Below are 55,517 nucleotides of genomic sequence, written 5' to 3' on the forward strand. Positions count from 1 at the left end.
CAGCCCGTCCTCGGTTGCCGTGGCGTCGGGATCGAGGCGTGCGCCCTCGGCGAGGGCGCGGGCGGTCAGGGCGAGTTCGCGCGCATAGACGCGTCCCTTGACCACGGGATCGAGCAGCATCAGGCCGGCGAAGCTCTCACAGCCCGTGGCCGCAAGCGTCGCGATGGCCGCACCGAAACGCAGCCCGCCCATCACGATGCCTGAGGCACCGCCCTTTGCGACGAGGAAAGAGGCGGCTGCGCGCGCAGCACCCACCCACGCATCGAGGCGTCCGGGATCCGAGTCGGAGCCGAGCGAATCCGCCGTGCCCGGCAGGTCGAAGCAGAGCACCGCATGGCCCCGTTCGGCGAGGCTTTCCGCGAGGATCCGCAGGCTCTTCGTGGCGGCCAGCGCTTCGACGCCATGCGGCGGCACCAGGACGACGCCAAGGCCCGAGGCGCGGGAGGCGTCGGGTCGGTGCAGTTTGCCGAGGAGCCCGTTGAAGGTGACCGGAATCATGCGGCGTGCTCGTAGGCGACGGGATGGCTGTTGAGGGCCGTGACCCGGCCCCCCGTGGCGGCGGGCGAGCCATGCCGCCGCACCAGCGGCACGACGCGGGTCTCGCCGGGGGCGAGGCAGAAGCCCTCGTCGGTCGCGCGGAAGGCCGGGTCCTCGACGGTGACGGCATGGGCGAAACGGTCGGCGACGAGGACGAGCGCTAGGCCGGCTTCGCCATGGACAGCCTTGGCCGAGAGGCCGATCTCGCCGGGTGCGACGGCGCAGCCCGGCAGGACATGGCTCGCCTCGGCGAGAAGCTCTCCCGTCGACGGGTCGTGAAGCCGGGCGAGCGTCGCCCCATGCGCGCGAGGCCCGAAACGGTAGGCATGCGCGACATCGAAGAAGCGACCGAAAAGCGCGTGGCTCGACAGGCTGATGGCCTCACCGGCGGCGAGCGTCAGGTCGCGTTCGGCACGGGCGAGGGGATGGGGGCCCTCGCCATAGGACGCCAGTGTCAGCCGCACCGCGCGCGTCTCGCGCGTCTCGTTGACGAGGTGGACGCCGAGACCGTTCAGCCCCTCATCGGTGAGGCCGAGATGCAGCGGACGGAAGGCACGGCGCAGGGCGTGCCATGTCGATTTTGGCTCACCCAGCTGGTCGATGAGGCCCCAGCCCGCGCCCGGCTTCATGTCGGCGAGGAGCCAGACGAGGCCACCCCGGCAGCGCGATCCGGCCCGGCGCCACTCGGCGAAGACGGCCTCCATGAGGATGGCGGGAGCGGCGCGGCCGAGCGCCAGCCAGCGTTCCGGGTCCGATGCGCGCAACGTCGCCGGATCGACGCCGAAGAGCGTACCGACATAATGGTCGCGGACGTCCTCGAAATCCCAGTCGGCGCCGGCATCGCGCGGCACACCGGAGGACCAACGGGCCGTATCGGCGGGATCCATGCCCTGGAGGGCCAGGGAAGTGGCGGAGGGAACGGCCGCGAAGGCGAGGCATTCGGAGGCGAAGCGCACATCCGACCGACGCGCATCCTCGATGGGGCGGCGATAGGCGCCGACGCCGAAATAGTGGGTCACGCCGGCATCGGTGACGAAGGGCAGGGCGCCCCCCCAGGGCGTATGCGGGACATAGGCCGCCTGCGGCGCAAGATCAGCGACGAGCTCCGGCAGGCGCGCCTCGAAAAAGGGCATGGCGGCCTGATCGGGCTTGAGGCCAAGCATGGTCGCCTGCTGCGCCATCTCGCTGCCGCCACACACGACGGCCAGCGACGGCGAGCCCGCGAGCCGGCCAAGGAGATGCTGCACCTCCGCCTCGACTAGGGCGCGAAACGCCGGATCCTCGGTCGGATAGTCGAAATTCGCGAAGGGCAGGTCGTGCCAGACCAGCAGGCCCAGCTCGTCGCAGGCCGAATGGAACGCCAGGCTCTCCGGTCCCATTGTGCCGGAGAGGCGGATCATGGTCATGCCGGCATCGCGGGCGAGTTTCAGCAGCGGCCGCGGATCGGCGACGCCCGGCGCTGCCGGGTCCGGCGGTGTCCACGACGCGCCGCGGCAGAAGACCGGCACGCCGTTGATGACGAGGCCGAAGCCCTGGCCATCGGGACTGCGATCGACGGCGAGCGTCCGGAAACCGACGCAGCCCTCATCGATGATGCGACCACCGATGCGAAGCTGCACGCCATGCATCGCAGGCTCGCCAAGGCCGTTCGGCCACCACGGCGCCACATCGGCAACCAGCAGCCGGCCCGCATGGGCGTTGTCGTCGCCCGGATGCAGCGCCTCGGAACGGCCGGCACACAGCACCTCGACCGCGCTGTCCACGGGCCGGTCGAAAGTCACCGCGACATCGAGCACACCGTCGCCACCCACAAGCTGCGCATGGAGCCTCAGCGACACCAGGCGCGCGGCACCGGTCTCCGGCAATACAAGGACATCCTGCCAAGGACCGATCACCGCGACCTCCGGCGACCAGCCGGGCATGTGGCCGAGCGTGGTTGTGCGGATGAGCCGCAGCGTGCCGGGCTGGATCATCATCGGGCGCCAGCGGGCCCGCGGGCCCTTGGCCGCGCCAAGAACCGGGTTCAGCGCCGGGAAACGGATGGCGATGGCATGGCGACCGGCCGGGCAGGCGATAACGGTCGGCACATACATGGACGCGATGGTCGCGGCCGGAACACCGTCAAGGAAGATCTCCGCAGGCGCGGTCAGCCCCTCGAACCGGATCGTCGCCGGTGCATCGAGAACGACGTCGCGGCGATACCAGACATCGAGGTCATGCAGCCCGGAGGCAGTGCCAGGCGAAAGGCGTCCTGCGGCGATCAACGCCTGCTCGGCCGTGCCGGGGACAGCGGCTGCGATCCAGTCGGCTGCTGCCGCAAGGCCCTCGGGTGTCGTCGCCGATCCTGCCGCAACGACCGCCATGAGCCAGTCCGCGGCGAGCGGCACGGCGGGCGCGTGCGTGTCGTGGCGAACCGGATCCATGGGGTCCTCAGGAGGCGGCGCGCACCAGCGGCCGCGTCTCGGCTGCGGGGAAGCGGAAGGCCGCCGCGAGGCTCTCCATGAGGGCGTCGTAATGGTCGGCGACCTCGGCCAGAGCCGGGGCGAGCGCGTCGTATTTCTTGCGCGCCAGCGCCCGCGCCAGCAGGAACTGGAAGGTCTTCATCCCGTTCGCCATGGCCGCGCAGCGCGCGATGGCAGGATCGAGGCCGGCTACGCCCTGCCGCCCGAGCCAGCCGAGATGGGCGCCGAGCAGGGCGATGTTGGCGCCGAACTGACGGGCCGAGTTGAAGGCATAGGGGTGGAACGAGCAGGGCGGCTGCGTCGCCAGCCAGGCAAGATCGGACGGCAGGGCTTCCGCATAGGCGCGCACCGGGTTGCGCGTCGGTCGGCGCGCCCAGTGCCCGGCGAGGCGGGCGAGAGCGGCCTCCTTCAGCGCCCGGCCGGAGAGGCCCGGGCCTGCGATCTTCACGAACTCGGTATAGGGCGGCAGCACCGGTGTCGGCACGGAGCCAAAGCCGAGGGCCTGCTCGACATCCTCGCCCGCCATCTCGAAGTAGCCGGCATTGTGGAAATAGCCGAGGCTCGCCGTGGCGCGGTCGAAGCGGTTGACCGCGATCGTCGTCTTCGAATGGTCGACCCGATAGGTCACGCCCTTGGTGTCCGGCAGGAAATGCGCGTCGACCTCGACGAGCACCAGCCGGCCGCGGGCGACCTGCTCCTCGATGTGATCGACCAGCGGCCGGTAGATCGACAGCTCCTGCAGGTCGAGGCCGAACAGGCTGTCGAGATCGCCGTTCGGCATCTTGAAGAAGGTGAACTGGTCGCCCTCGAAATCCTGCGCCAGCGTCATGCCCAGCCCCGCCTCCGGCTCGCGGCCGAGGGCGTGGAGGACCTCGATGAGGAGGTCGGTGTGGCAGTTGGTCTCCGGCCAGGCCACGGCCGCGTCATGCAGCGCATGACGGGCGTGGGTGGCGGCGGTGAGATGGGGCAGGACGGCCTTCATGGGATCACAGGCCCAGCGTCTGGCGCAGCGAGGCCGGCCAGCGCTTCACATTCGTGCCGTAGTGCTTGAGCAGGGCGAGGATCACCCGCTCGTGGCCGAAGCCGACACAGGCCGTGTGCGCCACTTCGCCATCGGACGTGGTGAGGCCGAAGGTCTTGCCGAAATGGTCCTGGTGATAGTTGAAGGAGAGGCAGGCCGTGGGCTTCTCCTCGCTCTCGATGGCGATGAGCAGCTCGAACTTCAGCCGCTGGTCACGCTGGTTGACCGCCAGCATCTTCCCCGTCCGGCCGAAGAAGGGATCGTTGGCGACATCGACGGTGAACGGCAGGCCGAGCTCGCCGATCAGCGCCTGGCCGCGCTCGAGCCAGGAGGCGCGGAACTCGGTCACCTGGTCCGGGGTGCCCATGCGCACATATTCGCGCATGCGGAAGAACTGCTGGCGCGCCGGGTCCTGCGAGGGCTCGTGGCGGAAGCAGTAGGAGAGCAGGTCGAACAGGCGGCCCTCGGCGGGCAAGTCGCCGCGCTTGGCCGCCGTCGGATAGAGCGGATAGCAGGCGGCCGGCGTCAGCACGATCTCGCTGGCCTTCTGGCCGGCCGTCCAGTCGCCGCCCTGTTCGATGGTCTGCAGCAGGCTGACATGGTCGGCCGGGTTGCCGCAGAAGCAGTGCACCGTGCCGGCGAGCTGCGGGAAGCTCTTCATGTAGCCGGACTTCTCGAAGATCGAGCGGGCCATGGCCGGCGGGAAGCGCACGACCTCGGCCTCGTCGGCGGCGCCGTAGCGGCTGACGAGGGCCTGGAAGCCGTCGCCAATGGCCTCGAACAGGCCAGAGCGGCCATAGAGGCCGTCCACGCCGGTCTCGATCAGCAGGCCCTGGTCGAACAGGTCGTCGAGGAACGTCTTGGTCTCGGTCTTGTCGAGCATCGCGTCAGTCCTCCAGGTCGGTGTCGAGGCGCGACATGAGGAGCATGGTCGCGGTGTTTGAAAGGATGCGGTCATTGGCGATCATCAGCGGCGCCGACAGGATGTCGCGCAGCTGGCGGCCGATGGAGAAGGGATTGGCGTTCTTGTAGCCCTGGATGCCGACGATGGTCAGCGCCTCCTGGACCAGGGCGACGGCGCGGCGCGAGGCCTCGACCTTCACGGCGTTCATCGCCACCGCGAAGGCCATCGAGTTGATGGCCGCGTCGTCGTGGCGGGCGGCCTCGAAGCGGGCGATGCCGTCACGCACCAGGGTCTTAAGGCCGGCGAGTTCTGCGGCGGCAGCTGCAAGGCGCGCGGCGCCCGGCGGCACCGCATTCGGCATGCGGCGGGCGGCCTGGCGGACGCTCGCCTGCGCCTTCGACAGCGCCGAACCGGCGATGCCGAACCAGAGAGCGGCCCAGAACAGGTGCGAGCTCGCCAGCATGGACTGCGCGGCGATCTCGGCGAAGGGCTTGGGGAAGACCTGCTCGGCGGGCACGGTCGCAGCCAGCTTGAAGCCGTGCGAGGTGGTGCCGCGCATGCCGAGCGTGTCCCAGGTCGAGGTCTGTTCGAGGCTCGCCTGATGCTTCTCGATGACGACCATGACCTGGTCGGACGAGGCGGCGTCGGGCGCCCGGCGGGCGGTCGCGAGGATCGCGTCGGCATCGAGGCCGTAGGAGATGACGGTCGCGTCCTTCTCGATGCGGACATTGTCGCCATCGGGCACGATGGAGCAGATGGAGTTGCGCAGATCGCCGCCAATGCCGGCCTCGGTCGTCGCCGAGCCGAGCAGGAGCTGCTTCTCAGCCACCTTCTGCATGAAGGCACGATGCCAGTCGCTGTCGAGCCCGTGATGGACGAGGCTCGACGCCTTGATCTGGTGCATGGCGAAGACCATGCCGGAGGCCGAGCAGGCCGCACCCAGCGTGGTGCAGATCTGCGCGATATCGGCGAAGTCAGCGCCTTCACCGCCGAGATGGGCCGGAATCATGATGCCGAGGAGGCGCTCCTCGCGCATGGCGTCGACCGCCTCGCGGGGAAAGCGGGGGTCGCGGTCCACCGCATCCGCATGCGCGGCGGCGACGGTCGCGACGCGCTTGGCGCGGGCGATGAGGGCCGCGGTGCGCGGGGTGGCATCGGGTTCCGACCGGTCCAGCATGGCTCAGGCTCCGACCTTCTCGCCCTTCAGCTCTTCGAGAGCGGCAGTGATCGAGGCGATGGAGGAGAAAAGCCGGCGGTTCAGCATCCGCTCGGGGAATTCGATGTCGAAGGCTTCCTCCAGCGCCAGCATGAGCTGGACGGAGCCGAAGGAGGTCATCCCGGCCTCGTAGAGGTCGCTGGCGTCGACGAGACCGTCCACGCCGCCCGGCAGCTCCACCGTGCGGGCGATGATCTCTCTGACCTGACTGTTCATTTCGGATCGCTCCTGTGGGCGATCCCCGTTCCCGAGGATCGATGTGATACATTTGAACGAGGTAATCAACGTTTGATTACCGCTAGCGTTAACCGCGGAACCTTCGGCTGGATGCCAGAAACACCGTGTTACCGTTGCGTGAGCACGCCGGTGGCCAGGGCCTGTTTCCAGTCGAGACAGCGCGGTGCTGTCGGGATGTCCTGTGCAAGATGGACGCCGCCGTCCTGAGGGGCCGAACGCAGTCATTTTCGCCGGTCTGACGGCTCTTTTTCCGCGGTCTGGCCAGACAGGCACGGGCCGTTAAGACCTCATCAACGATGATCTGTGCCAAAATGGCGAGATACCATCCTTCAGGCCGGGTATGGCTCCACTGTGTCGCCATGTCTGCGCAACGTGGGACATCTGCGGCCACCCGGGGTCGTGCCTGACGTCGAATCCGGGCAAGGTTGGTCGGGCCGAACGCGATGGCTCCATGGCGTTCTCGGCCGATTTCATCAAAGCGATTTTCACATGTCGGGCATCCTTCTCCTGCTGGCGCAGTCGGTCGTCTACTTCACCGTCATGGCAGCACTATTTCGCGGCCGATCCGTCCTCGGCCTTGGCGCCTTCTTTTGCGCCCTCGGCGTGATGCATTTCCTCGAGACCTATCTCGCAGCCGTTTTCTTCATCGAGCTGCCTTTCGGTTTGATCTCGCCGGGTTCGACCGTTCTTTTCTCCGGCAAGCTCGCCATCATCCTGCTGTTCTACATCCGCGAGGATGCGGAGGCGGTGCGCCAGCCCATCTACGGCCTGCTCATCGGCAATTTCCTGATGGTGGCGCTGGTCGCCATGCTGCGGCTGTCGGGCCCGCCCGTATCGCTGCCGGGCTACAATCCGGACCTCGCGCTGATCGACCAGATGGGCCTGCTGATGGTGTGGGGCACGACGCTGCTCTTCATCGACGCCATCGCGCTCATCCTCATCTATGAGCGCCTGCGCGGGCTTCTCGCGCGGTCCCTGGTGGTCAGGGCCTGGCTGAGCCTTGCCATCATCCTCACCTTCGACCAGGTCGCCTTTTTCGTAGGCCTCCATTGGGTGACGGGAACGCCCTGGAGCGCGCTGTTCGGCGGCTGGATCGCCAAGATGGGGGCGGCTGTCGTCTATGCCGCCTGCATCGGCATCTATCTGGCGGTCTTCGAGCGCAAGGCGGAGGAGACGGCGCCGCAACCGCTGGCCGACATCTTCCACAAGCTCACCTACCGGCACAAATACGAAGTCCTGCTCGGCGCGACGAGCCGGGATGCGCTGACTGGCGCCTTGACGCGCGAGCGCTTCACGGCGCTCGCCCCCGCCATGCTGGCCCAGGCCATCGACAGCGGCAGGCCGTGCAGCCTGCTGATGATCGATGCCGATCATTTCGAGCAGATCAACGACAGCCTGGGTCACATTGCCGGTGACGCCGTCTTGCGGCGGATCGTCGAGACTATCCGCGGCCACATTCGCGCCGACGATCGCCTCTTCCGCTATGGCGGCGAGGAGTTCGTCATCCTCGCCCCCGACCTCGCGGCCACAGCTGCCCGGATGACGGCGGAGCGTATTCGCCAGGCGGTCGCGGAGGCGCTAGCCGATGCGGGCGCCCCCGCGCCGACCATCAGCGTCGGCGTGGCGACGGCGCCGGACGAGGGAAGGGGCCTGGAGGTCCTGCTGCGGCCGGCGGATTCGCGGCTCTATGAAGCCAAGCGCCTCGGCCGCAACCGGGTGGTCGCGGGGCCAGCCTTGGATGACGCCAGAGCGACGATGTCGTGAAAAGGGGCCGGGCAATCCGGCCGTTTGGTAGCGGGAGGCAGAGTCGAACTGCCGACCTCAGGGTTATGAATCCTGCGCTCTCACCAACTGAGCTACCCCGCCCCAAAGGGGCCGCAGGACCGGTGAACCAGCCTTGCGAGAGCGCGGATATAAGGTCCGGGCTCAAGGGGTGTCAAGACGATCGCCGTGGCTTCTTCCACCGATCGTCGGGGCGGCCCGGCAAACCGCTCGCCGGGGTTTGAGACTGCCGTTGTGCTGTCAGCCGCCGGCCTTCTTGAAGCGGACCAGGGTGAACAGCCCGCCGAAACCCGCCGGCTTCTTCTCGACCATGGTCAGCTCCTTTTCGCCCATGACGCGCTCGAAGGAGAAGTCGGGATGCCAGCCGAGCTTGTCGCCGAAGGGCGCAGCGGCCTTTTCGATGAGGGCGCGGATGCCGCCCTCGGCCGCAAAATGATTGACCAAGATGACTTCGCCGCCGGGCTTGCAGACCCGGTTGAGCTCGGCCATCACGCCTTCCGGGTCCGGCACCACGGTGATCAGGTACATGGCGACGACGCAGTCGAAGCTGGCATCCCCGAAAGCGAGGCGGCCGGCATCCATCTGCAGGATGCCCTCGACATTGGAGAGGCCCTCGTCCACCCGCTTGCGGGCGATTTTCAGCATGTCGAAGGACAGGTCGAGGCCGATGACGCGGCAATCCTTGCCATAATCGGGCAGGGCGATGCCGGTGCCGACGCCGACCTCGAGGATACGCCCGCCGACGCGCGTCGCGGCGGCCACCGCCGCCTTGCGGCCGGTCGTGGTGATGCGGCCGAAAATCGGATCGTAGATCGGCGCCCAGCGGGCATAGGCCTTCTGGATGGATTGGGCGTCGAGTTCAGCGGCTTGCATCGCAACCCCGGTCAGATCGTGGCCTGGAGAGTGGTGGGAACGGCCGCGGGACGCAGGTCCTGCCGGCGGCGGATGAAGCCGCCGCCGAGGACGCGCGCCGCGCCCGAAACGCCGTCATAAAGAACGCAGGCCTGGCCCGGCGCGACGCCGTCCTCGCCGTCGAGCAGCTCGACCTCCGGCGTCCCATCGACCATGCGCAGCAGCGCCGGGCGTGGCGGACGGGTCGAGCGCACCCGGGCATGACAGGCGAGGGCCTCGCCATTGGCAGGCAGGGCATCGCCCAGCCAGTTGAATTCACGCAGGCCGATCCGGTGGGTCGCCAGCGCCTCGCGCGGGCCGACGATCACCTGCCGGCGCGCTGCATCGAGCCCGACCACATAGAGGGGCTCCGCCGCCGCGATGCCGATGCCGCGGCGCTGGCCGACCGTGAAGCGCATCACCCCGTCGTGTCGGCCAAGCACCCGCCCGTCGACATGGACGATCTCGCCCGCCTCGGCCGCTTCCGGCTTCAGCTTCTCGACGATCGAGGTGTAGCGGCCGGTCGGCACAAAGCAGATGTCCTGGCTGTCGGCCTTGTCGGCGATGGCGAGGCCGAAGCGGCGGGCATGCTCGCGCGTCTCCGGCTTGGTCATGCCGCCGAGAGGAAAGCGCAGCAGGTCGAGCTGCTCGGGCGTGGTGGCGAAGAGGAAATAGCTCTGGTCGCGGTCGGCATCCACCGGCTGGTAGAGCGCGCGGCGGCCGGAGGGCAGGGCGCGGCTCGCGACATAATGGCCGGTCGCCAGGGCGTCGGCGCCGAGATCCCGGGCGGTTGCCAAAAGGTCGGTGAACTTCACGTGGCGATTGCAGTCGATGCAGGGGATCGGCGTCTCGCCATCGGCATAGGACTGGGCGAAGCGGTCGATGACCGCCGCCTTGAACCGCTCCTCGTAGTCGAGGACGTAGTGCGGAATGCCGAGCCGCTCGGCGACGCGGCGGGCGTCGTGGATGTCCTGGCCGGCGCAGCAGGCGCCCTTGCGGTGAATGGCGGCACCGTGGTCGTAGAGCTGCAGCGTCACGCCGACGACGTCGTAGCCCTGCTCGGCCATGAGGCCGGCAACGACCGAGGAATCGACGCCGCCCGACATCGCGACGACGACACGCGTCGCGGAAGGCGGCTTGGCGATGTCGAGGCTGTTCCGCATGCGATCCGACGTCAGGTGAATGCCGCTATATAGGCGGTGCGACGATCCGCGCAAAGCGGTGATGGCGTCTTGTGGCAGTCACCCGCCGGGGCTAAACGCCGCCCATGGCTCCCCGCTACGCTCTCTATGCCGCGCCCGCTCCCGACAGCCCGCTCTGGCGCTTCGGCTCCTCCATCATCGGCTACGATGCGGCGGCGGCCGTCGACATGGCCATTCCGGCCGCTTCGCCCTGCGATTCCGCCGATTGGATGGCGCTGACCGAAGAGCCGCGCCGCTACGGTTTCCACGGTACGCTGAAGGCGCCGTTCGCGCTCGCCGAGGGGGAAAACGAGGCCGGGCTCATCGAGGCGGTCATGCTCTTCGCGGAACGGCGGCGCGCTTTCACGGTGCCGCGGCTGGAGGTTGCGCTTCTCAAGGCCTTCGTCGCCCTTGTGCCGGCCGAGCCCTCCGAGCCGCTTCTCACGCTCGCCGCCGACTGCGTCCGCCATTTCGACCGGTTCCGCGCGCCACTGTCGGAAGCGGACATGGCGCGCCGGCTGAAGGCGCCGCTCACCGAGCGGCAGAAGGCCCATCTCGATGCCTTCGGCTATCCCTACATCTTCGAGGACTTCCGCTTCCACATGACCCTGACGGGCGCGCTGCCCGAGGAGCGACGCGAGGCGATCCGCGCTGCCCTCGCGGGCCAGTATGTGCCGGTGGCCGCGCCGCTTTCCATCGACGCGCTCTGCCTGTTCAAACAGGCGGATCGGGCAGGGCGGTTCACCATCCTCGCGCGCTTCCCCTTCGAGGGCTGACCGCCCGACCGTCTTGCCTTGCCGGGGAGCCTCGCTTAAGCCCGCAACGGCGGTTTCGCCGCGAGAATCCGCGGCGCGCAGACGGCAGGGCGACCATGCACGACATTCGCTGGATCAGGGACAATCCGCAGGCCTTCGATGCCGCGCTCGTGGCGCGCGGGCGTGAGCCGCTGGCCTCGTCCCTCATCGCGCTGGATGATGCCCGCAAGTCTGCCGTCTCGACCCTCCAGGCCGCCCAGGAGCGCCGCAACGCCGCCTCCAAGGAGATCGGCCAGGCCATGGGCCAGAAGGACATGGTCCGCGCCGACGCGCTGAAGGCCGAGGTCGCGGCCCTCAAGGACCGCATGGCCGAGGCCGAGGCGACCGAGAAGGCGGCGAGCGCCGACCTGACCGCCGCGCTCGAGGTCATCCCCAACATGCCGCTCGCCGACGTGCCGGTGGGTGCGGACGAGACCGGCAATGTCGAGCGTCACCGCTTCGGCACGCCGCGTGTCATCGCCGCGCCGAAAGAGCATTTCGAACTAGGCGAGGCTCTCGGCCAGATGGATTTCGAGGCGGCGGCCAAGCTCTCCGGCGCCCGCTTCGTGGTGCTCAAGAGCAAGCTCGCCCGCATGGAGCGCGCGCTCGCCCAGTTCATGCTGGACCTGCACACCGACACGCATGGCTATACGGAAGTGAACCCGCCGGTCCTGGTGAAGGATCCCGCCGTTTACGGCACGGGCCAGCTGCCCAAGGCGGCCGAGGACATGTTCGTCACCCGCGAGGGGCTCTGGCTCACCCCCACTGCCGAGGTGACGCTGACCAATCTCGTCGCCCAGGAGATCGTCGCCGAGGACGCGCTGCCGATGCGCCTGACCGCGGCCACCCAGTGCTTCCGCTCCGAGGCGGGCGCCGCTGGCCGCGACACCCGCGGCATGCTGCGCCAGCACCAGTTCCTGAAAGTCGAGCTCGTGTCGATCACCACGCCCGACGAGGCGATCAACGAGCATGAGCGCATGCTCGCCTGCGCCGAGGAGGTGCTGAAGCGGCTCGACCTGCATTACCGCGTCGTCACCCTCTGCACCGGCGATATGGGCTTCTCGGCCCGCAAGACCTACGACATCGAGGTGTGGCTGCCCGGCCAGCAGGCCTTCCGCGAGATTTCGTCCTGCTCGGTCTGCGGTGATTTCCAGGCCCGCCGGATGAATGCGCGCTATCGTCCCAAGGCGACCGACAACAAGCAGCCGGCCCCGCAATTCGTCCACACGCTGAACGGTTCGGGAACCGCGGTTGGCCGCGCCCTCATCGCCGTGATGGAGACCTACCAGCAGGACGGTGGCGCCATTGCCGTGCCGGCCGTGCTCCAGCCCTATATGGGCGGCCTCACCCTCATCGAGAAAGCCTGATGCGCATCCTTGTCACCAATGACGACGGCATCCACGCGCCGGGCCTTCTCGCGGCCGAGCGCATTGCCCGCACGTTGTCCGACGATGTCTGGGTCGTCGCGCCGGAGACCGACCAGTCCGGCGTGTCGCATTCGCTCTCGCTCAACGATCCGCTGCGCCTGCGCGAGGTCGGTGAGAAGCGCTATGCGGTGAAGGGCACGCCCACTGACTGCGTCATCATGGCGGTGAAGCACATCATGGCGGGGGAGGGGCCTGATCTCGTCCTCTCCGGCGTCAACCGCGGCCAGAATGTCGCCGAGGATGTCGGCTATTCCGGCACCATCGCCGGCGCCATGGAGGGCACAATCCTCGGCATTCCCTCGGTGGCCCTGTCGCAGTCCTACGGTCCGGAGAGCCGGCACAACGTCCATTACGAGACCGCCGAGGCCCACGCGCCCGGCATCATCCGCACCATTCTTGAAGAGGGGCTGCGGCCCGGCTCGCTCATCAATGTCAATTTCCCCAACCGCAGCCCCGACCAGGTCCGCGGCATCCGCGTCACGGCGCAGGGCCGGCGCGACCAGGAGATCCTGACCATCGACCCGCGCCACGATGGCCGCGGCAATCCCTATTACTGGATCGCCTTCGTGCGGAACCGCCACCGGATCGAGAACGGCACCGACCTCTGGGCCCTCGCCGAGGGTTATGTCTCGGTGACGCCTCTCGAAATCAACATGACTGACGAGGTGACCATGACGCGGCTTGCCGCTGTCTTCGCCGGCGACCGGGCGCCGGGAACCTGAGGGCGGGCGATGAACGCGGCGCCGGGACCGGATCACTTTCGGGCAGCCGCCGCTTTCGTCCTCATGTTGCGGCAGGCGGGACTGTCCGACCGCCGCGTGCTCAACGCCATGGAGCAGGTGCCGCGGGTGCCCTTCCTCGAGGAGGCGCATTTCGCCCTCGCTGACGAGGACGTGGCCCTGCCCATCGCCATGGGCCAGAACGTGCTGCGCCCGACGCTCATCGCGTCGATGCTGGACGCGCTCGATGTCGCGCCGCACCACCGCGTGCTGCAGATCGGCACCGGCTCGGGCTATACCGCGGCCATCCTCGGCCGCCTCGCCAAGGAGGTCGTGACGGTGGAGCGCTGGCGCACGCTCGCTGACCAGGCCCATCTACGCCTGCGTGCGCTCGGCTACGATATGGTCGAGACCATCTTTGGCGACGGTTTCGACGGCTTCGCCCAGCGCGCGCCCTATGACCGCATTCTGCTGACCTGTGCGGTCTCCGATCCGCCGCCGCACCTTCTCGCCCAGCTGGCGCCCGATGGCGTGATGGTGGTGCCGCTCACTGCAGGTGTCGTGGTCCGGACCGGCAAAGCCGACAGCCATGCCAGCCGCAACGCCTTCGCAGTGGCGCAGGTCGACCCGGCCGTCCACGGCGTTGCCCGGCGTTTGTGAAAAAGGCCCACCCCAGGGGCAGCGCGACAACCGAAACTTAACCTGAACAGGTCATAAATCTCACCTGTCAGTGGTTGTGTACCGCGTGAGTGTCGCCATGGGTCTCCGTACCGTCTCCGGCTTGTCCCGGGCCGTCGTTGTGATTGCGGTCTCCGGGCTCGGCGCCGCCTGCAGCTCCGATGTGGCGCGCTTCGACGAAAATCCCTTCCGCTCCAGCCAGGTCGCCAGCGCGCCGCAGCCGAGCGTCTCGGCGGCTCCGGTCGCCGCGGTGGAGAGCCAGCCGCTGCCCTCCCGCGACTTCGTCGTGACCTCGCCTCCGCCGGCCACGGCCCAGGGCGGCTCGCCCTTCGGCCAGGGCGGCGACCCCGGCATGACCACCGGCACGGTCACACCGCGTTCCACCTTCGGCTCCTCCAACCCGCAGACGCCCGCCGTGCGCCAAATGGCCATGGGCCAGACGACTGCTGGCGGTCCTGTGTCAACCGGCCGGGGCGGCTGGTCTTCGACCGGCGGGACGGCCATCCGCGCGGCCGCCGGCGATACGCCGGAAGGGCTATCGCGGCGCTACGGCGTGCCCGCCGCCGCGATCGCGCAGGCCAATGGCATTGCCGGCAACCAGGCGTTCGCCGCAGGTCAGAACGTCATCATCCCCACCTATTCCGTGGCCAATGCCAGCCAGGCCGCCGCAGCCCCGGTTGCCGCCGCGGCGCGCCCGGCGACGGACCTCGTCCGCCAGCCGGCCGATGCGCCTCAGCGGGCCCAGGCGCCGGCTGTATCGGCCGCCCGGACCGCGGCCGTTGCGCCCGCCCCGCAGCAGGGCCGCATGAACTGGCAGGCTGGCGCTCAGCCGACCGCCGCAACACCCGCTCCGACGGCTGCCGCCGCTCCGCGCCCTGCCCAGGCGACCCGCGGCACGCACACGGTGACCGGTGGCGAGACGCTCGCCGGTGTCGCCCGCCGTTATGGCGTGCCGCGCGACCAGCTTGCCGCCGCCAACAGCCTGCAGCCCGGCCAGGCGCTGCGCACCGGCCAGGTTCTGCGCCTTCCCGCGGTGCAGGCCTCGACGCCGGCTGCCACCCGCCAGGCCGCCGCGGCTCCGGTTCCGGCTCCCGCCGCCGCTCCGGTCGCTCGCCGCGAGCAGGCCCAGCGCGCCGTCGCCGAGGCCCAGGCGACGCCGGCTGGTCGCCAGGCCGATCCGCAGCCGACCGCCGCCATCCCGTCGCAGGCCACCATCACCCAGTCTGCCGCTCAGCCCTCGGCCGCAGCGGCCGCCGAAACCGCCTCTGCCAATGCCGAGGCCCCGGCCCGCGCCGCCAATGCCGAGCCGCAGTTCCGCTGGCCGGTGCGCGGGCGGGTGGTCGCTGGCTTCCGTGCCGGCACCAATGACGGCATCAAGCTCTCGGTTCCGCAGGGCACGCCGGTCAAGGCCGCCGAGGATGGCGTCGTCGCCTATGCCGGCAACGAGCTGCGCGGCTACGGCAACCTGGTGCTGGTGCGCCATTCCAATGGCTACGTCACGGCCTACGCCCACAACTCGACGATCGCGGTACGGCGCGGCGAGCAGGTGCGTCGCGGCCAGACCATCGCTGCCGCGGGCCAGACCGGCAACGTCTCGTCGCCGCAGCTCCACTTCGAGATCCGCCGCGGCGCGACGCCGGTCGATCCGATGACCTTCCTCGGTTCGAACTGAGACACAGACTTTCCCGGCTCGTCCGGACACGACTAGTCGATCGGTCCTCTCCTGCGACCTCCAAGGGACCGGTCATATTCGGGGCGGCACGGCGGTGCCGCCCCACTTCTTTTTTGAAAGATCAGGCCTCGAGGCGGACGCCGAGCCGTCCCGCGAGGTCCTGGACGAACTGCCAGGCGACGCGGCCGGAGCGCGAGCCGCGCGTCGTCGCCCATTCCAGCGCCTCGGCGCGCATCGTGTCGGCGTCCGCCTTCAGGCCGAAATGCTCCGCATAGCCCTGGACCATGGCGAGGTACTCGTCCTGGCTGCACTTGTGGAAGCCGAGCCAGAGACCGAAGCGGTCCGACAGCGACACCTTCTCCTCGACTGCCTCGCCGGGATTGATCGCGGTGGAGCGCTCGTTTTCCATCATGTCGCGCGGCAGGAGATGCCGGCGGTTCGACGTGGCGTAGAAGATGACATTGTCCGGACGGCCCTCGATGCCGCCTTCCAGCACGGCCTTCAGGGACTTGTAGGACGTGTCGTCGTGGTCGAACGACAGGTCGTCGCAGAAGACGATGAAGCGCAGGTCCGTGGTTCGCACCATGGCCATCAGATCCGGCAGGCTCTCAATGTCCTCGCGGTGGATCTCGACCAGCTTGAGATTGGCGCTGAGGCCTGACGCGACCCTCTGGCGGTTGACCGTCGCATGGGCGGCCTTGACGAGCGAGGACTTGCCCATGCCGCGTGAGCCCCAGAGCAGCGCGTTATTGGCCGGCAGCCCCTCGGCGAAGCGCCTGGTGTTCTCGATCAGCGTGTCGCGCGCCCGGTCGATGCCCTTGAGCAGAACCATCTCCACGCGGTTCACCCGCGGCACGGCGTCGAGCCGCGGCCCGGCCGGGTTCCACACATAGGCGTCGGCGGCGGCGAAGTCCGGTGCCGGCGGGGCAGGCGGGGCGAGACGCTCGAGCGCGGTGGCGATGCGTTCAAGCAGCGCATGGGAAAGGGGATCGGACACAGCTTGCCTCCGGCGACGGTCGCGGTCCCATGCACCAGCGTTCCGGCCTGCGCAACCGGACCACTGGAAAGACAGCCGCGCGCGGTCTACATGGGGCTTTCCGTCGGCGCCTCCGCGACCTTTCGTTGCGGGGGCATGGCGGCATCGTTGCATTCGACGCCTTCGTGGCTATAGTCCGCGCCGAAATTCCGCCCTGCTGCACCTCCGAGCGGGGCCTTCCCACGAGGATCCTTCATGTTCATCACTCCGGCCTTCGCCCAGACCGGTGCGGGCGGCACCAACGACATCCTGATGTCGATGCTGCCCTTCATCCTGATCTTCATCATCATGTATTTCCTGATCCTGCGTCCCCAGCAGAAGAAGGTGAAGATGCATCAGGAGATGATCGGCAACCTGCGGCGCGGCGACCAGGTGACGCTGTCGGGCGGCCTGATCGGCCGGATCACCAAGGTGGTCGACGATACGACGATCGAGCTCGAAATCGCCGACAACGTACGTGTCCGCGCCGCCAAGCAGTTCGTTTCGGAGCTGCGCTCGAAGAGCGAACCCGCCGACGAGAAGTGAAGCCACTCCGCACCGGCCTGACGGCCGACAGCCGAGGATGACCGATCGATGCTGAGCTTCACCCGCTGGAAGGCGACGCTGATTCTCATGACCGCCTTCGCGGTCATGCTGCTGGCGACGCCGAACCTCATGCCGCAGTCTTGGGTGGACAAGCTGCCGCGCGCGCTCCGCACCCACATGACGCTCGGCCTCGACCTCCAGGGCGGCGTCGACCTGCGCCTGCAGGTCGATTCGGACGAGGTGCGGCGGACCTTGCTGGAGCACCTGCGTGACGACGTGCGCCGCGTGCTGCGCGACGCCCGCCTGCAGGTCCAGAACATCGGCTTCCAGGGCAATGCGGTCGTGGTGCGCCTGCGGGAGGGCCAGAACGGCGACCTCGCTCTCACCGAGCTGCGCAAGATCCCGCAGGCCATCGGCGGCGCCTTCTCCACCACCGGCCAGTTTGATTCCGAAGTGTCGCGCTCCGGCGATGTTTTCACCGTCGCGGCCACCGATGCCGGCATCCGTGACAAGATCTCTCGCGCCGTGACCCAGTCCATCGAGGTGGTTCGCCGCCGTATCGACCAGCTTGGCACCACCGAACCGGTGATCCAGCGCCAGGGCCTCGACCGCATTCTGCTGCAGGTGCCGGGTGAGAAAGATCCGCGCCGCCTGAAGGACATCCTTGGCCAGACCGCAAAGCTGGAATTCCGCTTGGTCGACCAGTCGATGACTCCGGAGCAGGCGATTTCGGGCCGCCCGCCCGCGGACAGCGCCATCCTCTACGAGGAGGTCAAGGAGGGGAATCGCGTCGTCCAGCAGATTCCCTACGTGATCCAGCGCCGCGTCATCGTCTCCGGCGAGGAGCTGATCGACGCCCAGGCCGCCTTCAACGCCCAGCAGGCCGAATGGGTGGTGAGCTTCCGCTTCAATGCCTCAGGCGGCCGCAAGTTCGCCCAGACCACCACCGAGAACGTCAACCGGCCCTTCGCCATCGTTCTCGACAACAAGGTGATCTCGGCTCCCTTGATCCGTGAGCCGATCCTCGGCGGTTCGGGCCAGATTTCCGGGCGCTTCACGGCCGAGAGTTCGGCGAATCTTGCGCTGCTGCTGCGTGCCGGCGCGCTGCCCGCGCCGCTGACCGTGGTCGAGGAGCGCACCGTCGGCGCCTCGCTCGGTCAGGATTCGATCACCTCGGGCACCCGCGCCGCCATCATCGGCTCGATCTTCGTGCTGGTCTATATCTTTGCGACCTATGGCCTTTTCGGCCTCTTCGCCAACATCGCCGTCATCGTGAACGTCGTCATGATGTTCGGCCTGCTCAGCCTCATTGGCGCGACGCTGACGCTGCCGGGCATCGCCGGCATCGTGCTGACCGTCGGTATGGCGGTCGATTCGAACGTCCTGATCTTCGAGCGCATCCGCGAGGAGAGCCGCGCCGGCCGAAGCGTCATCGCCTCCATCGATGGCGGTTTCACCAAGGCGATGGGCACCATCATGGATGCCAACGTCACCCAGCTTCTCACCTCCATCATCCTGTTCTTCCTGGGAACCGGACCTGTGAAGGGTTTCGCGCTGACGCTCGGCCTCGGCATCATCACCACCATGTTCACCGCCATCACCTTTACACGCTACCTCGTCGTGCTGTGGCTGCGCTGGTTCAAGCCGGCGCGGGTGCCGATGTGACCGGCCGGCAGGGAGACTGAAGACCGTGCGCCTGCTGCGACTCATTCCGGACGACACGAAGTTCGGCTTCATGCGGTTCCGGCCGATTGCCTTCGGCATCTCGGCCTTCATCGCCGCCGCGACCATCATCGGCTTCCTGACGATCGGCCTGAACATCGGCATCGACTTCAAGGGCGGTACGCTCGTCGAGCTGCAGACCAAGCAGGGCAATGCCAATCTCAGCGAGCTGCGCACGCGCCTGCAGTCCGCCAATGTCGGTGACGTCCAGCTGCAGGAGTTCGGCGGTCCGAACCTCGTGATGCTGCGCTACGGCGAGCAGCCCGGTGGCGAGCAGGGCCAGCAGGCGGCCCTGCGCCGCGTGACGGCCCTGATCGATGCGGACTATGAGATCCGCCGCACCGAGGTCGTGGGTCCCACCGTCTCGGCCGAGCTGGTGCAGATGTCGGTCATCGGCGTCCTGCTGTCGATTCTGGCAGTCCTTGTCTATCTCTGGTTCCGCTTCGAATGGCAGTTCGCCGTCGCGGCCATGATCGCCACGCTGCACGACGTCACGGCCATCATGGCCTTCTACATCTTCACACAGTCGGACTTCGACATCACCTCGATCGCCTCGGTGCTGACCATCATCGGCTATTCGCTGAACGACACCGTTGTGGTGTTCGATCGCATCCGCGAAATGATGCGCAAGCACAAGAAGATGCCGGTGGCCGAGCTGCTCGACATCGCCATCAACTCGACCCTGTCGCGCACCACCATCACCGCGACGACGACCTTCCTCGCGCTGCTCGGCCTGTTCTTCTTCGGCGGCGAGGTGATCCAGGGCTTCACTGCCTCGATGCTGGTCGGTGTCGTGATCGGCACCTATTCGTCGATCTTCATTGCTGCGCCGATCCTGATCTATCTCGGCCTGCGCACCGGCGGCTTCGGCGCCACGCGCCAGGACGAAGATGAGGGCGAGGCCGCCAAGGCGGCGGCCAAGGCCCGGGCCTGACGTGGCACGCGGTGAGCCGATCCGCGTTCTCCACGACGGCTTCGTCCCCGGCCGCTTCGCCATCGACGCCTATGGGCGGGGCGGTTTTCGCTTTGCCGAGATGAGCCATCGCGGCTCGATCCTGGCGCTGCCCTCCGGCATTCTTGCATGGCCGGTCGTATCTGCCGGCGAGATCACCGCTGACACGCTCGACAAGGTTGTCGCCGAACGGGCGGCGATCGACGTGCTGTTGCTCGGCACCGGGGCAAGCCCCGTTGCGGTCGACGACGCCTTGCGGTGGGTCCTGCGTGACGCCGGCATCGGCCTCGACGTCATGGCGACGGGCGCTGCGGCGCGCACCTACAACATCATGCTCGGTGAAAACCGCAGGGTCGCCGCCGCTCTCGTGGCGGTGGATTGAGCCGTCATGGCGGTTCCGCCCCGTCCTGAGGCGCTCGCTGCCGCCTTCGCGCATTGCGACACGGCGGTGCGCCAGGGTGACAAGGACCGCTGGCTGGCGAGCCTCTTCGCCCCCGAATCCCGGCGCCCCGATCTCCTCGCGCTCTATGCCTTCAACCTCGAAGTGGCCTCCGTGCGCGAGCGCGTCCGCGAGGCGCTGCCGGGCGAGGTGAGGCTGCAATGGTGGCGGGATGTGCTCGAGGGAGCGGGCCGTGGGGATGTGCAGTCGCACCCCGTGGCAGCCGCGCTCCTCGATGTCGTGACGCGGCATCGTCTGCCGGTGGCACCGTTCGTCGCGCTGATCGATGCCAGGGTGGCCGACCTATACGACGATCTGCTCCCCACCGTCGGTGATCTCGAAGGCTATTGCGGCGAGACGAGTTCGGCAGTCATGCAGATGGCCGCACTGGTCCTCTCCGAGGGTGACGAGCCACGCTCCGCGGATGTCGCCGGTCATGCCGGCATTGCCTATGCGGTGACGGGAATGCTGCGCAGCTTCGCGCCTCTCGCCGCAGCCGGGCGCATGCAACTCCCGGCCGACATGCTTGAGGCACAGGGCATCACGCGCGACGACATCGTCGCACGGCGGAACCCGGAGGCGGTGAGGGCGGTGTGGGTGGCAGCCATCGCGTTGGCGCGTCGCCATCTCACGACGGCCGAGGCAGCTCTCGGGAGCGCGGATTCGCGGTGCCTTGCGGCCTTTGCCGGGCTGGCGACGGTCGGGCCAATGCTCGACCGTCTTTCACGGCATGACGATCCCTACGCGCTGGCACCCGACCTGCCGCAATGGCGGCGGCAATGGGCCATGTGGCGCTGGGCGCGGCGCTGGGCGCGGCTTGAACGCCGCGCCTGATCGTCAGGCGGCGTCGGCCACCTTGCGGGCGATGTACTCGATCTCGCCGCGCTGGAAGCCAAGATCGGCGAGCGCGCGGTCATCGAGCTGGGTCAGCTCCTCGCGGGTGCGCAGATAGACGATATGGGCCTTGAAACGGGCGACAAGGGCGTTGAGCAGGTACAGCATGGCGGACAACCTCGAACGGACGGCGATCGTTCGTTCGCGAACGATCTGGCGCATACATAGTCATTATGCTGCAGTTGCGAGATGAGAAATTGTGCACCGCAGCTATGCCGTGGGCACATGGGCCGTGAAAGGCAATTAACCAAGCGCCGCCAAGGCGATGAAGGTCGCGACACCGGCCCCCAGCGCAAGCGCCGAGACCCCGGCGAACACGATGCCGAAACGCCCCGAGCCGAGGGCCAGTCCATAGGCGGCCTTGGCGACCGTGTTCGCGGCGATGGCGACCAGCATGGCGAGCGCCGCCACCTCGACGTTGAGACCCTTGCCGGCAAGGCCTGCGGCAGTGATGACCGGCGCGTCGACATCGGCGAGGCCTGAGAGGGCGGAGATAGCGAAGACGCCCGCATCGCCGAACCAGGCCGCTGCAGCGCGGGTGGCAAAGGCGATGGCGCCGAGCAGAACCGCGAGTTGGATAACACGCCAGAGATCAAAGGGGTTGGTGGGAGAGATGGCAGCATGCTCGCCTGCATCCTGACGAGCCAGAGCCAGCGCTGCTCCTGCGGCGATCAGCGCCCCGGCCCCGAGAGCCGGGCCAACCAGGGGCAGCGCGTTGGGCGCCAGTGTCGCGATGATCAGGCCGGTGCGCAGGTAGGAGACCACCCCCGCGGCCAGCGCCCCCGCCGCAAGGCGCTTGGCATCCCCACCGTCTGCGGAACGCCGGGCGTTGGTGATGGTGGCGGCCGTCGAGGAGAGAAGTCCGCCGACCGCACCGGCCACCAATTCCCCATGCCGCTCGCCGAGCAGTTTCGCCGCGGCATAGCCCACGAAGGAGATGGCGGCGAGCAGGATGGCGAGGGTCCAGATCCGCGTCGGCGACACGCCACCAAAGGGGCCGATCGGCTCGGACGGCACGAGCGGCAGGATGACGAAGGTCATGGCGAGCAGCACGATGGCCGCCCGCAGTTCCGCGAAAGTCAGCGCCTCGACGAAGCGGTGAAGCGCCTCCCGCGCGGCGAGGATGCCGACGAGGATGACACCACCGGCGCCGGCGATCCTGAGGTCGCCGATCACCGCGAAGGCACCGAGGGCGAAGGTTGCCATCGCCGCGACGACCGTGGTGACGGAGAAACGACCTTCCGCCACCTGCTCCCGATATTGAAAGAGGCCAAACACCGCGGAGAGACCAAGGAACATCGCCGACAGGAGCAGCCCGCGTGGCGCGGTCGCGCCGAGGGCTTGGTCCAGTGCCGCGGCGAGGCCTCCGAGCGCGCCTATCAGCGTGAAGGTGCGCAGCCCTGCCGTGCGCTGGCCGTCGGTCTCCGCCCGGTCGCGCCAGTGCCGCTCGGCGCCGACGAGGGCGCCGATCGCAAGGGCGACGCCGAGGCGCTGTGCCAGTTCAAGTTCGGTCATCACGGGTCCTGGCGACGGGTCGCGTTCCGCCCCGCCGGGGATCCTATCACTCCGCGGCCTCGCGCTTCACCTTGATCGGTCGGCGCTCCAGAACCTCCGCGAGGAACCGGCCGGTATGGCTGCGCTTTTCCCGGGCGATGACCTCGGGCGGGCCCTCCGCCACGACCTCGCCGCCGCCATCGCCGCCCTCGGGGCCCATGTCGATGATCCAGTCGGCCGTCTTGATGACCTCGAGATTGTGTTCGATCACCACCACTGAATTACCCTGCGCGACGAGTTCGTGCAGCACCTCGAGGAGCTTCGCCACGTCGTGGAAGTGCAGGCCGGTCGTCGGCTCGTCGAGGATATAGAGCGTGCGGCCGGTCGAGCGCCGCGACAGCTCCTTCGACAGCTTGACGCGCTGCGCCTCGCCGCCGGACAGCGTCGTCGCCTGCTGGCCGATATGGATGTAGCCGAGGCCGACCTCCGACAGGGTCTTGAGGATGTCCCGCACCCGCGGCACCGCCTTGAAGAATTCGACGCCTTCGTCGACGGTCATGTCCAGCACGTCGGCGATCGACTTGCCCTTGAACACCACCTCCAGCGTCTCGCGGTTGTAGCGCTTGCCCTTGCAGACGTCGCAGGTGACGTAGACGTCGGGCAGGAAGTGCATCTCGATCTTGATGACGCCGTCGCCCTGGCAGGCCTCGCAGCGGCCTCCCTTGACGTTGAAGGAGAAGCGGCCGGGCTCGTAGCCGCGCGCCTTGGCCTCGGGCAGGCCGGCGAACCATTCGCGGATCGGGGTGAAGGCACCGGTATAGGTGGCCGGATTGGAGCGCGGCGTGCGGCCAATGGGCGACTGGTCGATATCGATGACCTTGTCGAGATGCTCGATGCCCTCGATCCGGTCATGCGGGGCAGGGGCCTCGCTCGCCCCGTTCAACTTGCGCGCCACGGCCTGGTAGAGCGTGTCGATGAGCAGCGTCGACTTGCCGCCGCCGGAGACCCCGGTGATGCAGGTGAACAGCCCGAGCGGGATGTCCACCGTGACGTTCTTGAGGTTGTTGCCGCGGGCGCCGACGACCTTCAGCGAGCGGCCCTTCTGCGGCTTGCGCCGCTTCGGCAGCGGCACGCCCATCTCGCCGGTGAGATACTTGCCGGTGAGCGATGCCGGATCGGCCATGATCTCGGCGGGCGTGCCCTGGGACACGATGCGCCCGCCATGGATTCCGGCGCCGGGCCCGACATCGACCACGTGGTCGGCCTGCAGGATGGCGTCCTCGTCGTGCTCCACCACGATGACGGTGTTGCCGAGGTCGCGCAGCCGTTTCAGCGTGCCGAGGAGCCGCTCATTGTCGCGCTGGTGCAGGCCGATGGAGGGCTCATCCAGCACATAGAGCACGCCGGTGAGGCCGGAGCCGATCTGGCTGGCGAGGCGGATGCGCTGGCTCTCGCCGCCCGACAGCGTGCCGGAATTGCGGCCGAGCGTCAGGTAGTCGAGGCCGACATCGACGAGGAAGTGCAGGCGGTCGCGGATTTCCTTGAGGATGCGAACGGCGATCTCGTTCTGTTTGGCCGTCAGGCGGGCGGGCAATTCGTCGAACCAGCCCCGCGCGCCGCGCACCGACATCTGCGAGATCTCGCCGATATGCTGGCCGCCGACGCGCACCGCGAGCGCCTCGGGCTTCAGGCGGAAGCCGGCGCAGACCTTGCAGGGGACGGCCGAGACGTAGCGCGAGATTTCCTCGCGCGCCCAGTCGCTCTCCGTCTCCTTCAGCCGCCGCTCGAGATTGCGGACGACGCCCTCGAAGGTCTTGGTCGTCTCGTACGACCTGAGCCCGTCGTCATAGCGGAAGGTGACCGTGTCCTCGCCGGTGCCGAACAGGATGGCCTTCTTCGCCACATCCGGCAGCTTGTGCCAGGGCACGGTCAGCGAGAAGCCGTAATGGCGGGCGAGCGCGTCGAGTGTCTGGGTGTAGAAGGGCGAGGTCGAGCGTGCCCAGGGGGCGATGGCGCCCTTGCGCAGCGACAGGTCCTTGTCGGGGATGACGAGGTCGGCGTCGATCGTCTGCTCGACGCCGAGGCCGTCGCAGGCCGGGCAGGCGCCGAACGGGTTGTTGAACGAGAACAGCCGCGGCTCGACCTCGGGGATGGTGAAGCCGGAGACCGGGCAGGCGAATTTCTCCGAGAAGAGCAGGCGCAGCGGTTCGCCGCCCTCGGTCTTGCTGTCGGCGAACTCGATGACGGCGATGCCGTCGGCAAGCTTCAGCGCCGTCTCGAAACTGTCGGCAAGACGGGTCGCCATGTCCGGCCGCACGACGAGGCGGTCCACAACCACGTCGATATCGTGCTTCAGCTTTTTGTCGAGGGCCGGGGCGTCGGCGATCTCGTAGAAGGCGCCATCGATCTTGACGCGCTGGAAGCCCTTCTTCTGCCAGTCCGCCAGCTCCTTGCGATACTCGCCCTTGCGGCCGCGCACGGCGGGGGCCAGCAGGTAGAGGCGCGAGCCCTCCGGCAGGTCGAGCGTCTTGTCGACCATCTGGCTGACCGTCTGGCTCTCGATGGGCAGGCCGGTCGCCGGCGAATAGGGCACGCCAACGCGGGCCCAGAGCAGGCGCATATAGTCGTAGATCTCGGTGACCGTGCCGACGGTGGAGCGCGGGTTCTTCGATGTCGTCTTCTGCTCGATGGAAATGGCCGGCGACAGGCCGTCGATCTGGTCGACATCCGGCTTCTGCATCATCTCGAGGAACTGGCGCGCATAGGCCGACAGGCTCTCGACATAGCGGCGCTGGCCCTCGGCATAGATCGTGTCGAACGCGAGCGACGACTTGCCTGACCCCGACAGGCCGGTGAAGACCACCAGCGCATCCCGGGGGATCGTCAGGTCGACATTCTTCAGATTGTGCTCGCGCGCCCCGCGCACCGAGATGAAGCGGGAGTCCGGGCGTCGGACATCGTCGCTGAACTTGTTGAAGAGGTCGCTCATCGCAACGGGCTCACGGGCGGCGCCAGGCGCGCGGAAAGGGTGACGCTTAAACGGAACGGCGGCAGGGGCATGGCAGCAGGATGCCGGACGCCCGCACTCCGTCCCAAGGTAGAAACGCTCGGAACGGAAAACCAGACCTGTGCCGTCACTGGATGTGTGCCGTGCACGGGAATCGTCACGTCGTCAGCGTGATATGGGGAACCTGACGGACCTTGCGAGCAAAGACAAGAACAAATATAGAACGAACGGCCGCTGCCGCATCACGGAGCGGGTGGCTGGGGATATCCGAGGGTTTTTGCCGGCGGCGCGGTGACGCATCGCACCGAACGTGGGAAGCCTCGCACCTCGTGAGCGCAAGGCGCCCCGGGCTTCAGGCCGCGGGGAAAGGGAGAGCGACGATGGCAGGCAGCGTCAACAAGGTCATCCTCATCGGCAATCTGGGGCGCGACCCCGAGGTTCGTCGCCTCAACAATGGCGAGCAGGTCTGCAACCTGCGCCTCGCGACTACCGAAACCTGGCGGGACAAGGCTTCCGGCGAGCGCAAGGAGCGCACCGAGTGGCATCAGGTGGTGATCTTCAACGAGAATCTGGTGCGCGTCGCCGAGCAGTACCTCAAGAAGGGCTCCAAGGTTTACGTCGAGGGCCAGCTCCAGACCCGCAAGTGGACCGACCAGTCCGGCGTCGAGAAATATTCGACCGAGGTCGTCCTGCAGCGCTATCGCGGCGAGATGACCCTGCTCGACGGCCGAGGCGGCGGGGGTGGCGGCGGCGATTATCCCGACGAGGGCTTCGGCGCCTCGGGCGGCGGCTTTGGCGGCGGTCAGGTCGAGGGCCGCGGCGCCATGGGTGGTTCTGGGGGGCGACAGGAAGCGCCGCGGCGGTCCGCTGCGCCTGCGGGCGGCCGCCGCATGGACGATGACGAGATCCCGTTCTGACGCCTGCCGCCATGAGCGATACGCCGGTGACGGTCGCCCTGAAGCGGGCGGCCGCCGAGGATCTCAGCTTCGTCATGGCGACCGAGCGCCTTCCGGAGCATGAAAGCCTCATCGGCCGCTGGAGCGCCGAGCGCCACATGGCGGCCATGGCCTCCGATGATTTCGCCTATCTGATCGCCTTTGCCAGTGGCGCCCCGGTCGGCTTCGCGATTCTGCGCGAGCTCACCGACCCTCACGGCAATATTGGCCTGCAGCGGATCGCCATGGTGGCACCGGGCAGGGGGTTTGGGCGCGCCTTCCTCGACCAGCTCCTCGACTGGGTTTTTGCCGAGACCTCATGCCATCGCCTCTGCCTCGAGGTCTTCACCGCCAACGCACGGGCTCGCCACGTCTATGCGAGCCTCGGCTTCGTCGAGGAAGGCATTTTGCGCGAGGTCGTGCGCCGGGGGGACGACACCCGCGTCGATCAGGCGCTGATGTCGATCCTGCGCCCGGAATGGCAGGCGCGGCGGTCGGCGGGCTAGCGCGCTGCGACGAGGCAGAGCGCCCCGATGGCGAGGAAAGCCGGCCAGGCGATGTGACGGCCGCGGCTGAGGGCGAGGATCGCCACGCCGTGGAGGAGGAACGTCACGCCGATCCCGATGATGGCGACCCGGCCGGCCTCGCCCTGCGGGGTGACGGCGAGCGCGGCGAGAACCACGGCCATTCCCGTCCAGGCGAGGGAGGTGATGTGCCAGGCATGGCGCAGCACCTGCCGGAGGAACGGGCTCTTGAGCACGCCCGGACGCGGCTCGATGGCGAGCAGGGGGCCGATCAGCCGCCGCTCGCCGATCCAGGAATGAACGATGCTAACTGCGACGGTCAGGATGGCGGCGATGAGGAGAGCGGTGCTGGTCATGGTGTCCGTCCATACGGGTGCGTATGGATACGCTACGGCTGTCCCTTGCCCGCGTCAATACGGCAGCGTATGGAGGACACATGAAGGACAGCCTTGATCGTTCGGCCTGGGTTTCGGCGGGTCTTGCGGCCCTCGCCGACAAGGGGCTCGACGCGGTGCGCGTCGAACGGCTCGCCGCCGATCTGAACGTCACCAAGGGCAGCTTCTACTGGCACTTCCGGGACCGCGGCGATCTGCTCGCCATGATGGTCGAGGCCTGGCGGACATCCGCCACCACCGACATCATCACCCGGGTCGAGGCCAAGGCCAGCGATCCGGCCGACCGGCTGAAGACCCTGTTCGCCACCGTGTTGCGCGCCGATGGCCGCCTTGAAATGGCGATGCGTGACTGGGCGGCGCGCGATGCGGGCGTGGGGGCGGTGGTGGCCGAAACCGACGCACGGCGTGTCGCCTATGTCGAGGCGCTCTTCGCGTCCATCGGCGTGCCGGCGGCGGAGGCGGGCGCCCGGGCCCGCTTCACCTATCAGGCGCTGATCGGCCAATTCCGCATGGGCGTGGGCGCGGCGGAGGATCGCGCCCGCGAGGCGCTGGAGATCATCCTGCCGCTGATGAGCCGGCCCTGACCCATCACGCCGTGCGCGGCGCCATGATGGTGCGCAGGGCGCGGCCGCCGAACAGGCCCGCGGCGAGCCCGGTGACCGTCGCGAAGGCCATGCCATAGGCCCAGCCGGACAGGACCGCCGGCGCCGCGGCCATCATTGCCCCGTGCACGAACTTGGCGCTGAACAGCGTCATCATGCCGGCGAGGGTGAGGTTCTCCCCGGCGATCCGCACGCGTCCGCCTGCCTTGGCCAGGAGCCAGCGTCCCTGCAGCCGATAGCCTGCCGTCGCACCCGCGCCATAGGCGACGAGATGGGCGGCGAGCGCGATGCCGGCGTGGGGGAGGGCGAGTAAGGTCGGCAGTGTCAGGAGCCCGATGGCCGGTAACAGGTAGACCACCGTCATGGGGAGGGTGCGCTCCTGTCGCGACCGCAGGCCGAGCAGCAGGAGCAATGCGAGAAGGGGCCAAACCCAGAGCGGTGCGGAGGTGAGGATCATCATGACAGGTCTCCTTCAGTTCGCGATGTGAGGTCTATTGACATGGGAAAAAGAGAATGTAAATAGCATTCTCATAACGCCGGAGATGTTCCATGACCCTCGCACCGCTTCTCGCCGCGCCGCTCGCCATCCAGCTTCACGCCATCGCCGCCGTGGCGCTGATCCCGCTCACCATCGTCCAGCTGGGGCGCCGCAAGAGCGGGACGTGGCATCGGCGCGTCGGCTGGGCCTGGGTGGTGCTGATGACCATCACCGCCGTCTCCTCATTCTGGATCCACGGCATCCGGCTGTTCGGACCCTTCAGCCCCATTCACATCCTGTCGGTGGTAACGCTGGTGACGCTCGTCCATGCGATTGTCGCGCGCCGAACCGGCAATATGCGCGGCCATCGCCTGGGGATGCTGGGCGTGGCGATGGGCTGGGCCGGGGCAGGGCTCTTCACGCTCCTCCCGGGCCGGATCATGGGGCAGGTGGTCTTCGGCGGCTGAGGGATCAGCCGCGCAGCGCCGCCCGGATGCCGTCGATGACGAACTGAACGGCAAGTGCGGCGAGGATGATGCCGAGCAGGCGCGACACCACGGCATTGCCGAGGGTGCCGAGCAGCTTGTTCATCGTCTCCGCCATGCCGAGGCAGATCCAGGAGACGAAGACGACCACGGCGAGAACGCCAATGAGGGTCGCCATCATCGCGGTGTTGCCCGCAGCCTGACCCGCCAGCAGCAGCGTCGCGGTGATGGCGCCGGGGCCTGCCAGCAGCGGGATCGCCATGGGGAAGGCGGCGACGTTGACGATGTGCTCCTTGTCGATGGCCTCCTTGGCCGTCTCGCTCTTGCGGCTGGCGCGCAGCCCGAACACCATCTCGAAGGCGATCCAGAACACCAGCAGGCCGCCGGCGATCCGGAAGGCCGGCAGCGAGATGCCGAGCATCCTGAGGAGCCAGTCGCCGAAGAAGGCGCAGGCGGCAAGGATCAGGAAGGCGATGAGGCAGGCCCGCCAGGCGACCTGCTGCCGCTGCGCGGCGGAGAAGCCCTGGGTCACCGCGAGGAAGATCGGCACGAGGGCGATCGGCTCGACGATGACGAACATGGTGACGAGGGCCCCGGTGAGGAATTCGAGCGTCATCGGGACCCTGTTCGGCTGCGGTTTCCGGCCAATTGTGACCCGGTGAGACCCGCGTCGTCCACAGGGCTGACAGGAACCTTTCCAACCCATTGAAAACAGGGCGCTATCCGTCGCCCTGAAATCGCCTCCGGGGTTGGTTATCCCGCGCGGAATCGGATAGAAGGTCCAGGTCCCGCGGATGGCCTCCATCCGCCCCATCGGAAGAGTTCTCTTGGCCGAAGACGACGACAAGACGCCGGCGGGCGCACAGCCCACCGACCCGACAGAAATTCGCCCCGTCTCGATCACGGACGAGATGCGGCGGTCCTATCTCGACTATGCGATGAGCGTCATCGTCAGCCGCGCGCTGCCCGACGCCCGCGACGGCCTGAAGCCGGTCCATCGCCGCATTCTCTACTCGATGCATGAGAACGGCTACGAGTGGAACAAGCCCTATCGCAAGTCGGCCCGCGTCGTCGGCGACGTCATCGGTAAGTACCACCCGCACGGCGACCAGTCGGTCTATGACGCCCTCGTCCGCATGGCGCAGGACTTCTCCATGCGCGTCGAGCTGATCGACGGACAGGGCAATTTCGGCTCCGTCGACGGCGATCCCCCGGCGGCCATGCGCTACACGGAGGTCCGCCTCGAGAAGATCGCCGGCGAACTCGTTTCCGACCTCGACAAGCAGACCGTCGATTTCCAGGACAACTACGACAATTCGGAGCGCGAGCCGAAGGTCCTCCCGGCCAAGTTCCCCAACCTGCTGGTCAACGGCGGCGGCGGCATCGCTGTCGGCATGGCCACCAATATCCCGCCGCACAATCTCGGCGAGATCATCGACGCCTGCATCGCCACGATCGAGAAGCCGGAGATCGAGATCGAGGAGCTGATGGACTATGTGCCGGGGCCGGATTTCCCGACCGCCGGCCTCATCCTCGGCCGCGCCGGCATTCGCCAGGCCTATCTCACCGGCCGTGGTTCGGTGGTCATGCGCGCCCGCACGTCGATCGAGACGCTGCGCAAGGAGCGCGAGGCGATCATCGTCACCGAGATCCCCTACCAGGTGAACAAGGCGCAAATGCTGGAGCGCCTGGCCGAACTCGTGCGCGAGAAGAAGGTCGAGGGCATCTCCGAGTTCCGCGACGAAAGCGACCGCGAGGGCATGCGTGTCGTCATCGAGCTGAAGCGCGATGCCGTCTCCGACGTGGTCCTGAACCAGCTCTTCCGCTTCACCGCCCTGCAGCAGAGCTTCGGCTGCAATTTCGTGGCGCTGAACGGCGGCCGTCCCGAGGTCATGAACCTCAAGGACCTCATCGTCACCTTCATCGCCTTCCGCGAGGAGGTCGTCTCCCGCCGCACCAAGTTCCTGCTCGGCAAGGCGCGCGACCGCGCCCACGTCCTGTGCGGCCTCGCCATCGCGGTGGCGAACATCGACGAGATGATCCGCATCATCCGGACCTCGGCCGATCCGGCCTCGGCCCGCGAGGCCCTGATGGGCCGCGACTGGGACGCCCGCGACATCGCTCCGCTGATCCTGCTGGTGGACGATCCGCGTCATCCGATCAATGCCGACGGCACCTATCGCCTGTCGGAGACACAGGCCCGCGCCATCCTCGACCTGCCGCTGCGGCGCCTCACCGCCCTCGGCCGCGACGAGATCGGCGACGAGCTGAAGACGCTTGCCGACGAGATCACCGACTATCTCGACATCCTGCGCTCGCGCGCCCGCATCCTCGAGATCATCACCAACGAGCTGAAGTCGGTGCGCGATGAATTCGCCACCCCCCGGCGCACGGAGATCGTCGACGGCATCGGCGAGTTCGATGACGAGGACCTCATCGCCCGCGAGGACATGGTCGTGACCGTGTCCCATGCCGGCTATGTCAAGCGCGTGCCGCTCTCGACCTACCGGGCCCAGCGCCGCGGCGGCAAGGGCCGGTCGGGCATGCAGACGAAGGACGAGGATTTCGTCACCCGCCTCTTCGTCGCCAACACCCACACGCCGATCCTGTTCTTCTCCTCGAAGGGACAGGTCTACAAGATGAAGGTCTGGCGCCTGCCGCTGGCCGCCCCCCAGGCGCGCGGCAAGGCCTTCGTCAACATCCTTCCCCTGGAGCCGGACGAGCGGATCACCACCGTGCTGCCGCTCCCCGAGGACGAGGCGACCTGGGGCGATCTGGACGCCATGTTCGCCACCACCCGTGGCACGGTTCGCCGCAACAAGCTCTCCGACTTCGTCCAGGTGAACCGTGGCGGCAAGATCGCCATGAAGCTGGACGAGGGCGAGGGCATCGTCGGTGTCGCCGTCTGCACCGAGGCCGACGACGTGCTGCTGACGACCGCGCTCGGCCAGTGCATCCGCTTCGCGGTGCCGGAGGTGCGCGTCTTCAAGGGCCGCGACTCCATGGGCGTGCGCGGCATCACGCTGGCCGAGGACGACCGCATCATCTCCATGGCGATCCTGCGCCATTTCGAGGCCAATTCCGACGAACGCTCCGCCTACCTCAAGATGCGCCGCGCCATCGCCGGCGAGGCAGCGGGCGCGGAGGGGGCGGACGAGGAGGAGAGCAACGGCTCCGGCGAACTGGCTGCCGAGCGCTATGCCGCGATGTCGGCGGCCGAACAGGTGGTCCTGACCATCTCCGAGAACGGCTACGGCAAGCGGACCTCGTCCTTCGAGTACCGGATCACCGGCCGCGGCGGCAAAGGCATCGTCGCCATGGCCGTGAACGAGCGCAATGGCCGGCTGGTGGCGTCCTTCCCGGTGGAGGACCGCGACCAGATCATGCTGGTGACGGATGGTGGCCAGCTCATCCGCTGCCCCGTCTCCGGCATCCGCGTCGCCGGCCGCGGCACCCAGGGTGTCATCGTCTTCGACACCCACGAGACCGAGAAGGTGGTCTCCGTCGAGCATATTTCCGACGAGGGTGATGAGGAGGGCGATGGGTTCGACGCCGAGGGGGACGAGGCAACCGAGGGCTGACTCCAGACGGGTCGATCCCGCCATCGCAGGACTTTCGATCGCCCGGCCCCGTGCCGGGCGATTGCTTTTGGCGGAGCGGTTAGTCCACCTGCGTCCGCAGGATCGCCAGCGCCAGAGCCTGCGCCCGCGGTACGATGCTGTCGATCTCCAGATATTCCTCGACCGTGTGGGCATTGCCGCCGACCGGCCCGACTCCGCAGATGGTTGGCGTGCCGACGCTCGCCGTGAAGCCGGAATCGGCGCAGCCGCCGGAGAACTCGCCGTCGAGGCTCGCAAGCCCCGCATCGCGCGCCGCCGCCTGGTAGGCGGTGAAGATGGCCTTGGCCTCCGGCGTCTGGACGACGGGCAGGAACTCGCCCTTGATCTCCAGCTTGGCCGTCGTGCCCTTCACCGTCGGCGTGTCGATGATGCGCTGGATGGCGGCAAGCGTCGAGGCGCGGTCAGCGGGGTCGATATAGCGCAGGTCGATCTGTCCCTCGGCATGTGGCGCCGTTGTGTTGACGGACTGCCCGCCCGAGACGAGGCCGACATTCAGGGTGATGCCGCGCTCCAGATCGGTGAGCGCATGGATCTGAACGATCTTGTGAGCAAGTTCGCCGATGGCGCTGATACCACTGGTGAAATTGCCGCCGGAATGCGCCGCTTTGCCGTAGACGTCGAAGCGCATGAAGACGCCACCCTTGCGCCCCGTCGTGACATTGCCGGAGGGCCGGCCCGGCTCGGAATTGTACACGGCCCGCGCCGCACGGCCTTCGCGCTCGATGATCGGCCGCGACGAAGGCGAGGCGATCTCCTCGTCCGAGGTGATGAGCACCTTGATCGGGCAGGGCGCGCCGCCGAGCGCCTTGAAGGCGGCGGCGACGAAGACGTTCATGACGAGGCCCGCCTTCATGTCGGCGACGCCCGGCCCGTAGGCACGGCCGCCCTCAATGGTGAAAGGGCGTCTTGAGACTTCACCTTTGGGAAAAACCGTATCCCGATGACCCATCAGCAAAATAGGCTTCTCGTTTGAGCCGGGATCGTCGACCTGCGCATGGATGGCATCGCCGAAGACCTCGTGATGCTCGCGCCAACAGGAGATGTCCTGCTCGGCGAAGAAGCGCTCGAACCGCGCGCCCACCGCATCGACGCCGGTCTTGTCGTAGGAGCCTGAATCGATGTCGACGACCTCGCGCAGCAGGTCGATCATGGCGTCCTTGCGGGCCGCCAGCCACGCGGCAATGCGGGTCTCGGTGCTCTGGGTCATCGGTATCTCCTGCTCCCGGCCCTGTGACCGTCTGGCGGGCCATTCTTCATGGGTGGCCTTGCAGGGGCAATCGCGCCGCGACATGCCGTCCATGTGCGGCGGGGCTCGTCGGGCTTCCCTTGCGCAGGGACCGGAGTGCCGTTAAGCCGTCGCAGGTCCGCGCCGGCGGCCACCTTCAGGCGACCAGACGACAGGCGATCATATGAAGCGCGTCGCGCTCTACACGGGATCCTTCGATCCGGTCACCAACGGCCATCTGGACGTCATCCGCCACGCCTGCCGTCTCGCCGACGAGCTGGTGGTCGGCGTCGGCATCCATCCCGGCAAGGCCCCGATGTTTTCGGCCGAAGAGCGCCTGGCCCTGCTCGCCGAGGTCTGCGGACCGATCGCCGCGGCCGAGCAGTGCGACTTCCGCACCATCACCTTCGACGACCTCGCGGTCTGGGCAGCCCAGCGCGTCGGCGCCAGCCTCTTCATCCGCGGCCTGCGCGACGGCACCGACCTCGACTACGAAATGCAGATGGCCGGCATGAACGCCCAGATGGCGCCTGGCGTGCAGACAGTCTTCCTCCCGGCCTCGACCACCGTCCGCCCCATCACCGCCACGCTCGTCAGGCAGATCGCCCAGATGGGAGGCGATGTGACCTCCTTCGTGCCGCCCGCCGTCGCCAGGGCCCTCGCCGGCAAGGTCAAGCCCAAGACGTCGTGACCGAGGCCTGATCGCCGACCGAGCCGCCACCGATCCCAACGGAGAATCCCCGTGCAGCGCCGTTCCTTCCTCGCCGCCTCGCTCGCCCTCGCCGCAGCGCCTGCCGCCGCCCAGGCCATCCGCCTGCCGGCGGGCCTCGATCCCGAGAACACCCTGGTCATCGAGCTCAAGGACGGCCCGGTCATCATCCGCCTGCGGCCGGACCTCGCGCCAAGGCATGTCGAGCGCATCAAGCAGCTGACCCGCCAGGGCTTCTACGACGGCATCGTCTTCCACCGCGTTATCGAGGGCTTCATGGCACAGACCGGCGACCCCCAGGGCACCGGCATGGGCGGCTCGCAGCTGCCGAACCTTGCCGCCGAGTTCTCCCGCGAGCCCTTCGTGCGCGGCGTGCTCGGCATGGCCCGCGCCCAGAACCCGAATTCCGCGAACTCGCAGTTCTTCATCATGTTCGCCGAGGGCGCGTTCCTGAATGGCCAGTACACGGTCTTCGGCAATGTGGTCTCCGGCATGGAGGCCGTCGACAAGATCAAGCGCGGCAACGCCGCCGCCAATGGCACCGTCACCCAGCCGGACCGCATGGTCCGGGTGCGCGTCGCCGCCGACATCCGCTGACATTTCCCTCTCAACGACAACAGGAGGCCTGGATGGCCCTCGATCCCGAAAACACCATGATCCTTGAGACGACCAAGGGGCGCGTCGTCATCGCCATGCGCCCGGACCTTGCGCCCGGCCATGTCGACCACATCAAGAAGCTCGTCCGCGAGGGCTTCTATGACGGCATCGTCTTCCACCGCGTCATCGACGGCTTCATGGCCCAGACCGGCTGCCCGCACGGCACCGGCACCGGCGGCTCGAAGTACCCGGACCTGAAGCAGGAGTTCAACGCCGAGCCGCATGTGCGTGGCACCACCTCGATGGCCCGCGCCCAGAACCCGAACTCGGCCAACTCGCAATTCTTCATCTGCTTCGACGACGCCCGCTTCCTCGACCGCCAGTACACGGTCTGGGGTAAGGTCGTGGAGGGCATGGAGAGCGTCGACGGCATCAAGCGCGGCGAGCCCGTGCGCGATCCCGACAAGATCGTCGTCGCCAAGATGGCGGCCGACGACCTCGGCACCTATGGCGACGTCGTCGCCAAGCTCTGATCTGTCATGATAGGGACGCGGCGCCCGGAGCGATCCGGGCGCCGTTTCCTTTGGGGCGCCCCTTACACCATGCGCGTCGACCTCTTCGACTTCGACCTGCCGCCCGACCGGATCGCCCTGCGGCCGGCGAGCCCGCGCGATTCCGCGCGCCTCATGGTGGTGCGGCCGGGCGAGGGGATCGAGGACCGCATCGTCCGCGACCTTCCCGACCTGCTCGCCCCGGGCGACGCGCTGGTCTTCAACGACACCCGCGTCATCCCGGCCCAGCTCGAGGGCATTCGCGAGCGCGCCGGCCAGACCGCCTCCATCTCGGCAACCCTGCACAAGCGCTTGTCGGACAACCGCTGGCTCGCCTTCGTCAAGGGCGCCAAGAAGCTCCAGCCCGGCGACATCGTCCGCTTCGGCGAGACGCCCGAGGCCTGCCTGCTTGCCGGCGTTCACGCCACCGTCATCGCCAAGGACGACGACGGCGTCACCTTCGAGTTCGAATTTGCCGGCGCCTATCTCGACGAGGCCATCGCGCGGATCGGCCATATTCCTCTGCCGCCCTATATCGCCTCCAAGCGTCCGGAGGACGCGCAGGACCGCGCCGATTACCAGACGATCTATGCGAAGGATGAGGGCTCTGTCGCAGCTCCCACCGCCGGCCTCCACTTCACGCCGGACCTGCTCGACCGGCTGAAGGCGCGCGGCGTCGATCTCCACTTCGTCACGCTGCATGTCGGCGCCGGCACCTTCCTGTCCGTGAAGGCGGACGACACGACGGGCCACCGCATGCATTCCGAGTACGGTCTGGTGACGCCGGAGATCGCGGCCGCGCTTAACGCCGTCCGGGCGCGGGGCGGGCGGATCGTGGCCGTCGGCACAACCTCGCTGCGCCTGCTCGAAAGTACTGCCGCCACAGATGGCACGATCCGACCTTTCGCCGCCGAGACCGACATCTTCATCACGCCGGGCTATCGCTTCCGGGCCGTCGACGCGCTGATGACCAATTTCCATTTGCCGCGCTCGACGCTGTTCATGCTGGTCTCGGCCTTTGCCGGGCTCGACACGATGAAGGCCGCCTATGCCCAGGCCATCGCCGTGGGCTACCGCTTCTACTCTTATGGCGACAGCTCGCTGCTCTTCCGGGCGGAGGCCCCATGACCGCATCCGCCCAGGGCTTCTCCTTCGCCCTCCACGGCCGTGACGGGGCCGCGCGCACCGGCGTTGTCACCACGCCGCGTGGCGCCATTCGCACGCCCGCCTTCATGCCGGTCGGCACCCAGGCGACGGTGAAGGGCATGTATATGGATCAGGTCAAGGCGCTCGGCGCCGACGTGATCCTCGGCAACACCTACCACCTCATGCTGCGGCCCGGCGCCGAGCGCATCGCCGCGCTCGGCGGCCTTCACCGCTTCGGCGGCTGGTCCGGCCCGATCCTCACCGATTCCGGCGGCTTCCAGGTCATGTCGCTGGCCAAGCTCCGCAAGCTCACCGAGCAGGGTGTGACCTTCGCGAGCCATGTCGACGGCTCGCGCTTCGAGCTGACGCCGGAGCGTTCCGTCGAGATCCAGGGCCTGCTCGGCGCCGACATCCAGATGCAGCTTGATGAATGCGTCGCGCTGCCCAATGAGCGCGCCGCCATCGACAAGGCCATGCAGCTCTCCCTGCGCTGGGCGGAGCGCTCGCGCCGTGCCTTCGACGCGCAGCCGCCGGGCAGGGCGCTGTTCGGCATTGTCCAGGGCGGCGACCAGCCGGACCTGCGCGTCGCCAGTGCCAAGGCCCTCGCGGCCATGGACTTCCCCGGCTATTCCATCGGCGGCCTCGCCGTCGGCGAGCCGCAGGCGGTGATGCTGGCGATGATCGAGGAGGTCATGCCGCACCTGCCCGACGACAAGCCGCACTACCTCATGGGCGTTGGCACCCCGGACGACCTGCTCGCGGCGGTCGCCCGCGGCGTCGACATGTTCGATTGCGTCATGCCGACCCGCAACGGCCGCCACGGCCAGGCCTTCACCCGCTTTGGCAAGGTCAATTTCCGCAATGCCCGCCATGCCGATGACCCGCGGCCGCTGGATGAGACCTCATCCTGCCCGGCGGCACGCGACTATTCGCGGGCCTACCTGCACCACCTCGTGCGCACCGAGGAAATGCTCGGCTCCATGCTGATCACCTGGATCAACCTTGCCTATTACCAGGAGCTCATGGCGGGGGCCCGCGCCGCCATCGCCGCGGGCCGCTATGCCGACTACATGGCCGAGGTCCGCGACGGCTGGGCGAGAGGCGACATCCCGCCGTTTCAGGGCTGATGGGGCAGGGCTGAGCCGTCAACTCATTCGATCCGGAAGTCCGACGGCTTCCACGGCAACTTCGGATATTGCGGATCCATCGCCTCCAGCGTGTCGCGCACAATGGCGGCAATGATGGCGTTGCGCGCCCATTTGCGGTCGGCCGGCACCACGTGCCAGGGGGCATGCTCGGTCGAGCAGCGCGACAGCGCGGTCTCATAGGCCTTCTGGTACTCGTCCCAGAGCTTGCGGTCTTCGAGATCGCCAGCGTTGAACTTCCAGTTCTTGGTCTTGTCGTCGAGGCGCTCCTGCAGCCGCTCGGCCTGCTCCTTCCTGGAGATATGGAGCATGAATTTGAGGATCACCGTGCCGTTCTCGGCGAGGATCCGCTCGAAATCGTTGATCTGCTCGTAGCGCTGCTCGATCACCTCCTTCGGCGCCAGCTTGCGGACGCGGCCGATCAACACGTCCTCGTACTGGGAGCGGTTGAAGATGCCGATCGTGCCGCGGCGCGGCGCGGCCAGATGGACGCGCCAGAGGAAATCGTGCGCGAGCTCCTCCTCGCTCGGCTTCTTGAAGGCGGTGACCGACACACCGAGCGGCCCGGTGGCGTTGAACACGCCGCGGATCGTGCCATCCTTGCCCGAAGTGTCGGTGCCCTGCAGCACCACGAGGAGCGCCCGCTTGCCCTCGGCATAGAGCCGGTCCTGCAGCGCGTCGATGGCGGTGATGTCTTCCGTCAGCCGCTCCCGCACCGTCTCCTCCCCGCCGAGGAAATCGACCTTTCGCGGGTCGATGTCGCCCAGGTCGACCTTTGCGCCAGGCTTCACGACGAGATGCTTGAGGTGTTTGGGACAGGATTGCTGCATGACGTCTCACCGGTTCGGGGCCGGTCATTGTGGTGGCTGCCGCCGCCGGCGCAAGCGCCCGTGCATCCGAACCGGCTCTCCACGTGTACCCCATCCGATCCCAGAGGAGGACGCTATGGTGAAACAGTGGATGATGGCCGCGACCCTGGTTGCCCTGATGGCGGGAGGGCCGCTGGCGGCGGCCGAGGATTTCGGCGCCTGGCCACTCCTGCGCGACCCGTTTCCCAGCACCGGCGGGGGAGGGGTCATGATCGGGGGCTATGACCCGGTTGTCGCGGACGGCCGTTGCCGCACCGCCTTCACCGCGACGTTGCCCGACGGCTCCGTCTACCGCAACCGCGCCGAATTCGACGCCGTGCCGGAACAGGGCGGCATCCTTTGCACCAACGGCCGCTGGCGCGCCGAGGATGGCTCGGCGGAGGGTACGACACCGTTTCGCATCTTCATCCGCGACGGGGTCAAGCGGATGCCGCCGGACTGAGGCTCACGCGGCCAGACGAGGCTGTTTGCGCCGCCGCTGAATCGGCAGGATGAGCGCGCGACCGCCGACCCAGCCGACCAGAAAACCGGCGACGGCGGCCATCAGGCCTTCCGAGGTGACCGGGACTGCGGGCTCAAAGGCCTCGAAGGCTCGGCGCGCGATATCGGCATCATGGTCGCGCGCCAGCAGCGCCACGCGATTGAATGGCCCTGCCTCCGCATAGGACTGCAATTGTCGTTCGAGCCGTGCGGCGCGCGCGATGTCGCCCTCGATCTGCTCGGCGCGCTGGCGCACGAACCTGTCCGCATTGGCCTTCAGTCGCTCGAGCCCGCTCTCGCGGGTGAGCGCCATGCGCGCCGCGTCGGCGTCGAAGGCGGTGATGATGCGGTTGAGCTCGTCCACTGCGCCGCCGAGCCGCTGGCGATACTGCTGTGCGAATTCCGGCACCTGCGACGCGAGCGTGGCGAGGAACAGTGCGAGGGCGAAAACGAGGCGTTTGAGGATCATCGGCCGCGGGGCGCTCGGTGGAGAGGAGGGGGCAGTCTAGGGCGGAGCGCCGGTCGGGCAACCGGGCGCGGACGGAACGTCTCGGGCGGCGGCACGTTCCCCTCACGTCCGCCCGCCGCTCGGGCGCCCATCAAGATTGGAGTGACCCATGACCACCAGACGACAACTTTTCGCCGCCGGTGCCGGATTGGCGGTGCTCGCCGCCGGGTCGACCGCAACCTTAGCCGCCCCGGTCGCCGTAGCGGCCGTCCCCGTTGCTCCGATCTCGGCGGAGAATCCGCTGGAAATGCATGATAACGTCGGCCCCCGCGGCGATGTCATCCGCCGTGGAAGCCGCGGCTATTACCGCCGTCGCTGGCGCAACCGCGCCGCCCGCCGTCGCTACTGGCGCCGCCGTGACTGGCGCTCGCGCTATTGAGGGCAGGGGGCCGGTGGCGATCCGCCGGCCCTTTCCTTATTCCCATCCCGGCGTTGACTTCCGTCCGCCGATCCGCCAAACCCGCGCCCGGATGGGCGGGTAGCTCAGCGGTAGAGCACGTGACTTTTAATCATGTGGTCGAGGGTTCGATCCCCTCCCCGCTCACCATCCGGTGGCTCCCTCACAACGAAAAACCACCATCCACGATGTGGATTGCGCCGGTGGTGTAGGCGGCCTCGTCCGAGGCGAGGTAAAGCGCCAGCATGGCGACCTCTTCCGCCGTGCCGAGCCGACCGATCGGCTGGCGATCGATGAAGGCCTTGCGGGCGGCGGCCTCGCTCTGGTTGGTCGAAGCTGCGAGCGCCTTGATGCGGTCGTCGAGCGAGGGGGACTGGATCGTGCCAGGGCAGATGGCATTCGAGCGGATGCCGCGGCGGATGTAGTCCATGGCCACCGACTTGGTGAGGCCGATCACCGCCGCCTTGGAGGCGCCGTAGGCATAGCGGTTGGCGACGCCGCGCACCGAGGAGGCACCCGAGGCGATGTTGACGATCGAGCCTGCGCCCTTCTCCAGCATGCCCGGCAGGAAGGCCTTGATGGTCCGGTGCATCGACTTGACGTTGAGGTCGAAAGAGCGGTCCCAGTCGGCCTCGCTGGTGTCGAGGACATTGCCGTGATGCACCCAGCCGGCGGCGTTGACGAGAATGTCGATGGGGCCGGTCTTGGCGGCGAAGGCCTCCACCGCGCGGGTCGAGGTCACGTCGAGCTTCAGCTTCCTCGCCTTCGGGATGCCCTCGAGCTTTGCCTTGTCGACATCGGTGGCGAAGACCTTCGCGCCTTCTGCCACGAAGGCCTCGGCGATCGCTCGGCCGATTCCGTGACCCGCGGCCGTGATCACCGCCACCTTGCCCGCCAGCCTCTTGCCCATGGTGCTCTCCCGTGTCGCCGTTCTCTGCGGCTCAATCGGTTGAAGTCATGGCATGGGCGCCGCCACGCTGTCCAGCAGCCCGCTACCCACCGAAGCGTTGGGTGAGTTGCGTATCGAAGGTCTTGAGATCGGTGAGCACCCGGTCCAGCAGCGCCGGGTCTCGCAGACGGATTGCCGAATCGATGACGTCGAGGGCGGCGCCGATGGCCTCGGCCTGACGGCGGAAATCGCCGTCGCCGAGGGGATCGCTCGCCGCGAAACTCTCGCAACGCCTGAGGGCGAAACGATAGACGGCGGTGCGGGCGATGATGTCGACGCGTGCCTCGGCGCGGGTGAGATCGGGCGTCTGCCGCTTGTGGGTCATGAGCGCGTCCAGCGCCTGGTTCGACTCGTCGAGGCATTCGACGAGGCCATAGAGGCCGAGGCCGAGGCGCAACGTGATCCAGTCGCGCTTGAGCGGTGCCAGCTCGTCCAGCGCTCCATCTGTACGGCCCTGCGACAGGGCATCGGCGGCGCGCTTCAGGCGGGCGCGGCTCCCCTCCATCTGCTCGGCGAAGAGGTTGATGCGTTGGGCCAGGGGAGGCGGATCGGCGAGTATGGCCGCAGCCGTCTCGTCCCACAGGGCGACGAGGGTCTTCAGGCTCGCCTCGGCCTCGGCCGGCCGCCCGGCCCTCAGGTTCACCGTCGTGCTGCGATAGAGGACTTGAGCGTCGGTGACGCCGCGTACCAGCGCGCCGGTGGTGCGCGCCTCGGCCGTCGGGGCGAGGGATGCGGCGGCGAGCAGCAGGGGCGCAAGGAACAGGAGCGGTCGGAAGAGCATCGTCACACCGGGCACCTTAGCAGATCGTCACGCCCCGGCCAGAAGGGCGTCCACGCGGTCGCGCCGCGGCATGCCTTTCCGACCGCCAAATTCCGTGCATTTCAAGGCAGCCGCCGCGTTGGCGAAAAGCATGGCGCGAGACAGCGGCTGTCCTTCACCGAGCGCGACGGCGAGCGCGCCATGCCAGGTGTCGCCGGCACCCAGCGTGTCGACCGCTCTCACCGGGAAGGCCGGGACATGAACAACCCGGTCCTTGTCCATGAACCAGCAGCCGCGGGCGCCGTCGGTAACCGCGAGGATGTTGCCCGCCCCGCGGGCGGCATGGGCGAGGGCGGCGGCAAGATCGTCGATCCCGGTCCAGTCGCGCAGCGCCTGCGCCGAGAAGCCGACATGGCTCGCCAGTGTCAGGACTTCCGGCCGGGTCGGCCGTCGGTCGGCATCGAGGACGGAGGGGATGCCGATCGCGCAGGCGCGCGGCAGCAGGTCGAGCGCCGCCTCGATCCACCGTGTTTCGGCATAGATGGCATGGGCCCCGCGTTCGACGCCCTCGGGGACGAGGCCCGGATCGGTGGGAAGGTCCGGGTCGGAATAGCTCACCACCATGCGCTCGCCGGCATCGTCGATGATGACCGCTGAGACCGGCGTGCGATGGCCGGGGCAGCGGCGGATGGCCGAGACGTCGATGCCCTCGCGGGTGAACTCGTCCATGATCATGCCGGCGAAAGGATCGTCGCCCAGCCTGGCCACCAGCGTTACCTTGGCGCCGAGCCGGGCGCAGGCCGTGGCTGCATTGCCGGCGAGCCCGCCGCCCGACAGCTCCATGCGGTGGGTGCGGAATTTCAGCGGCACGGTCGGGATGGCGTCGAGGCCATAGACGAAGTCGAGCGTGGCAATTCCCGCGCAGACGACGCGGACAGGCGTGGTTGTCATGACGAGGGGCGGGTCCCGACATAGAGGGCACTCGCGGCGATGGCGATGCCGGACAGGGCGATGCCGATGGGCGGCGCCGTCAGCCAGACGATGCCCCAGGACAAGGCCATGGAGCCGATCGCGACGGCCTTGATGCGCGGTGCGATGGCGCCGCGCTGACGCCATTGCCGCACCGGTGGCCCGAGCTTGGGATGGTTCAAAAGCCACCATTCGAACCGCGGCGAAGACCGCGCGAAGCACCAGGCGGCAAGGATGAGGAACACCGTTCCGGGAATGCCGGGCAGGATGAGGCCGATCACGCCGAGGCCCGTGAACAGGCAGCCGGCGGAGAACAGGATGAATCGGAACGGCCGGGAGATCATGGTTCAGCCCGCCTCGACGAGGCGGATCGCCTCGTTGCGCCCGAACAGGTAGAGCAGATCGCGCAGGGCCTCGCCACGGGGACCTGCCAGATGCGGGTCGGTCTCGACGATCACGCGGGCATCGTTGCGCGCCGTCTCGAGGAGCGGCGCATGATGTTCGAGCCGGGCAATGCGGAACCCCGGCATGCCCGATTGTTTGGTGCCGAGCAGGTCGCCCTCGCCACGCAGCTTCAGGTCCTCCTCGGCGATGCGGAAGCCGTCTTCTGTCTCCCGCATGATCTCCAGACGCCGGCCGGCGGTTTCCCCGAGGGGGCCGCGATAGAGCAGGATGCAGGTCGACGCATCCGAACCGCGACCGATGCGGCCGCGGAGCTGGTGCAGCTGCGCGAGGCCGAAATGCTCGGCATGGTCGATGACCATGATCGAGGCCTTCGGCACGTCGACGCCGACCTCGATGACGGTTGTCGCAACGAGGCAGCGGGTCTCGCCGGCCTGGAACCGCGCCATGGCCGCGTCCTTGTCGGCGCCCTTCATCTGGCCGTGAACGAGGTCCACCGCCGGCCCGTAACGCTGGCGCAGCATCTCGAAACGCTCTTCGGCGGAGGCGAGGTCCGGTGTGTCCTCGGTCGGCTCCTCGGCCTCAGCCACGAGCGGGCACACCCAATAGACCTGCCGGCCGGCGGCGAGGGCCCGGCCGATGCCCTCGACCACGTCGCCGAGCTTGTCCATGCCGATAACGCGCGTGTCCACGGGCTTGCGCCCGGCCGGCTTCTCGGTGAGCTGCGAGGAGTCCATGTCGCCGAAATAGGTGAGGACGAGGGTGCGCGGGATCGGCGTCGCCGTCATCACCAGGAGGTCCACCGCCTCGCCCTTGGCGGCGAGCGCCAGGCGCTGCTGCACGCCGAAGCGGTGCTGCTCGTCGATGACCGCAAGGCCGAGGGCGCGGAACGTGACGCCATCCTGGAACAGTGCGTGGGTGCCGACCACAATATGGATCGCCCCGTCGGCAAGGCCGGCAAGCACCGCCTCCCGCTCGCGGCCCTTCTCGCGGCCGGTGAGGATGGCGACCTTCAGGCCCGCGGCTTCGGCCAGCGGCGTAAGGGTGCGGGCATGCTGGCGCGCGAGCAGTTCCGTCGGCGCCATCAGGGCGGACTGCCGGCCAGCTTCCGCTGACGCCGCCATGGCCATCAGCGCCACCACCGTCTTGCCCGAACCGACATCGCCCTGGAGAAGCCGCAGCATCCGCGTCGGCGCCGCCATGTCCGCAGCGATTTCGCCGATGGCTTGGCGCTGCGAGCCGGTCAGCGCGAAGGGCAGGGCGGCCTCGATCCGCGCGCGAATCGATCCATCACCCGCATTGCGGTTGCCGGCGGGTCGCTTGAGATTGGCGCGGACAAGGCCGAGCGCGAGCTGGTTGGCGAGGAGTTCGTCATAGGCGAGCCGCGTCCAGGCAGGCCCTTCCGGCGCAAAGGCCTCGGGGCGGTCCGGCTGGTGGACGGTCCGGAGCGCCGCGGAGAAGGCGGGCCAGGAGTGGCGGTCCTTCAGCCTTGCATCGAGCCATTCGGCCAGCGCCGGCAGCCTGTCGAGCGCGGCTTCCGCCGCCCGTCGCACATGGCCGGAGGCAAGGCCCTCGGTGAGCGGATAGACCGGCTCCATCATCGGCATGGAGGCGGCCTGCTCCGCCGTCAGCACCCGGTCGGGATGGACCATCTGGCGCATCCCGTCGAAGAGCTCGATACGGCCGGAGACAACCCGCGTTTCGCCGACCGGGCACATCTGCTCGATGCGGCTGCGATGGGCATTGAACCAGACGAGCGTGACGTCGCCCGTCTCGTCGGAGGCGAGGACCCGATAGGGCGCGCGTGCCTTGCCGGGCGGGGAGGGCCGGTGCTTCTCGATCAGCACCTCGACCGTGACGATGGCGCCGGGCGCGGCCTCGGCGAGGGTCGGGCGCGCCCGTCGGTCGATGATCGTGTGCGGCAGGTGAAGAAGCAGGTCGATGACGCGCGGCGGCCCCTCGGTGCCGAGGAGCCGCGCATAGAGACCTTCGAATTTCGGGCCGACGCCTTTCAGGCTGGTGAGCGGCGCGAAGAGGGGATCGAGTCGCGAGGGACGCATGGCCGCAATCTAGTCCGAGCCGTGCGGCACCGACAGGGCAGGGCGCCGGACCCCTGCCTCGCTTGTGCTGCCCGCCGCGCCTTTGCTAGGGGTGCGCGGCACCGGCAGGGACCCGAAAGGGGCCTTCCGGCTTTTGCCGTTGTGCGCCGGCCGTTCGCAGCGATCCGCGATGGGTCCTGGACGTATAGGCGTCACAGTCCAAAGAGGCCCCGATGACCGGAACGACACGCTCCTCCGCCGATCTCGACCCCCGTCGTCGCAAGATCCTGTTCCGGTCCTGGCATCGCGGCACGCGCGAGATGGACCTGATCATGGGCCGCTTTGCCGATGCGCGGATCGGCGAGTTGACCGATGCCGAGCTCGATGATTTCGAACGGCTCATCGAGGTGCCGGATCGCGATCTCTTTGCCTGGGTCACCAGCAAGGCCGACACGCCCAGCAACTACGACACCACGGTCTTCCGCTCGCTCAAGACCTTCCACGCCGAGGGCAAGGGGGCCTGGGTCGGCTGATGGCCAAGCGTTCCCCTGCCGACGTCGTGGCCTCGCGGGGCCGCCTGACCCTTGCCGGCGTGCCGCAGGGCTTCGACGCGCTCGTCGTCGCGGACCTGGCCCGCCAGCTCCACGCCAAGGGCAACCAGGCCTCGCCGGAACTGGTGGTGATCTGCCGCGACGGACCGCGCATGCAGGCCATGGAGACGGCGCTCGCCTTCTTCGCGCCGGGGATCGAAATCCTGCCTGTGCCGGCCTGGGACTGCCAGCCCTATGACCGCGCCTCGCCCAACGGCGCGCTCATGGCCCGGCGGATGCTGACCCTGTCGCGGCTTGCCCGCACCACCGGTCGTGCGACGCCGGCCATCGTGCTGACGACGATCAACGCGGCGCTGCAGCGGGTGCCGTCCCGGGACCTCCTTGCCCGCCAGTCGCTCTCGGCGGCGCCCGGCAATGTCATCGCCATGGGCGATTTGCAGACCTGGCTCGAAACCAACGGCTACCTGCGCACCTCGACCGTCCGCGAGGTCGGCGAATATGCCGTGCGCGGCGGCATTCTCGATCTCTTCGCGCCGGGGCTCGATGCACCGATCCGCCTCGACTTCTTCGGCGACCAGCTCGAATCCATCCGGTCCTTCGATCCCGAGACTCAGCGCACCACTGGCAACCTGAAGCGCCTCGACCTCGTGCCGACCTCGGAAGTGCAGATCACCTCCGAGACCATGGTGAAGTTCCGCCTCGCCTATGTCCGCGCCTTCGGCGGCTCGACCAAGGGCGATGCGCTCTATGAAGCCGTGTCCGAGGGCCGCCGCCACCCCGGCGTCGAGCATTGGATGCCGCTCTTCCACGACAAGCTCGACACGCTCTTCGACTATGTGCCGGATGCCGGCATCGTGCTGGACGCGCAGGTCGAGGAGGCGGCGAAGGAGCGGCTGACGACGATCGCCGACTATTACGACGCCCGCAAATCCCAGATGGAGCAGGATGGCTCGGGGGCAAGCTACAAGCCGCTGCCGCCCGACGCGCTCTATCTGACGCCGGCCGACTGGGACCGCCGCCGTGGCGGCGAGGCCGTGGTGAAGCTCTCGCCTTTCGCGCTCGCGGGCGCCTCGGACGGCGCCATGCTCGACCTCGAGGGCCGGCGCGGTCGCTCCTTCGCCGCCGAACGCGCCGACGAGAACGCCAACGTCTTCGACGCTGTCACCGCCCATGTCGCAGCTTTGCGCCAGGAGAAGAAGCGCGTCCTCATTGCCGCCTGGTCGGAGGGCTCGCGCGAGCGCCTGCAGCCGATCCTCGAGGATCACGGCCTTAAGCCTCTGCGGCCGGTGGCGAGTTGGGCCTCCGCCGAAGCGCTGCGCGGCGACGAGATCGCCCTCGCTGTGCTCGGCATCGAGGAGGGTTTCGAGACACCCGATCTCGTCGTCATTGGTGAGCAGGACATTCTCGGCGACCGGCTCGTGCGCGCCCAGAAGCGCCGCAAGCGTGCCCAGGACTTCCTCTCCGACGTCACGACGCTCGCCGCCGGTGACCTCGTCGTCCATGTCGACCACGGCATCGGCCGCTTCATCGGGCTGAAGACCGTCACCGCGGTTGGCGCACCGCACGACTGCGTCGAGATCCACTATGCCGGCGGCGACAAGCTGTTCCTGCCCGTGGAGAACATCGAACTCCTGTCGCGCTACGGCTCGGAGGATGCCGAGGCCCAGCTCGACAAGCTCGGTGGCGGCGCCTGGCAGCAGCGCAAGGCCCGCCTGAAAAAGCGCATCCTGGAAATGGCCGCCGGTCTCATCAAGATCGCCGCGGCTCGCCAGCTGCGCGAGGCCCCGCGCCTGGTGCCGCCTGATGGCGCCTACGACGAGTTCGCCGCGCGCTTCCCCTATGACGAGACCGACGACCAGGCCAATGCTATCGACGCCGTGCTCGACGATCTCGGCGCCGGTCGCCCCATGGATCGCCTCATCTGCGGCGATGTCGGCTTCGGCAAGACGGAAGTGGCCCTGCGTGCCGCCTTCGCCGCCGTCATGGGCGGCAAGCAGGTCGCCGTGGTCGTGCCCACGACGCTGCTCGCCCGCCAGCATTTCAAGACCTTCTCCGAGCGCTTCAAGGGCCTGCCCGTGACGGTGGCCCAGGCCTCGCGCATGGTGGGCTCGGTCGATCTCGCCGCCGCCAAGAAGGGCCTCGCCGACGGCACTGTCGACATCGTCGTCGGCACCCACGCCCTCCTCGGCAAGGCCATTGCGTTCAAGGATCTGGGCCTCGTCATCGTTGATGAGGAGCAGCATTTCGGCGTCGGCCACAAGGAGCGCCTCAAGGAGCTGCGCGCCGAGGTCCACGTGCTGACCCTGACCGCGACACCCATCCCGCGCACCCTGCAGCTCGCCATGACCGGCGTGCGCGATCTCTCCATTATCGCGACGCCGCCGGTGGATCGCCTTGCGGTCCGCTCCTTCGTCACGCCCTTCGATCCGCTGATCATCCGCGAGGCCCTGCTGCGCGAGCGCTACCGCGGCGGCCAGGCCTTCTTCGTCTGCCCGCGCATCGAGGATCTGGCCGAAGCCGAGGCCTTCCTGCGCGAGCATGTCCCGGAGGCCAAGTTCATCATCGCCCACGGCCAGATGGCAGCCGGCGAGCTCGAGGACCGGATCGGCGCCTTCTACGACGGCAAGGTCGACATCCTCCTCTCGACGACGATCGTCGAATCCGGCCTCGACATCCCCCGCGCCAACACGCTGATCGTCTGGCGCGCCGACATGTTTGGCCTCGCCCAGCTCTACCAGCTGCGGGGCCGCGTCGGCCGGGCGAAGACCCGTGCCTATGCGCTGTTCACATTGCCCGAGAACAAGCCTGTGACCGCGCAGGCCGAGAAGAGGCTCAAGGTGCTGCAGTCGCTCGACAGCCTCGGCGCTGGCTTCCAGCTGGCCTCGCACGACCTCGATATCCGCGGCGCCGGCAACCTGCTCGGCGACGAACAGTCGGGCCACATCAAGGAGGTCGGCTACGAGCTCTACCAGCAGATGCTGGAGGAGGCCGTGTCGATGATGAAGGCCGGCTTCGTCGAGGAGACGGTGGAGGACCGCTGGTCGCCGCAGATCACCGTCGGCACGCCGATCCTCATTCCCGAAACCTATGTCGAGGACCTCGGCCTGCGCCTGTCGCTCTATCGCCGCCTCGGCGACCTCGACACCGACGAGGCCATCGACGCCTTCGCCGCCGAGATGATCGACCGCTTCGGCCCGCTGCCCGAGGAGGTCCAGCACCTCGTCAAGGTCGCAGTCATCAAGGCCTATTGTCGCCGGGCCAATGTCGAAAAGGTCGATTCCGGCCCGCGCGGTATCGTCATGACGTTCCGCCAAGGCAAGTTCGCCAATCCCGCCGGCCTCGTCCGCTACATCGGCGAGCAGGGCTCGCTGGCGAAGGTCAGGCCAGACCAGAAGATCGTGTTCATCCGCGACTGGCCGAAGGCCGACGACCGTCTCAAGGGCACCGCGGTGATCCTGCGCAACCTCGTGAAGATCGCTGAAACGAAGAAGGCGGCGTGAGGTCGCCTGCCGGCCATGCCCCGTGGTGACAAATGAACGGTGAAAGCCTGGGCGGTGATCTGGCGATCCCGTTCAGGCTTCCCTATTTTTACGGTCAGAGTTCCCTTGCCCGTCCCGGCATGTATCTCGCATTCTCGGTGCCAGGGTTTCGCCTTGGAGTGGACACAGCAGGATTGGACTGATCGGGGGTGCCGCTCCACCGGCACGAGAGGACGATGACCAAGGACGCCATGCCTCAAGCATTCCATCCGGTCGGGGCAGCAAAGCCGCTGGCCATGGCGGGCAAACGCGACGAGCGCGACCAGGATCCCGGCGGTCCCGGCACCTCGGTCATCGCCAAGACGCGCCCCCAGACCAAGCGCCCGAGCCTTTATCGCGTGTTGTTGCTGAACGACGACTACACGCCGATGGAGTTCGTGGTGCACATCCTCCAGAAATTCTTCAACAAGAGCGCCGATGACGCCACCCGCATCATGCTGCACGTCCACCAGCACGGCGTCGGCGAATGCGGGGTCTACACCTATGAGGTCGCCGAAACGAAAGTGACCCAGGTCATGGACTTCGCCCGCAAGAACCAGCACCCTCTCCAATGCGTGATGGAGAAGAAGTGATTTGCCCCGGGGCCGCCCAGCCGGCCCTCCCAGGCGCCGTCAGGCGCCGCGACCGATAATCCGAGGTTCCCTTGCCCTCATTCTCCCGCAGCCTTGAACAGTCTCTCCACCGGGCCCTCGCGCTCGCCAACGAGCGGCGCCACGAATATGCGACGCTCGAGCATCTGCTGCTTGCCCTCGTCGACGACCAGGACGCCGCGGCGGTGATGAAGGCCTGCAGCGTCGACCTGGAGAAGCTGAAGAAGAGCCTCGTCGGTTACATCGACACCGAACTTGAGAATCTCATCACCGACGGCTCGGAGGATTCCAAGCCCACCGCCGGCTTCCAGCGGGTCATCCAGCGCGCCGTGATCCACGTGCAGTCCTCCGGCCGCGAGGAGGTCACCGGCGCCAACGTGCTCGTCGCGATCTTCGCCGAGCGCGAGAGCCACGCCGCCTATTTCCTGCAGGAGCAGGACATGACCCGCTACGACGCGGTCAACTACATCAGCCACGGCATCGCCAAGCGCGCCGGGCTCTCCGAGACGCGGGCGCCGAAGGGCGCCGACGAGCCGGAAGAGGCCAAGGGCAGCGGCGACAAGGGCCAGGACGACAAGAAGAAGGGCGACGCGCTCGACACCTATTGCGTCAATCTCAACAAGAAGGCGCGCGAGGGCCGAATCGATCCGCTGATCGGCCGTGACAGCGAGATCAGCCGCACCATCCAGGTGCTCTGCCGCCGCCAGAAGAACAACCCGCTGCTGGTCGGCGATCCCGGTGTCGGCAAGACCGCCATCGCCGAGGGCCTCGCCAAGCGCATCGTCGAGAACGACGTGCCCGAGGTGCTGAAGGACGCCACCGTCTTCTCGCTCGACATGGGCACGCTGCTCGCCGGCACCCGCTATCGCGGCGACTTCGAGGAGCGGCTGAAGCAGGTGATCAAGGAGGTGGAGGCCCACCCCAACGCCATCATGTTCATCGACGAGATCCACACCGTTATCGGTGCGGGTGCGACGTCGGGCGGCGCCATGGACGCCTCGAACCTTCTGAAGCCGGCGCTCGCCCAGGGCACGCTGCGCTGCATCGGCTCGACCACCTACAAGGAGTACCGCCAGTACTTCGAGAAGGACCGCGCCCTCGTCCGCCGCTTCCAGAAGATCGACGTCACCGAGCCGACGGTCGCGGACTCCATCGAGATCCTCAAGGGGCTGAAGCAGACCTTCGAGACCTATCACAAGCTGCGCTACACCAACGACGCGATCCGCGCCGCGGTGGAACTCTCGGCCCGCTACATCCATGACCGCAAGCTGCCCGACAAGGCGATCGACGTGATCGATGAGACTGGCGCGGCGCAGATGCTGGTCCCTGAGGGCAAGCGCAAGAAGACGATCGGCATCAAGGAGATCGAGGCGACGATCGCCACCATGGCGCGGATCCCGCCGAAGACCGTCTCCAAGGACGATGCCGAGGTGCTGCGCAACATCGAGAACACGCTGAAGCGCGTCGTCTACGGCCAGGACAAGGCCATCGAGGCGCTCTCAGCCTCGATCAAGCTCGCCCGCGCCGGCCTGCGCGAACCGGAAAAGCCGATCGGCAACTACCTGTTCTCAGGGCCCACCGGCGTTGGCAAGACCGAGGTCGCCAAGCAGCTTGCCCAGGTGCTGGGCGTCCAGCTGCTCCGCTTCGACATGTCGGAATACATGGAGCGCCACACGGTATCCCGCCTGATCGGCGCGCCTCCTGGCTATGTCGGCTTCGACCAGGGCGGCCTGCTCACCGACGGCATCGACCAGAACCCCTATTGCGTGCTGCTGCTGGACGAGATCGAGAAGGCCCATCCGGACCTCTTCAACATCCTTCTGCAGATCATGGATCACGGGAAGCTGACCGACCACAACGGCAAGCAGGTCGATTTCCGAAACGTCATCCTGATCATGACGACCAATGCGGGCGCCGCGGATCTTGCCAAGCCTGCCATTGGCTTCACCCGCAACAAGCGCACCGGCGAGGACACCGAGGCCATCAACCGTCTCTTCGCGCCGGAATTCCGCAACCGTCTCGACGCCACGATCGCCTTCGGTCACCTGTCGACCGAGGTCATCGGCAATGTCGTCGAGAAGTTCATCCTCCAGCTCGAGGCTCAGCTCGCCGACCGTCAGGTCACCATCGAGCTGTCGCCCGACGCCAAGGACTGGCTCATCGAGCGCGGTTATGACGAGCAGATGGGCGCGCGTCCGATGGCCCGCGTCATCCAGGAATATGTGAAGAAGCCGCTCGCCGAGGACCTGCTCTTTGGCCGGCTGAAGAATGGCGGCCATGTCCGGGTCATAGTCTCGAAGGACGAGGAGGGATTCCCCATCCTCGGTTTCGACTATCCGGCCGGCCCCGTGACGCCGAAGCCGGAGCCGGTCGCCCCGGACGTGCGCAAGATAGCCAAGCGCGCGGCCAAGAGCACCCCGGCCAAGGCGAAGCGCAAGCCGAAGGGCGGCTCGGGTGGCGGCGCGGGCGGCGTTCCCGCTCCGACCGAGCCGAAGCGCCCGTCCGGCTCGGTGCCGAAGGTGCCGCTCAAGGCGGACTGACCGTTCGCCATCACGATCCCGCGGATGCGAGCCCGGCCGTCACCGACGCGCCGGGCTTCGTCGTTTCAGGATTGGTCGCTTCCGGCTCCCCCTTTCGGGCGATGAATGGCCTTCATGCAGCATCGTTCCTTGCCAAGCCCGACGCTTCCGCGGCGTGATCGGCGGTGATGTCAGCCGCCGAGCCCTCCCTTCCCCTCAGCCAGTCCGCCTATTTCCGCCAGGGATTGCGGGCTGCGGTCGCGCTTCCCGCCGTGATTCTTGCCGCGACCTTCATCGGCATCGGCTCCGTCTGTGCCGGCTACGGCATGCCTCTCGCCTGGGCGCTGCTCGCTACGGTGCTGATCTGGGCGGGGCCGGCCCACCTCATCCTCGTCGGCGGACTTGCCTCCGGCGCATCCTGGGTCGCGGTTGGAATCACCGTCGGCCTGTCCTCGGTGCGCCTGCTGCCCATGGTCGTGTCGCTGCTGCCCTATCTCCGGTTGCAGAACCGCAACCCGGTCGTGGCGGTGATCTGCGCCCATTTCGTCGCCATTTCCATCTGGGTCGAGGGCCTGAGGCTGCTGCCGCAGATCGATGCCGAGGGCCGGGTGCCGTTCTTCCTCGGGCTCGGGACGGGGCTCCTTGCCTCCGCCACCACCGCGACGGCGGTCGGCTATTTCCTCGCCGGCATCATCCCGCCGGCCTTCAGCGCGGCGCTGCTCTTCCTCACGCCGATCTTCTTCCTGCTGTCGCTCTTCACCACAGCGCGCGCGCTCTCCGATCGCCTTGCCATCGGCTTCGGCTTCTTCGGGCTCCTGGCGGCAAGCACGATCGGTGACGGGCTGGAGCTGCTCTATGCCGGCCTTGGTGGCGGCACGCTCGCCTATGGCCTCGCGCGGTTGAAGCGCCTGCGGGAGGCGCCATGACCCTCTTTGGCTCCGATCCGACACCCTATATCGCGCTGCTTCTGGTCGGCGTGCTTCCCAGCGAGATCTGGCGCTGGATGGCGCTGGTCGTCGGGCGTGGCCTCGACGAGACCTCCGAGATCCTGGTCTGGGTGCGAGCGGTAGCCACGGCGACCCTCGCAGCGGTCGTGGCGAAGCTCGCCTTCTTCCCCGGTGGAGCGCTTGCCGACCTGCCGACTGGTTGGCGTGTTGCGGCCTTCGTCATCGGCCTCACGGCCTATGCAGCGGGGCGGAAATCCGTGCTGCTTGGCGTCCTCTCGGCCGAGGCGGTGATCGTCGGGGCCTCGCTCTGGCTCGGGATCCGCTGATCAGCTGCCGGCCTGCATGGCCTCAAGCGCGCTGCGGATGGTCGCCGCGTGTTTCGCCAGAACCTCGCCGTTCTCCATCGCGCCGGTATGCGGGCGGAGGGCGACGCCATCCCAGCGCGGCAGGACGTGGACGTGGATGTGGAACACCACCTGGCCGCCGGCGCTCTCGTTGAACTGCTGGATCGTCAGTCCATCGGCCGCCATGGCCTTCTTCACGCCCTTGGCGACGAACTGCACCGCCTTGGCGAGCTCGGCGAGGTCGTCAGGGTTGATGTCGAGGATGTTGCGCGCAGCCGCTTTGGGGATCACCAGCACGTGGCCATCGGCACGGGGCATGATGTCCATGAAGGCCAGCACCTTGTCGGTCTCGTAGACCTTGTGGGCCGGCATCTCGCCGCGCAGGATCTTGGCGAAGACGTTGTTCGGATCATAGGCGGCGGACATGGAAACACCCTCGCGATGAGAACCGCGAGGGTGTCGCAATCCGATGGCGCGGCGTCAAGCGCCGCAGCCGATCACCAGTAGTAGCGGCGGCGCACGAAGCGACGGCGAACCACAAAGACGCGCCGGCGGCGCACGACGAACACGCGGCGGCGACGCCGACGCACGATGTAGTACTGCATCTCCGTCGGGGTCGCGGCGGCCGGAGCCACCGGAGCGACGGGAGCGGTGGCAGGCGCGGCCTGGGCCGAACCGGCGGCGGCAGCGACGGCCAGACCGCCGAGGGCGGCCACGGCGAAAGTGCGACGATGGATCATGGGCATTTCTCCTCAGGCAGGCTGCGCATCGGGGGGCACGGTGATGCGCGGGTGACGCGGCGTCAATCCGCTTCGTTACCGACAGTCACTGTCATGTGTTTCTGCCTGTCGACGCCCGGCGGCGGAGGCCATGTCGCCGGGCGTCGGAGGGTGGCGTCAGGCGCGGCGCGCGGTGCGGCGGGCCACCCGGCGGGCGCGGCGATGGGCGCGGCGGGCATGGCGGCGAGCATGGCGGCGGCCACGGCGGCGCATCTCGACCGGCTCGCCGGCCTCCGGCGTCACGGTGGTGGTGGCGGCGGGCTCGATGGCGCTCAGAACCTCGGCGGCGGGAGCGGCCTGGGCGGCAGCGGCGGCGAGGGCGGTCGCGGCGACACCAGCACCGAGGGCGGTGAAGAACGAGCGGCGATGCATCATGGTCAATCTCCTTGGGGTTCGAAGCGAAACCGTGTGAACCGGTTCGAGGGTGACTGTGCTCCTCGCCATCTGAACCGCTCATATCGCCGCGTTTAGGAGCCGTTCATCGCCGCAGGCGTGCGTAACGGGGGGTCGTTCACCGCGGCATCGGGCTGACATGATCGGCTCCAATCATGCCCGCCAGCGCAGGGAAAGCCGCACCCGCCGAAGGAGAGCCCATGGCCATCGACCCCAGCATCGCCGCCAAGGCCGCCGAAGAGGCGGAGGCCGAGGAGAAGCGCAAGGCCGCCGAGAACGGCTCATGGGTCGACGTCGCGGACGTTGCCGGCAGTGTCCTCGACCTCGTTGGAACCGCCGCTTCCACCGTCGGCCGCACCACGGCTGCAGCAGCCAGCACGGTGACCGAGACGGCCGGCACCCTCGCCACCGGTGCCTTCGAGACGGGTGGCGCCATCGTTTCCGGTGCCGCCGAAACCGCCGGATCGATCGTCTCGGGTG

General features: G+C 68.0%; 54 protein-coding genes, 2 tRNA genes and 1 pseudogene (1 of these 57 running past the window's edge). 30 read left to right on the forward strand and 27 right to left on the reverse strand.

Going from position 1 to position 55,517, the window contains the following annotated elements:
• The 6 genes in view from O9344_RS07495 to O9344_RS07520 are tightly spaced (at most 7 nt apart) and all read right to left on the reverse strand, a layout consistent with a single transcriptional unit that may run on beyond the window.
• Window positions 1-498, reverse strand: the beginning of a protein-coding gene (locus O9344_RS07495; RefSeq protein WP_298474788.1) for an alpha/beta fold hydrolase. It extends 1,227 nt beyond the left edge of the window; 498 of the gene's 1,725 nt are visible here — the first part of the coding sequence; the start codon lies at window positions 496-498; the stop codon falls past the left edge of the window.
• Window positions 495-2,960: a glycoside hydrolase family 2 protein gene (locus tag O9344_RS07500; RefSeq protein WP_298474790.1), complete on the reverse strand. Its 2,466-nt coding sequence runs from the start codon at window positions 2,958-2,960 to the stop codon at window positions 495-497. Before O9344_RS07500 ends, O9344_RS07495 begins: the two co-directional genes overlap by 4 nt.
• A 7-nt stretch (window positions 2,961-2,967) precedes the next feature.
• The gene (locus tag O9344_RS07505) at window positions 2,968-3,981 is read right to left on the reverse strand and encodes a DUF1839 family protein (protein ID WP_298474791.1); all 1,014 of its coding nucleotides are present in this window, start codon (window positions 3,979-3,981) and stop codon (window positions 2,968-2,970) included.
• Between the two features lie 4 nt (window positions 3,982-3,985).
• Window positions 3,986-4,903, reverse strand: coding sequence for an amino acid--[acyl-carrier-protein] ligase (locus tag O9344_RS07510; RefSeq protein ID WP_298474793.1), 918 nt, complete (start codon window positions 4,901-4,903; stop codon window positions 3,986-3,988).
• 4 nt (window positions 4,904-4,907) lie between these two features.
• Window positions 4,908-6,101, reverse strand: coding sequence for an acyl-CoA dehydrogenase family protein (locus O9344_RS07515; RefSeq protein WP_298474795.1), 1,194 nt, complete (start codon window positions 6,099-6,101; stop codon window positions 4,908-4,910).
• A gap of 3 nt (window positions 6,102-6,104) precedes the next feature.
• Window positions 6,105-6,356, reverse strand: coding sequence for an acyl carrier protein (locus O9344_RS07520; protein ID WP_298474798.1), 252 nt, complete (start codon window positions 6,354-6,356; stop codon window positions 6,105-6,107).
• Between the two features lie 510 nt (window positions 6,357-6,866).
• Here O9344_RS07520 and O9344_RS07525 point away from each other — a divergent pair.
• On the forward strand, window positions 6,867-8,141 hold the full coding sequence (locus O9344_RS07525; protein WP_298474800.1) for a GGDEF domain-containing protein: 1,275 nt from the start codon (window positions 6,867-6,869) through the stop codon (window positions 8,139-8,141).
• Window positions 8,142-8,166: 25 nt separating this feature from the next.
• Here O9344_RS07525 and O9344_RS07530 read toward each other — a convergent pair.
• From O9344_RS07530 to mnmA, 3 genes and pseudogenes are all read right to left on the reverse strand, one after another.
• Window positions 8,167-8,243: transfer RNA gene (locus O9344_RS07530), tRNA-Met, on the reverse strand.
• A 156-nt stretch (window positions 8,244-8,399) separates the two neighbouring features.
• Window positions 8,400-9,032, reverse strand: coding sequence for a class I SAM-dependent methyltransferase (locus tag O9344_RS07535; protein WP_298474802.1), 633 nt, complete (start codon window positions 9,030-9,032; stop codon window positions 8,400-8,402).
• A 65-nt stretch (window positions 9,033-9,097) separates the two neighbouring features.
• Window positions 9,098-10,213 (reverse strand): annotated as a pseudogene (gene mnmA / locus O9344_RS07540) (tRNA 2-thiouridine(34) synthase MnmA); the annotation flags it as partial.
• Between the two features lie 104 nt (window positions 10,214-10,317).
• Between mnmA and O9344_RS07545 the strand changes: the two are divergent.
• The 5 genes from O9344_RS07545 to O9344_RS07565 all read left to right on the forward strand — a co-directional run bounded on the left by O9344_RS07545 (window position 10,318) and on the right by O9344_RS07565 (window position 15,521).
• Entirely contained in the window at window positions 10,318-11,007 is a 690-nt protein-coding gene (locus O9344_RS07545) for a DUF1045 domain-containing protein (protein ID WP_298474804.1), read from the forward strand.
• A 95-nt stretch (window positions 11,008-11,102) separates the two neighbouring features.
• The gene (gene serS / locus O9344_RS07550) at window positions 11,103-12,392 is read left to right on the forward strand and encodes a serine--tRNA ligase (RefSeq protein ID WP_298474806.1); all 1,290 of its coding nucleotides are present in this window, start codon (window positions 11,103-11,105) and stop codon (window positions 12,390-12,392) included.
• Complete coding sequence (gene surE / locus O9344_RS07555) at window positions 12,392-13,174, forward strand: 5'/3'-nucleotidase SurE (RefSeq protein WP_298474808.1); 783 nt, start codon at window positions 12,392-12,394, stop codon at window positions 13,172-13,174. The genes serS and surE overlap by 1 nt, the downstream gene beginning before the upstream one ends.
• A gap of 9 nt (window positions 13,175-13,183) precedes the next feature.
• Complete coding sequence (locus tag O9344_RS07560) at window positions 13,184-13,831, forward strand: rRNA adenine N-6-methyltransferase family protein (RefSeq protein ID WP_298474810.1); 648 nt, start codon at window positions 13,184-13,186, stop codon at window positions 13,829-13,831.
• Between the two features lie 97 nt (window positions 13,832-13,928).
• Window positions 13,929-15,521, forward strand: a complete 1,593-nt coding sequence (locus tag O9344_RS07565) for a LysM peptidoglycan-binding domain-containing M23 family metallopeptidase (protein ID WP_298474812.1) — start codon at window positions 13,929-13,931, stop codon at window positions 15,519-15,521.
• 121 nt (window positions 15,522-15,642) lie between these two features.
• Here the strand turns inward: O9344_RS07565 and O9344_RS07570 are convergent, their stop codons facing one another.
• The gene (locus O9344_RS07570; RefSeq protein WP_298474814.1) at window positions 15,643-16,518 is read right to left on the reverse strand and encodes an ATP-binding protein; all 876 of its coding nucleotides are present in this window, start codon (window positions 16,516-16,518) and stop codon (window positions 15,643-15,645) included.
• Between the two features lie 234 nt (window positions 16,519-16,752).
• Between O9344_RS07570 and yajC the strand changes: the two genes are divergently transcribed.
• The 5 genes from yajC to O9344_RS07595 are packed head-to-tail and all read left to right on the forward strand — an operon-like array spanning window position 16,753 to window position 21,029.
• Window positions 16,753-17,082, forward strand: a complete 330-nt coding sequence (gene yajC, locus O9344_RS07575; protein ID WP_108176618.1) for a preprotein translocase subunit YajC — start codon at window positions 16,753-16,755, stop codon at window positions 17,080-17,082.
• Between the two features lie 48 nt (window positions 17,083-17,130).
• The gene (gene secD, locus O9344_RS07580) at window positions 17,131-18,747 is read left to right on the forward strand and encodes a protein translocase subunit SecD (protein ID WP_298474819.1); all 1,617 of its coding nucleotides are present in this window, start codon (window positions 17,131-17,133) and stop codon (window positions 18,745-18,747) included.
• Between the two features lie 25 nt (window positions 18,748-18,772).
• Window positions 18,773-19,738: a protein translocase subunit SecF gene (secF, locus tag O9344_RS07585; protein ID WP_298474822.1), complete on the forward strand. Its 966-nt coding sequence runs from the start codon at window positions 18,773-18,775 to the stop codon at window positions 19,736-19,738.
• 1 nt (window position 19,739) lies between these two features.
• Window positions 19,740-20,138: an Mth938-like domain-containing protein gene (locus tag O9344_RS07590; protein WP_298474824.1), complete on the forward strand. Its 399-nt coding sequence runs from the start codon at window positions 19,740-19,742 to the stop codon at window positions 20,136-20,138.
• Window positions 20,139-20,144: 6 nt separating this feature from the next.
• Entirely contained in the window at window positions 20,145-21,029 is an 885-nt protein-coding gene (locus O9344_RS07595; RefSeq protein ID WP_298474826.1) for a phytoene/squalene synthase family protein, read from the forward strand.
• A gap of 3 nt (window positions 21,030-21,032) precedes the next feature.
• Here the strand turns inward: O9344_RS07595 and O9344_RS07600 are convergent, their stop codons facing one another.
• The 3 genes from O9344_RS07600 to uvrA form a co-directional block, all read right to left on the reverse strand.
• Window positions 21,033-21,197, reverse strand: a complete 165-nt coding sequence (locus tag O9344_RS07600) for a DUF1127 domain-containing protein (protein ID WP_298474828.1) — start codon at window positions 21,195-21,197, stop codon at window positions 21,033-21,035.
• Window positions 21,198-21,332: 135 nt separating this feature from the next.
• On the reverse strand, window positions 21,333-22,604 hold the full coding sequence (locus tag O9344_RS07605) for a DUF4010 domain-containing protein (RefSeq protein WP_298474829.1): 1,272 nt from the start codon (window positions 22,602-22,604) through the stop codon (window positions 21,333-21,335).
• 46 nt (window positions 22,605-22,650) lie between these two features.
• The gene (uvrA, locus tag O9344_RS07610; protein ID WP_298474831.1) at window positions 22,651-25,572 is read right to left on the reverse strand and encodes an excinuclease ABC subunit UvrA; all 2,922 of its coding nucleotides are present in this window, start codon (window positions 25,570-25,572) and stop codon (window positions 22,651-22,653) included.
• A gap of 398 nt (window positions 25,573-25,970) precedes the next feature.
• On the opposite strand from uvrA, the gene ssb reads away from it, so the two are divergent.
• Both ssb and O9344_RS07620 read left to right on the forward strand, forming a co-directional pair.
• Window positions 25,971-26,507 (forward strand): single-stranded DNA-binding protein, encoded by a 537-nt coding sequence (gene ssb / locus O9344_RS07615; protein WP_298474833.1) that lies wholly within the window; start codon window positions 25,971-25,973, stop codon window positions 26,505-26,507.
• Window positions 26,508-26,518: 11 nt separating this feature from the next.
• A complete protein-coding gene (locus O9344_RS07620) occupies window positions 26,519-27,031 on the forward strand; it encodes a GNAT family protein (RefSeq protein WP_298474835.1) in 513 nt (170 codons plus the stop codon).
• On the opposite strand, the gene O9344_RS07625 is transcribed toward O9344_RS07620, so the two are convergent.
• The gene (locus O9344_RS07625) at window positions 27,028-27,405 is read right to left on the reverse strand and encodes a hypothetical protein (RefSeq protein ID WP_298474837.1); all 378 of its coding nucleotides are present in this window, start codon (window positions 27,403-27,405) and stop codon (window positions 27,028-27,030) included. The two genes, O9344_RS07620 and O9344_RS07625, sit on opposite strands and share 4 nt — an antisense overlap.
• Before the next feature lie 80 nt (window positions 27,406-27,485).
• Between O9344_RS07625 and O9344_RS07630 the strand changes: the two genes are divergently transcribed.
• Window positions 27,486-28,028: a TetR/AcrR family transcriptional regulator gene (locus tag O9344_RS07630; protein WP_298474840.1), complete on the forward strand. Its 543-nt coding sequence runs from the start codon at window positions 27,486-27,488 to the stop codon at window positions 28,026-28,028.
• Between the two features lie 4 nt (window positions 28,029-28,032).
• On the opposite strand, the gene O9344_RS07635 is transcribed toward O9344_RS07630, so the two are convergent.
• A complete protein-coding gene (locus tag O9344_RS07635) occupies window positions 28,033-28,506 on the reverse strand; it encodes a hypothetical protein (RefSeq protein ID WP_298474842.1) in 474 nt (157 codons plus the stop codon).
• 89 nt (window positions 28,507-28,595) lie between these two features.
• Between O9344_RS07635 and O9344_RS07640 the strand changes: the two genes are divergently transcribed.
• Window positions 28,596-28,991 (forward strand): DUF2306 domain-containing protein, encoded by a 396-nt coding sequence (locus tag O9344_RS07640; RefSeq protein WP_298474844.1) that lies wholly within the window; start codon window positions 28,596-28,598, stop codon window positions 28,989-28,991.
• A gap of 4 nt (window positions 28,992-28,995) precedes the next feature.
• On the opposite strand, the gene O9344_RS07645 is transcribed toward O9344_RS07640, so the two are convergent.
• On the reverse strand, window positions 28,996-29,625 hold the full coding sequence (locus O9344_RS07645; RefSeq protein ID WP_298474846.1) for a MarC family protein: 630 nt from the start codon (window positions 29,623-29,625) through the stop codon (window positions 28,996-28,998).
• Between the two features lie 211 nt (window positions 29,626-29,836).
• On the opposite strand from O9344_RS07645, the gene gyrA reads away from it, so the two are divergent.
• On the forward strand, window positions 29,837-32,590 hold the full coding sequence (gyrA, locus tag O9344_RS07650) for a DNA gyrase subunit A (RefSeq protein WP_298474848.1): 2,754 nt from the start codon (window positions 29,837-29,839) through the stop codon (window positions 32,588-32,590).
• A gap of 79 nt (window positions 32,591-32,669) precedes the next feature.
• Here gyrA and O9344_RS07655 read toward each other — a convergent pair whose 3' ends face one another.
• Window positions 32,670-33,836 (reverse strand): M20 family metallopeptidase, encoded by a 1,167-nt coding sequence (locus O9344_RS07655; RefSeq protein WP_298474850.1) that lies wholly within the window; start codon window positions 33,834-33,836, stop codon window positions 32,670-32,672.
• Window positions 33,837-34,038: 202 nt separating this feature from the next.
• Here O9344_RS07655 and coaD point away from each other — a divergent pair, with 202 nt between their 5' ends.
• The 5 genes from coaD (at window position 34,039) to tgt (ending at window position 37,984) form a co-directional block, all read left to right on the forward strand.
• Complete coding sequence (gene coaD, locus O9344_RS07660) at window positions 34,039-34,545, forward strand: pantetheine-phosphate adenylyltransferase (protein ID WP_298474852.1); 507 nt, start codon at window positions 34,039-34,041, stop codon at window positions 34,543-34,545.
• Between the two features lie 45 nt (window positions 34,546-34,590).
• The gene (locus O9344_RS07665) at window positions 34,591-35,160 is read left to right on the forward strand and encodes a peptidylprolyl isomerase (protein ID WP_298474954.1); all 570 of its coding nucleotides are present in this window, start codon (window positions 34,591-34,593) and stop codon (window positions 35,158-35,160) included.
• A gap of 32 nt (window positions 35,161-35,192) precedes the next feature.
• Window positions 35,193-35,693: a peptidylprolyl isomerase gene (locus O9344_RS07670; RefSeq protein ID WP_298474854.1), complete on the forward strand. Its 501-nt coding sequence runs from the start codon at window positions 35,193-35,195 to the stop codon at window positions 35,691-35,693.
• A gap of 69 nt (window positions 35,694-35,762) precedes the next feature.
• Window positions 35,763-36,839 (forward strand): tRNA preQ1(34) S-adenosylmethionine ribosyltransferase-isomerase QueA, encoded by a 1,077-nt coding sequence (gene queA, locus O9344_RS07675; RefSeq protein WP_298474855.1) that lies wholly within the window; start codon window positions 35,763-35,765, stop codon window positions 36,837-36,839.
• Complete coding sequence (gene tgt / locus O9344_RS07680; protein WP_298474857.1) at window positions 36,836-37,984, forward strand: tRNA guanosine(34) transglycosylase Tgt; 1,149 nt, start codon at window positions 36,836-36,838, stop codon at window positions 37,982-37,984. The genes queA and tgt overlap by 4 nt, the downstream gene beginning before the upstream one ends.
• 23 nt (window positions 37,985-38,007) lie before the next feature.
• Here tgt and O9344_RS07685 read toward each other — a convergent pair whose 3' ends face one another.
• Window positions 38,008-38,832 (reverse strand): polyphosphate kinase 2 family protein, encoded by an 825-nt coding sequence (locus tag O9344_RS07685; protein WP_298474859.1) that lies wholly within the window; start codon window positions 38,830-38,832, stop codon window positions 38,008-38,010.
• Between the two features lie 115 nt (window positions 38,833-38,947).
• Here O9344_RS07685 and O9344_RS07690 point away from each other — a divergent pair, with 115 nt between their 5' ends.
• Complete coding sequence (locus tag O9344_RS07690; protein ID WP_298474861.1) at window positions 38,948-39,313, forward strand: hypothetical protein; 366 nt, start codon at window positions 38,948-38,950, stop codon at window positions 39,311-39,313.
• 3 nt (window positions 39,314-39,316) lie between these two features.
• Here the strand turns inward: O9344_RS07690 and O9344_RS07695 are convergent, their stop codons facing one another.
• Window positions 39,317-39,820, reverse strand: a complete 504-nt coding sequence (locus O9344_RS07695) for a DUF2937 family protein (RefSeq protein ID WP_298474862.1) — start codon at window positions 39,818-39,820, stop codon at window positions 39,317-39,319.
• 148 nt (window positions 39,821-39,968) lie between these two features.
• Between O9344_RS07695 and O9344_RS07700 the strand changes: the two genes are divergently transcribed.
• Both O9344_RS07700 and O9344_RS07705 read left to right on the forward strand, forming a co-directional pair.
• Window positions 39,969-40,238: a hypothetical protein gene (locus O9344_RS07700; RefSeq protein ID WP_298474863.1), complete on the forward strand. Its 270-nt coding sequence runs from the start codon at window positions 39,969-39,971 to the stop codon at window positions 40,236-40,238.
• 93 nt (window positions 40,239-40,331) lie between these two features.
• Window positions 40,332-40,406: transfer RNA gene (locus O9344_RS07705), tRNA-Lys, on the forward strand.
• A 13-nt stretch (window positions 40,407-40,419) separates the two neighbouring features.
• Here the strand turns inward: O9344_RS07705 and O9344_RS07710 are convergent.
• The 5 genes from O9344_RS07710 to recG all read right to left on the reverse strand — a co-directional run bounded on the left by O9344_RS07710 (window position 40,420) and on the right by recG (window position 45,396).
• Window positions 40,420-41,166 carry an SDR family oxidoreductase gene (locus tag O9344_RS07710; protein ID WP_298474864.1) on the reverse strand — a complete coding sequence of 249 codons (747 nt, stop codon included), beginning with the start codon at window positions 41,164-41,166 and terminating at the stop codon, window positions 40,420-40,422.
• An 82-nt stretch (window positions 41,167-41,248) separates the two neighbouring features.
• Complete coding sequence (locus O9344_RS07715) at window positions 41,249-41,992, reverse strand: hypothetical protein (RefSeq protein WP_298474866.1); 744 nt, start codon at window positions 41,990-41,992, stop codon at window positions 41,249-41,251.
• A gap of 21 nt (window positions 41,993-42,013) precedes the next feature.
• On the reverse strand, window positions 42,014-42,916 hold the full coding sequence (locus O9344_RS07720) for a PfkB family carbohydrate kinase (RefSeq protein WP_298474868.1): 903 nt from the start codon (window positions 42,914-42,916) through the stop codon (window positions 42,014-42,016).
• Window positions 42,913-43,278: a YbaN family protein gene (locus O9344_RS07725; protein ID WP_298474870.1), complete on the reverse strand. Its 366-nt coding sequence runs from the start codon at window positions 43,276-43,278 to the stop codon at window positions 42,913-42,915. Before O9344_RS07725 ends, O9344_RS07720 begins: the two co-directional genes overlap by 4 nt.
• A 3-nt stretch (window positions 43,279-43,281) precedes the next feature.
• Window positions 43,282-45,396, reverse strand: a complete 2,115-nt coding sequence (recG, locus tag O9344_RS07730) for an ATP-dependent DNA helicase RecG (protein WP_298474872.1) — start codon at window positions 45,394-45,396, stop codon at window positions 43,282-43,284.
• Between the two features lie 212 nt (window positions 45,397-45,608).
• On the opposite strand from recG, the gene O9344_RS07735 reads away from it, so the two are divergent.
• The 6 genes from O9344_RS07735 to O9344_RS07760 all read left to right on the forward strand — a co-directional run bounded on the left by O9344_RS07735 (window position 45,609) and on the right by O9344_RS07760 (window position 53,847).
• The gene (locus O9344_RS07735) at window positions 45,609-45,908 is read left to right on the forward strand and encodes a succinate dehydrogenase assembly factor 2 (RefSeq protein WP_298474874.1); all 300 of its coding nucleotides are present in this window, start codon (window positions 45,609-45,611) and stop codon (window positions 45,906-45,908) included.
• Window positions 45,908-49,426 (forward strand): transcription-repair coupling factor, encoded by a 3,519-nt coding sequence (mfd, locus tag O9344_RS07740; protein ID WP_298474876.1) that lies wholly within the window; start codon window positions 45,908-45,910, stop codon window positions 49,424-49,426. Before O9344_RS07735 ends, mfd begins: the two co-directional genes overlap by 1 nt.
• Before the next feature lie 275 nt (window positions 49,427-49,701).
• A complete protein-coding gene (clpS, locus tag O9344_RS07745; RefSeq protein ID WP_298474955.1) occupies window positions 49,702-50,037 on the forward strand; it encodes an ATP-dependent Clp protease adapter ClpS in 336 nt (111 codons plus the stop codon).
• A 71-nt stretch (window positions 50,038-50,108) separates the two neighbouring features.
• Entirely contained in the window at window positions 50,109-52,595 is a 2,487-nt protein-coding gene (gene clpA / locus O9344_RS07750) for an ATP-dependent Clp protease ATP-binding subunit ClpA (protein ID WP_298474878.1), read from the forward strand.
• Between the two features lie 167 nt (window positions 52,596-52,762).
• On the forward strand, window positions 52,763-53,500 hold the full coding sequence (locus tag O9344_RS07755; protein ID WP_298474880.1) for an AzlC family ABC transporter permease: 738 nt from the start codon (window positions 52,763-52,765) through the stop codon (window positions 53,498-53,500).
• A complete protein-coding gene (locus O9344_RS07760; protein WP_298474882.1) occupies window positions 53,497-53,847 on the forward strand; it encodes an AzlD domain-containing protein in 351 nt (116 codons plus the stop codon). Before O9344_RS07755 ends, O9344_RS07760 begins: the two co-directional genes overlap by 4 nt.
• Here the strand turns inward: O9344_RS07760 and O9344_RS07765 are convergent, their stop codons facing one another.
• The 3 genes from O9344_RS07765 to O9344_RS07775 all read right to left on the reverse strand — a co-directional run bounded on the left by O9344_RS07765 (window position 53,848) and on the right by O9344_RS07775 (window position 55,019).
• A complete protein-coding gene (locus O9344_RS07765; RefSeq protein ID WP_298474884.1) occupies window positions 53,848-54,291 on the reverse strand; it encodes an HIT family protein in 444 nt (147 codons plus the stop codon). It lies immediately after the preceding gene.
• Between the two features lie 71 nt (window positions 54,292-54,362).
• Complete coding sequence (locus O9344_RS07770) at window positions 54,363-54,605, reverse strand: hypothetical protein (protein ID WP_298474886.1); 243 nt, start codon at window positions 54,603-54,605, stop codon at window positions 54,363-54,365.
• A 156-nt stretch (window positions 54,606-54,761) separates the two neighbouring features.
• Window positions 54,762-55,019, reverse strand: coding sequence for a hypothetical protein (locus O9344_RS07775; RefSeq protein WP_298474889.1), 258 nt, complete (start codon window positions 55,017-55,019; stop codon window positions 54,762-54,764).
• Window positions 55,020-55,517 lie beyond the last annotated feature (498 nt).

The organism is Phreatobacter sp., assembly GCF_027532945.1.
In the GTDB taxonomy this organism is placed as follows: Bacteria; Pseudomonadota; Alphaproteobacteria; order Rhizobiales; family Phreatobacteraceae; genus Phreatobacter.

Bases quoted from the DNA above. Each gene is read 5' to 3' on its own strand.
- O9344_RS07500 (WP_298474790.1), bottom strand. From the start codon at position 2,960: ATGGATCCGGTTCGCCACGACACGCACGCGCCCGCCGTGCCGCTCGCC.
- O9344_RS07505 (WP_298474791.1), bottom strand. From the start codon at position 3,981: ATGAAGGCCGTCCTGCCCCATCTCACCGCCGCCACCCACGCCCGTCAT.
- O9344_RS07510 (WP_298474793.1), bottom strand. From the start codon at position 4,903: ATGCTCGACAAGACCGAGACCAAGACGTTCCTCGACGACCTGTTCGAC.
- O9344_RS07515 (WP_298474795.1), bottom strand. From the start codon at position 6,101: ATGCTGGACCGGTCGGAACCCGATGCCACCCCGCGCACCGCGGCCCTC.
- O9344_RS07520 (WP_298474798.1), bottom strand. From the start codon at position 6,356: ATGAACAGTCAGGTCAGAGAGATCATCGCCCGCACGGTGGAGCTGCCG.
- O9344_RS07525 (WP_298474800.1), top strand. From the start codon at position 6,867: ATGTCGGGCATCCTTCTCCTGCTGGCGCAGTCGGTCGTCTACTTCACC.
- O9344_RS07535 (WP_298474802.1), bottom strand. From the start codon at position 9,032: ATGCAAGCCGCTGAACTCGACGCCCAATCCATCCAGAAGGCCTATGCC.
- O9344_RS07545 (WP_298474804.1), top strand. From the start codon at position 10,318: ATGGCTCCCCGCTACGCTCTCTATGCCGCGCCCGCTCCCGACAGCCCG.
- serS (WP_298474806.1), top strand. From the start codon at position 11,103: ATGCACGACATTCGCTGGATCAGGGACAATCCGCAGGCCTTCGATGCC.
- surE (WP_298474808.1), top strand. From the start codon at position 12,392: ATGCGCATCCTTGTCACCAATGACGACGGCATCCACGCGCCGGGCCTT.
- O9344_RS07560 (WP_298474810.1), top strand. From the start codon at position 13,184: ATGAACGCGGCGCCGGGACCGGATCACTTTCGGGCAGCCGCCGCTTTC.
- O9344_RS07565 (WP_298474812.1), top strand. From the start codon at position 13,929: ATGGGTCTCCGTACCGTCTCCGGCTTGTCCCGGGCCGTCGTTGTGATT.
- yajC (WP_108176618.1), top strand. From the start codon at position 16,753: ATGTTCATCACTCCGGCCTTCGCCCAGACCGGTGCGGGCGGCACCAAC.
- secD (WP_298474819.1), top strand. From the start codon at position 17,131: ATGCTGAGCTTCACCCGCTGGAAGGCGACGCTGATTCTCATGACCGCC.
- O9344_RS07595 (WP_298474826.1), top strand. From the start codon at position 20,145: ATGGCGGTTCCGCCCCGTCCTGAGGCGCTCGCTGCCGCCTTCGCGCAT.
- O9344_RS07600 (WP_298474828.1), bottom strand. From the start codon at position 21,197: ATGCTGTACCTGCTCAACGCCCTTGTCGCCCGTTTCAAGGCCCATATC.
- O9344_RS07605 (WP_298474829.1), bottom strand. From the start codon at position 22,604: ATGACCGAACTTGAACTGGCACAGCGCCTCGGCGTCGCCCTTGCGATC.
- uvrA (WP_298474831.1), bottom strand. From the start codon at position 25,572: ATGAGCGACCTCTTCAACAAGTTCAGCGACGATGTCCGACGCCCGGAC.
- ssb (WP_298474833.1), top strand. From the start codon at position 25,971: ATGGCAGGCAGCGTCAACAAGGTCATCCTCATCGGCAATCTGGGGCGC.
- O9344_RS07620 (WP_298474835.1), top strand. From the start codon at position 26,519: ATGAGCGATACGCCGGTGACGGTCGCCCTGAAGCGGGCGGCCGCCGAG.
- O9344_RS07625 (WP_298474837.1), bottom strand. From the start codon at position 27,405: ATGACCAGCACCGCTCTCCTCATCGCCGCCATCCTGACCGTCGCAGTT.
- O9344_RS07630 (WP_298474840.1), top strand. From the start codon at position 27,486: ATGAAGGACAGCCTTGATCGTTCGGCCTGGGTTTCGGCGGGTCTTGCG.
- O9344_RS07635 (WP_298474842.1), bottom strand. From the start codon at position 28,506: ATGATGATCCTCACCTCCGCACCGCTCTGGGTTTGGCCCCTTCTCGCA.
- O9344_RS07640 (WP_298474844.1), top strand. From the start codon at position 28,596: ATGACCCTCGCACCGCTTCTCGCCGCGCCGCTCGCCATCCAGCTTCAC.
- O9344_RS07645 (WP_298474846.1), bottom strand. From the start codon at position 29,625: ATGACGCTCGAATTCCTCACCGGGGCCCTCGTCACCATGTTCGTCATC.
- O9344_RS07655 (WP_298474850.1), bottom strand. From the start codon at position 33,836: ATGACCCAGAGCACCGAGACCCGCATTGCCGCGTGGCTGGCGGCCCGC.
- coaD (WP_298474852.1), top strand. From the start codon at position 34,039: ATGAAGCGCGTCGCGCTCTACACGGGATCCTTCGATCCGGTCACCAAC.
- O9344_RS07670 (WP_298474854.1), top strand. From the start codon at position 35,193: ATGGCCCTCGATCCCGAAAACACCATGATCCTTGAGACGACCAAGGGG.
- queA (WP_298474855.1), top strand. From the start codon at position 35,763: ATGCGCGTCGACCTCTTCGACTTCGACCTGCCGCCCGACCGGATCGCC.
- tgt (WP_298474857.1), top strand. From the start codon at position 36,836: ATGACCGCATCCGCCCAGGGCTTCTCCTTCGCCCTCCACGGCCGTGAC.
- O9344_RS07685 (WP_298474859.1), bottom strand. From the start codon at position 38,832: ATGCAGCAATCCTGTCCCAAACACCTCAAGCATCTCGTCGTGAAGCCT.
- O9344_RS07690 (WP_298474861.1), top strand. From the start codon at position 38,948: ATGGTGAAACAGTGGATGATGGCCGCGACCCTGGTTGCCCTGATGGCG.
- O9344_RS07695 (WP_298474862.1), bottom strand. From the start codon at position 39,820: ATGATCCTCAAACGCCTCGTTTTCGCCCTCGCACTGTTCCTCGCCACG.
- O9344_RS07700 (WP_298474863.1), top strand. From the start codon at position 39,969: ATGACCACCAGACGACAACTTTTCGCCGCCGGTGCCGGATTGGCGGTG.
- O9344_RS07710 (WP_298474864.1), bottom strand. From the start codon at position 41,166: ATGGGCAAGAGGCTGGCGGGCAAGGTGGCGGTGATCACGGCCGCGGGT.
- O9344_RS07720 (WP_298474868.1), bottom strand. From the start codon at position 42,916: ATGACAACCACGCCTGTCCGCGTCGTCTGCGCGGGAATTGCCACGCTC.
- O9344_RS07725 (WP_298474870.1), bottom strand. From the start codon at position 43,278: ATGATCTCCCGGCCGTTCCGATTCATCCTGTTCTCCGCCGGCTGCCTG.
- recG (WP_298474872.1), bottom strand. From the start codon at position 45,396: ATGCGTCCCTCGCGACTCGATCCCCTCTTCGCGCCGCTCACCAGCCTG.
- O9344_RS07735 (WP_298474874.1), top strand. From the start codon at position 45,609: ATGACCGGAACGACACGCTCCTCCGCCGATCTCGACCCCCGTCGTCGC.
- mfd (WP_298474876.1), top strand. From the start codon at position 45,908: ATGGCCAAGCGTTCCCCTGCCGACGTCGTGGCCTCGCGGGGCCGCCTG.
- clpS (WP_298474955.1), top strand. From the start codon at position 49,702: ATGGCGGGCAAACGCGACGAGCGCGACCAGGATCCCGGCGGTCCCGGC.
- O9344_RS07755 (WP_298474880.1), top strand. From the start codon at position 52,763: ATGTCAGCCGCCGAGCCCTCCCTTCCCCTCAGCCAGTCCGCCTATTTC.
- O9344_RS07760 (WP_298474882.1), top strand. From the start codon at position 53,497: ATGACCCTCTTTGGCTCCGATCCGACACCCTATATCGCGCTGCTTCTG.
- O9344_RS07765 (WP_298474884.1), bottom strand. From the start codon at position 54,291: ATGTCCGCCGCCTATGATCCGAACAACGTCTTCGCCAAGATCCTGCGC.
- O9344_RS07770 (WP_298474886.1), bottom strand. From the start codon at position 54,605: ATGATCCATCGTCGCACTTTCGCCGTGGCCGCCCTCGGCGGTCTGGCC.
- O9344_RS07775 (WP_298474889.1), bottom strand. From the start codon at position 55,019: ATGATGCATCGCCGCTCGTTCTTCACCGCCCTCGGTGCTGGTGTCGCC.